The organism is Paenibacillus sp. KS1 (assembly GCF_001680695.1).
In the GTDB taxonomy this organism is placed as follows: domain Bacteria; phylum Bacillota; class Bacilli; order Paenibacillales; family Paenibacillaceae; genus Paenibacillus_B; species Paenibacillus_B suaedae.
This window is the reverse complement of sequence record NZ_MAIS01000048.1, coordinates 1-45,699: the sequence shown is the minus strand read 5'-3', so window position 1 is coordinate 45,699 and position 45,699 is coordinate 1. Positions and strand designations below refer to the sequence as shown.

Sequence of the window (45,699 nt, the reverse complement as noted above, 5' to 3'; positions counted from 1 at the left end):
CTCGACATCGAATCTTGCATTCACTCTCGAAAAGCATATGCTTTCGAAGCATGTTTCCTTCGGAAACATTTCAAGTGCTCATGTAGTCTAGCTACACTGCGCGCTTCCTTACAAGCTTTGCAAAGCAAAGCTCGCTTCAGAAGTACACGCTTCGAGTTCTTGCAACCTTCTCGGTGCTAAAAAGTGATTTGTTTATCACACAACATTTTCTATTAAAGGATGGTGCTTATCTATGAGTATCGGTATTTATGATGCAAAGCAAGTATCTGTAATCATTAACGATGAACACATTACGGGATTTGGCGAGAATACATTCGTTACCTGTGAAAAGGATGAGGAGCAGACGGTGACGCATGTCGGCGCGCGCGGCGAGGTAGCGATTGCCTATAAGAACAATCCGCTCGGTACGATTAAGCTTACGGTGATGTCAACGTCCCCACAATTGCCCCTCTTATATCGACTGGGGAATGAGAAGAAATTATTCAAAATCACGGTGAAGTCCAATAACAAGCCGGGAGAAACAATTAGCGGTAATCAGGCTGTCATCAAGAAGCTGCCGGCTGCTTCGTACGGCTCAGAGCTTGAGGATCGTGAATTTGAAATCCAAGTTCTCGATTATATGCATCGAACAGAATAGTGAATATAAGAACTAACTTTCATTAATAAAGGATTCGGAAAGGGTGGCTACTTGTGAGCAAGCAAAAGACAGTAACGATTGAAACTGAGGAATATGTGCTGCAGCATCCAGGCGCACGGGCACTCATGCGATTGTATGATGCAGCATTGAAGGCAGACGGGGGATGGAAGCTTGAAGCGTCGATGGACTTTTTCCTCCAACATGTCATCGTGTCTCCGCGCCTAAGCTGGGAGGGTCTTGAAGAGAAGACCGATCTGATGACGCCGCTCTGGCTGGAGTGTGCGCGCTTCTTGGGCATGGTCGATACACCCTTGGAATCCGAATCATCCGACGTATAAGCAATCCATCTCCCGCAATCCGCTCCGGCAATTGTTCTGGCGTGTCGTCCTGAACAGCCGGGGCGGCATTACGTATGCAGAAGCGAGCGGCATGAGCATTGAGGAATTGTGCGAAGCCGCCGCCGCTGTGGAATGGATGTACGGGAAAGGAGGGGGTTAACCCAATGGATGATCGGATCTCCAAAAATATTTACCGCGAACTGCGCACCATGAACGGGAAGCTCGATGAGATGGGCGTCGTCTCCCGCATTTTGACGGACAGCATTAAGGAACAGACCGCGCAGATGAAGCGAAATGGAAGACAGAAGACACCGAAGATAGGAGGACTTACCTTTCCTTCTGCTACGTCTGATAGCATTACGTTTTCTAAATTGAACACGATGTTCGTTTCCTTACAGAGGCAGGTAGCTTCACTCGGTGTTTCACCATTGATAACGATAGCAACAAATGGAAACTCATCATCTTCAAACAGGGTTGTGATTGAGAATACGAATGAGCTTGCTTCGTCTATTGCCCAGCAGTTACCCGCTTCGCTCTCGCAGAAGCCAGCTTTTGCTCTACCTTTTATTCTGTGTAAGTGTTCAAAGGATGATGACAAGAAGGGGGATAAACCCAAATCTTGGTTTGATTATATAGGCGATGCTTACGAAGGTTTTAAGAGTTTAAATGATGAAGTCTCAAATTTTAGAGATCTTTCAGACAATATAAAGTTTGGCAAAGAAATGTATAGCAAAATTAAGAAGAAACGGGGCGGTTCCAAATCGAATGGGGAGTCTGAAAGTTCTAGCGGTGGAAAAGATGATCCACAGAAAGATCTTGGAAAAGCTGCTAACGGTACTAAAAATGAAGGGGAAGCCAAAGACAAGGGCAATCCATCCAATAAGGGCAAAGAAAAAGAGAATACAGCTGATTCTTTGAAGTCTGCGGCAAGTGGCTCGAATAAGGATAAAAATTCTCCCCCTAATAATGCCAAGCCCAATGATAGCAAGAGTCCTCCAACGAATACGGGTACGGATGCAGACCAGAAATCCTCACCGAAACCTACCTCAAATGCCCGGCGGGATTTAGCGAATGCAGCTGCCGGATCGAATGGGGAAGGTCAAGCTCCTTCGCCAAAGGATACAAAGGTTGATAATAGTAAACCAAGCCCAGCGCCAAAAAAAAGGCGCGGGGCAGGTATATTAGGGAGGGCGAAAAAACTCGGCAAATGGGGAGGTTTCTTAGCTGGGGGAGCTGGTCTTGCTATGGGTCTTTTTGGAGGCAAGAAGGATGAAGATGGAGATGGAGATGGAGAAAAGTCTGAGTCCACTGTGGATGATTCCTCGAACGTCGTTCAGGCAACAGCTGAAACGGTTCAATCTGTTCAATCAACAGTTGGGCCAATGGCGGATGCTGCTAAAGCGGCTTCGACCGCGTCAGATGTGAGTAAGGCTGCCTCTGCAACGAAGAAGGTCGGCTGGTTGGGTAAGTTGTTGAAGGGAGCTCGTACAGTCAGCAAGGCAACAAGGTTTCTGCGTTTTAATCCCGTTGGATTTCTAGGCGGATTAGCCGTAGATGCAGGCTTATGGGCAGCGGAGAAGTTCCTACTCCCGAATGACGAGGAGAACCCAGACAAGGAATCAGAAGAGGATGACAAGTCAAAATCAGCTGCAAAGATGATGGTGAGATCCTATATGGCTAAAAACCATGCGCTTGCAGCCTCGACGGGACAATCAAATATACAATCGTATTCCCCTAATGGTGAGGGCATGCAACCGATAGTTGAGGGTTCACCGACTGGAGCGATATCCTCAACTGCATCTATGCCTCAACATCAGACACCCAATATGCCTGGGCCTACTGCTAGTGGCAGCATGGAAGTCAGCGCGAATAGCAATGTCACGATGAACCTGAACGTGAACGGCTATATTGACAACCGCATGATTGAAGAGATCAAGCGGATCGCCCGCGAGCAGTACGACGCCTCATTCCGAGCATTAGAGCGGGGCATTGCGGACAAACTGCCGAAGCCTAAGCCTATCCCAAGGCCTCAGGTGGCGGAAGGAGGAATGATGTCCCATTAATACGCGAAAAAGCAAATTAGGCGGCGTGGAACTGTTCGTCATTTCAGAGGAACCTGAGTATTCAGTGCAGGTGAGCAGTCACAATGTGGAAAAAGGCGGTACCATTACGGATCACATCCGGAAGGAAACAACAAGCTTAGTTCTGCAAGGATTGCTAATAGGCCCCCAGGCCTCCAATTATAAGCAGCGTTTGGTAAAGGCAATGAACGAGGGGAAGCTGCTCCAATACACAGGGCGCAATATGATGCTGAATTGTGTCATCACTAGCTTGCGAACCGCTCATAACAACTCGATTGCTAATGGCATGACTTTCACCATGTCATTGAAGCAGGTCAACATTGTCCAGCCAGCTTACAGTAAGCTGCCGCCGAAGAAGAAGGCGGCCGTGAAGCCGAAGAGCCGTTCCGGGAAGCGGAATACTTCCTATCGTCCGGTGCCGGAGACGCATACAGCGCGCCCTGGCCAGTCGCTAATGGATATCGCTAGGTACTTCGGGATTCCTGAAAGCATGATTCGGATAGCTAATAATGTCATTGAGCGTACCGCCAAGCCATTTGTAGAGGGAGCGAAACTTCTGCTTGGCCTTTCCAAAAAGAAAAAGAAAAAAACCATGCCCTCAGGTGGGGGCGGGGGCGGAAAACAATACATGCAGGATCGGTAAGGCTAGGAAGCTTCAGAAAGGAGGAGAAGGATGGCGATCATCGGGATCGACAAAGATCTTGTTCCTTACTCATTTGATATGGATTTGGGCGATCGAACCTATACGTTCGAAGTACGCTACAACTTTACCCATGATTATTTTACCGTGGATTTATCGGAAGGGGATACTCCATTGGCGCTAGGCGTAAAGCTGGTATGGGGAATGCCGCTGTTCGTCAGCATGGAGACGCGGGAGTTCCCGCTTGAGCTCATCGTCCCGTATGGGGATAATCCGGAAGAACAGATTACGTGGGATACACTTGGGCAGTCTGTTCACCTGCATTTGGGGGATGACGATGGAATACTTATTTAATCGCGGGTGCGAGATTTTGATTGGTGGCTATCGATTCAACTACGGTGATCTGACAATGAATGTTCACGTAGATTTTGATGATAACAATGAACCGAATGAATCCACCGTAGAGCTGTACAATTTGTCCAAGCATACGCTGGCGAACATTCGCACGGGGATGCGAGTCATTGTCAATGCGGGTTACGGCAAGGATCTCGGCACTGTGCTTCAGGGCAACATTGTAGAGGTGCGAACGAAGCGGGAGCAGATGGATCGGGTGACGACGATTCAAGTGAAGGATGATTTGACAGTGTCCTTATATGAAATGGCACATACGTATCGGCCGGGCACGAAGGCTAGCGAGATTATTCATGATCTGTTAAGTCGGGCGCAAATTCCGCATGGAGCCGTGCAGCTCGGTTCTAATCATGCTTATATGAAGGGATTCGTTGCGAAAGGCGATCCAGTTGCGTCGATACGCCGGGCAGCTCGTGACTGCAATACGGAAGTATTTACTCGGCAAGGCAAGCTATATTTCAAGCCTCTTGCTGGAGCCGGATTAGAGGTGACAGGCATCGTTCGCTTATCCGCTGACAGCGGGTTAATTGACAGCCCTCAATCGTATGAGGAGGACAAGGTTAAGGGTGTGCGCGTGACGTCCCTCTTGAATTATCGGCTGCATGCAGATGCACAGCTTCGATTGGTCAGTGAGGATTTTGACGGTGTGTATCGGGTGAAGCGGGGCAAGCATACCATTTCGATGGATCAATTTGTGACGGAAGTGGATTTGGTTAGGATTTAACCTTTCATTGCATTTGCAAAAGGAGTAACGGCGATAAGCGTGAGTGTGCCCAGAAATGCAATGCAATGATAATGCGATTAAGCGACAAGGAGGTGACGCTATGGGCGCAAATCGAGCAGTCAGTGCGCTGGAAGCCTGGATGGATCATCGAATCTCGGGAACAGCAGGAGCGCAACTGGGTACGATTGTGAGCATGGGAGTGGGCACGGCTGATGTGGAGCTGGAAGGCGAAGCTGGACTTATTCGATATCAGCTGCCGATTCTAGAGCAGGCACAAGACATCGTGATCGACAGCGGGAGCCGTGTACTGGTTGTATTTACAGAGGCCAGCAAAGGCGGCGGCGTCATTGTCGGAAAGGTGGCTGGAGGATGAGGACGTGGGCGCTTCAAGATGGAGATCTTCAATTATCAGATGGACAAATTGCTTGGATCGATGGGCGTGAGGAATTGACGCAAGCGGTTCGCATTCGGTTGGGTACTCGCTTGGGCGAGTATTTTTTTGCGCCGGATATGGGGCTGGATCATGAACGAATGGTTGGCAAACAGGTAGATGAGGATACCATTCGCGAGGCAGTTATGCGCTGCCTCATGGACGAACCGCGTATTCAATCAGTCGAGGATGTAGAAGTGACAAGGGACAAACACACGCGTACAGCGCAAGTACGACTAGTCATGACAAGCTCTGAAGGAGAGGAGGTTGAGCTTATCTATGCTGACGGCAGCGGGATTGAAGCGTAAAACCTATCACGAAATTTATGAAGAAATGGTTGAGGATTTAGGCAAGCAGCTCGGACAGGACATCAATACCTCGGAGACATCGCCGCTTGGCATGATGATGCAGCTCTTTGCATGGCATTTATCTGTGCTGTGGGAGGATGTCGAGCAGGTATACCACGAGTCGTATATTCAATATGCAACCGGAGTGCAGCTTGATGCATTGGCCGTATTTTATGGGCTGCGCCGCAAGCTGGAGCAGGCGGCTTATGGGAATATCAAGCTGACAGGCGTTCCGAAGTTTATCGTTCCAGCAGGACTACAAGTTGGTACTAAATCAGGTGTGTGGTTCATGACGGTGGATGATTGCGTATTGGATGATTTGGGCAAGGGAGAAGTTGCTGTGGTAGCAACTGTACCAGGCATTATCGGCAACGTGCCTGCTGATTCCATTACAGAAATGCTTACCTCTGTAAAGGAGATTACGAGCATTACGAACCCGGCTAGTATAGCAGAGGGGCGTGAGCGGGAAAATGACGTCGAGTTCCGCGACCGTTTGCGTGCCGCACGAGATGGCAGTCATGCCGCAACCGTCGATGCAATTGTATCTGCCCTGCTGCAAATTCCAGATGTAAAATCAGCGGCTGTACGTGTGAACGATACGATGCAGACGAACGAAGAAGGCATTCCAGCGAAGTCGATTCGTACGTATGTGTATGGTGGTCAGGATGAGCGTATCGCGCAGACGATTTTTGAGAAAAAGGCAGCGGGTATAGGCACAGACGGAACGAAAACCGTAAAGGTGCGCGATGTCAGCGGCGGTGAGCATGATGTGCGTTTTAGCCGCATGAAGCTGCTTGATGCTCATATTGAGGCAGAAGTAAAGGCAACTTCGTCATTTTCTTCTCGTGGGAAGGAGGACATCGTCACGGCGATTGCACAGTATATCGGCGGTGTCGGTGCGGATCAGCAAGACTACACAGGACTTCCGCAGGGATCACGTATCGTGTACAGTCGTTTGCTGGCGTCCATTCAGAATGTGGCTGGCGTCGAAGAAGTGCTCGAGTTGAAGGTGAAGCTTGGTGATGGCGAATTCGTCAGCGGCAACGTGAGCATTCCGCTCTATGAAGTGGCTCGTGTGGCACCTGAACGGATAAAGGTGGCGGTGACCTATGTTTAAGCTGCCAGAGGTAATGGAGCTGTTGCCGGATGTTATTACGAAGGAAGGCAGCAGCCGTTTCGCTAAGCTCGTAAATGTATGGTTGAAGCAGATGAATGAGCTAAGCAGCACAATTCAGCGAATATCCGAATGGAAAAGCATTGAAAAGGCAGAAGGAGCCGCACTGGATGAAATCGGTGGCAACTTGGGACAAGCACGTGGTCAAGCAACCGATGAGGTGTATCGACTGCTTCTACGCTCCAAACTGGCCCGCATGAATTCAAGCGGCAGCCTGGATTCTGTCATCGAGGTGCTCGCTCTAGCTCTTCGAGCAGCACCAGACGAGTTCCGCATTGCGGAACAGTACGATGACCCGATTCAGCCCGAACCAGCGGCGATTCAGGTTACTGAAGTGCCATACGAGAAGCTGAATGGCGTTGGGCTAAGCCCTTCGCAATTCGTTTCCCTTGTCGAGAGCCTTGTCGCGGCTGGCGTCCGCGTAACGCAGGTCGGCTTAACGGGTTCGTTCGAGCTGGCATCTGCCTACGATGCGCTTGAACAATCCGAGCACGGTCTCGCTGACGAAGCCATGACTGTAGGCGGCACGTTGGGCGATTTTTATGTCCCGGGCAATGATTATGTGCTGCCTGTGTAGAGAAATAGTTCGATAAAGTAGAAGGATTACGAATGATAAATGAGGTGACGATACATGGCATTCGAAAAAGATCTTCCACAATGGAAGGAAAAAGGGGTAAAACCCCCGCAAAGCAAACTCGACGAAGGCTGGAAAGTCCAAGATAAGCCTCCCGCTGCTTGGTTGAACTGGCAAATGAATAAGACGTACGAAGCCTTGAAGGAAGTGCAGGAAAAGGCAGCGGAGAAGACCGAGGTAGCTTCGGCAATTGAGAATTCGAAGAAATATACAGATCAAAAAGTATCAGGAATTGATCTAACAAAAATCACTCCAGATTCGATAGGGGCAGTGAAAAAAACAGAATTTGATAACTTGAAAAGGGAATCTATTTCAAGAAAATCCGACACTTATAATGACTTTAACCAATACACAGAGCCGGGGATATATAACATTCACCAAATTGGAAACATTGCGAATAAACCAAATACATTTAGAGGTACACAATTGGATTGGGGGGTGCTTACTGTAGAAAGCACGCCACAGGGCTATATTATTCAGACCTATACAGCCGTTATATTAAACGTAACGGTCAGACGCACCAGAACCGAATCCAAATGGTCAGATTGGAGGACTTTATTAACTGAGTACACTTTTCAAGACCCGGTATATGTAGCACCGAACTCGGATCTAAATTCGATAACTATTCCTGGTGATTACATGAATCCAGCTAATGCGGAAGTAGCAACTATGTCAAATACACCAACGCCAGAAGCGTTCAGTTTATCAGTGTATCAACATGCGGGGATTCATCAGGTATTCCGAGTTTTTAGCCCCCACTCCAATAAAGTGTGGAAGAGGAATTACTATTACGGTGTTGGTTGGTCGCAGTGGCTGAGAGTTCTCGATGAGAATGATTATAGCGAACTAAAGCAATCTGGCGTTGACGCGAAAAATCGCATAGCGGGTGCCCTCAACGCCAAGGGAGTGCCGGCATCCGCAAATGATGATTTTGCAACGCTTGCAGCTAAAATTTCTCAGATAAAGACTGAGCTCTCTCTGGTAGATTCAAAGATATCTTGGAGTAATACGCACTCACCTAGTATGTACGGGGATGACAAAAAGGTTGTGTACGATTACGTAGTGGCAACGATGCCGAACATGAAAAATGCATTTGTTTTTGATGGTAGCATATGGTTTGATAATGGAAAAACTAACAGCGATGTTTCTGGTGGGAATGCTAGAGCTTATTTGGAAGATTGGAATGGGAAGACTTGTGAAATTAACGGTATTGGACATTCAACTACATGGGGTTATAACTATGCCACTAATATATTTATACTAAATGGTCGTAAAGGATATAAGACTGTAACATCATTATGGGACGGCGACAAGGAAGCGAAACATACATCAACTTCTATTCAAATTCCAGATGGTTTTGATGTATCAAGACCTTGTTTATTAAAAGTAAAATGGGAATTTTACCCGATTTCAGGGCGGTTCTATCAAGTAAGCATTAAGTGTGATGTTAATGGAACAATCACAACTTGTTAGTTTTGAATTGTATAAATTCACTAAAAGCTCTCATGATTTAATGAGAGCTTTTTTTAATAAGGGGGATATTGGATGGAACGAATCGATTGGCTCTTGAAACTTGGGGTGGGCGCGACAGGTGGAACCGTAGCACTGCTTTTCGGCGGCTGGCCGATGCTGCTTCAAGTGCTGCTTATTATGACCATAGCGGATTATGTCACAGGCATTATGGCAGCAGGCTCTGAAGGCAAGCTGCGCAGTAGCGTTGGGCTCATTGGCATTGCGCGCAAGGTATTTATTTTCGTAATTGTGTCGATCGCGCATCAGGTGGATGTGGTGCTTGGAGGGCAGCATCTACTCAGAGATGCGACGGTCTTTTTTTATATGGCGAACGAATTGTTGTCGATTATTGAAAATGGCGGACGTCTAGGTGTGCCGCTGCCGCCGGTTATTAAGCAAGCGGTAGAAGTGTTGAAGGGAAAAGGGGGAATTCATGATGAGCATCGACATTAAGCAGCGCCTGATTCCAGACGGAAGGGCGAATAAACCGAACCTTGCCATGAAGCCAATGTATCTTACTGTGCACAACACGGACAATACAGATGCGGGGGCGACAGCAGAAGCGCATTCGAGGTATTTGTTGAACGGCAGTGGCGGGGCGAAGAAGAGCTGGCATTACACGGTTGACGATAAGAGTGTGTATCAGCATTTGCGAGATACTGAGCAGGGGTGGCATGCTGGGGATGGAGCAGGCCCTGGCAACGCGTTGTCCATTGGCGTTGAAGTATGTATGTACGCAGGGATAGACGAGCAGGCCGCATGGCGCAATGCTGCTGAACTGCTCGCCATCTTGTCGTGCAAGCATGGCATTGCACTGGAACGCATCATGCCGCACAAACATTGGAGCGGGAAGGCTTGTCCGTCTCGACTGCTGCCGCATTGGCAGCAATTTATGGACATGGTGGTGCAGGCTAAGGAAGCGATGTCAGGCGACACTAGTGGTACGAAGCCGCCATCGCCCAATCCGACTACCGAACAGCAGCTGCGTGCCGAGCGAGTGAAGGTCATCTGGGAAGGTGCACCCAAAGAAAGTTCGCAAGGTTACTTAATTGACAACAAAGTCTATATCCCGGTACGCGATGTTGCGGAACGAAGCGGAATGAGCGTGCAATGGGAAGCGGTGAAGAGGCAAGTTGTCGTTCGCGAAAATAGCAAGTGAAGTAGGAGATAATGGCCGTATAACCGATTCGTGGCCAAGCTTGATTCAATTTTCAGAATGGGGATGTGAAACTTGTTGTGTTTGTGTAGCATACAGACACCGCACCCCTCAAAACTTTATCCCCTGTTCATGCTCTTCTCACAAGCAAGAATATTTCCCCCCCTGACTACACAATCTAACATAATGTGACATTGTTGCCGCCGAACAACTTTCCTTAGTGGACTCAACTTTCCTTACCGGTTCCAACAGGTTGTTGCCGGTTCAATTGTTGTAAGAAGGGGCAACACTGTTTCTGTAGACCCACACGGGATCGGTGAGGTAAGATAGGATTCCGGGTTGGAACGGCATATTCCATAATATGCCTGGTAATAAGGAGTCAGGGAGGGGTCAGCGTGAGCGCGGACATATATGCAGATATGAAACAAGGGGAAAAAGGAGCATGGATCAGCATTGCTGCCTATATCGCCCTATCCGCATTCAAGCTAGCTATTGGCTTATTCTACCAATCGAAGGCACTGCAAGCAGATGGATGGAATAACTTGACCGATATCGTCGCATCGCTTGCTGTACTTATCGGACTGCGAATTTCGCAGAAGCCGCCGGATCATGACCATCCTTACGGTCATTTGCGGGCGGAGACAATCGCTGCTCTAATTGCTTCCTTTATTATGGCGACAGTCGGGATTCAAGTGATCATATCCACGGTACAAGCATTGTTCCATGGCGAGTCGACAACCCCGAACCCGCTTACGGGTTGGGTAGCGCTTGGCTGTGCGATCGTGATGTACGCGGTGTACTCATATAATAAGCGGCTGGCAGAGCGCATCCGCAATCAGGCGCTTATGGCGGCAGCACAAGATAACCGGTCAGATGCATTTGTAAGTATTGGCGCAGCAGTGGGGATATTTGGCGCTCAGCTTGGCATTAGCTGGCTCGATCCGCTTGCCGCCTTAACGGTAGGCTTCATTATATGCAAGACAGCATGGGATATTTTCCGAGAAGCAACTCATACATTGACGGACGGATTCGATGAAGCGCAGCTGGATCGCCTGCGCAAGACGGTAGAGAGTACAGAAGGCGTGCGCAAGATTAAGGAAGTGAAGGCGCGCCTGCATGGAAGTCTGGTTCTCGTTGATGTAGTTGTACAGGTTGATCCGAAGCTAAGCCTTATTGAAGGACATCATATTTGTGACGATATTGAGCAGCGTATGAAGCGCAAGCATAATATTACTCATGTACATGTGCATGTGGAGCCAATGGATACAGATACAAGCAAAACAATTCAACAGCAATTGGTGTAATGTATGATCATAGAACGCGACCAGCGTGCCCGCGAGTGACGGTATCATCCGTCCTCAGGGCACGTTTTTTTGTGTCTCTAGTAAAACGGACAGACGGAGCAAATCACATAAATAAGCTTCGAAAGAGTAGTAATGGAGACGAAAAAAACTGCTTGAATATGGTATATAGCCCATTAATCTACCAATTATTAGGCACAAAGGCCTATAGAAAAAGTTACAATTTTGTCTTTTTTAAGAGGATAGGCCGATAGAAACCGATGAAGAAGACTCTATATAATTAGGCGTAGGGGAAATGGGATGTCATTACATAAATAGAATAACAACTTAATTATAGAAACAATTGACATCTTGTTCATATGAACATCAACTCACATTCGGTTCACGATTACAGTAATGTAACAACAACTTAGAGGAGGATTTCTATGAAGAAGAAATTACTGTTAGGCATAATGATGTTCACAATGGCAGGGCAGATGATATTGCCGTCATTGCATGCGGCACCTGCAGCAACTAGCAATGTACAAGCTGCATCTGTAACGAGCTCCAACCAGAATCGCGGAGAGATTGTTCAGTCCGTCAATTTGAGAACGAAGCCGAGTACTTCATCCTCAATCATTCGATTGGTGAAGACAGGCGAATCCGTTACAATTTTGGACAAGCCCAACAGCAGTTGGTACAAAGTGAAGGATACCAAAGGCAACACGGGCTATGTAAGCTCACAGAGTAAATACATACGAATAGGGAATGCATCTGGATCTAACTCTTCAGGAAGTTCAAATAATAAACCTACGACTTCTGCTCCATCAAGTAAGGCTGCGAAGATGGACAAAGTGGAGAAAGTAGCGAAGAAATACATGGGCACGCCTTATGAATTTGGATCGGATCGGAATACAACTAAAACATTCGATTGCTCCGACTTTGTACGCCAAGTCTATAAGGAAGCATTAGGCATCGTACTGCCGACAGATTCCCGCAAGCAAGGCACTTATATTCAGGATAAAGGCGGCGTGAAGAAGAGTATCAGCCAACTGCAGCGTGGAGACTTGATGTTCTTCATGTCCTATAAGGGATCCAGTGCATCAAGTTATAAAAATGTGAATAAATCAAAAGAACGAATTACACATGTCGGCATTTACTTGGGCAATGGCAAAATCATTCATACATATTCCAAAGCTTCAGGCGGCGTACGGATCGACACGGTGAGCAACACTAGCTGGGAACATCGTTTCCTGTATGGAGGAAGCGTAGTAAAATAGAAGCGTTCATCGAGCATACTGCATGTGCACGCATCAAAGAGGGCTATCTATTCAACAGGGAAAGCTGTTGGTAGATAGCCCTTACTTGTTCGTAGGAAGGGAAATCAAACGTGCAGATGCATGTTCCGTCCCACATCCATTAAAATGGAACACGCTCGGTTCCTAGTTATTGATATTTTGGAGGCCCTTGTTGTTCATCGATCTTCGGTCTTGTCCGATATTTCTTCGTCTTCGCCATGGCAACTGCAGCCCATGAGCTAAGCAAGCTTAATGGAAGCAGTAGAGCAGTAGTTGTGTAGCGTACAATATTATCCTGATAGAGAACATAGGCAATGACAAGCACCATGAGTGGGGCGTAATCGACATACCGCACCATCCGATGTCTGAGGCCTAAGCGGTTCTCAACGATACCGAAACAGAAGAAACCGGCAATAATGATGGCAGCGAATAGGAACGCTCCTGTAATCCAGCCGAGTGCTCTCATGAGAAGAGCAAGCGTGATAAGGGCGTATCCGACGAAGCCTACTCCAGTAAACAGCATGTTGCAATCAACTCCTTGGCTAAGATCCTAATCGTAGATGATTATTTCAGCAATTGCAACACGGTTCGGGCACAGGCCTCAGGATCCGTCATAGCAAGAGCGCCAAGCTGCCGCTTCTCGCGCAGCCGGTCATAGTGGTGCTGTAATTCGTTGAACCAACGTGCAATGGTATCCGAGGATTCAATCTTCTCACCCATACCATGCTCCATGAAATATTCACAGTTCTCTTCCTCTTGTCCAGGGATTGGATCATAGAAGAGCATAGGGATGCCCTTCATCATTCCTTCTGTACAAGTCATTCCCCCAGGCTTCGTTACCAGTAAATCGGAAGCATCCATCAGACGCGACACCTCTTGCGTGTAGCCGAATATATGTATGTTCGGATGCTGGAACAATGGATCCTGTTCCATCCGAGCGATTGCCTTCTGATTGCTGCCCATGCAGAACAGAAGCTGGACATGTTCGCGCCATGTCGTCATGTACTGGAGCAAATCCTCATTCAGCGACAATCCCCAGCCGCCGCCCATAATCATGACGGTCGGAAGCGGACGCAATCCAAGCTCCCGCTGCGCTTCCGATTGAGGACAGCGCTCCCAGAACTTCGGATGAACAGGAATGCCAGTAACAACAATGCGGCTATCATCAATCCCGCGTTCCAGGAGCTTGTTCCGTACTTCTGGCGCGGAGACGAGGTATTTTGTAACTTCTGGGTTCATCCACGTACCATGCGCATCGTAGTCCGTAATCAATGTATATAATGGAAGATGAAGACCAGAGCGCTTCAGGCGCGATACGATGATATTCGGAAATGGATGAGTGCACACAATCGCATCAGGACGCAATTGATCGAGCACATGAGAAGCTTGTGTGTAGAAAATGCGATGCAATGCGAGCTGTGTGACGCGGTTCAGCGATTTTTTATATTTTTTTCGATACAAGAGTCCAACCAGCTTCGGCTGTGAGCTTACCGTCTTCCGATAAGCAGCAAAGATTAGCGGCCCGACCGTCGGATTCAAGAACTTGCCCAGCTCGATGACGCGTGTTTGGACATCGGGCTCCAGCTGGCGCAGTCCGACTGATAGGGCATAGGCTGCTTGCGTATGGCCTGTACCGAATCCTTCAGATAGAAGGATGATTCTCTTTTTTCGCATGTTCTCACCCACATTCCATTATAACCTGAAAGTTGAAAGGAAGCATCAGCCAATTACGTCGAAACTGAGCGGTCATTTTCCTTGGTTAAGTTGAAATTCACAGGCAGGTATGATAAGGTTCAGGTAACGGCATGTGACCATAATTTCTAATTGGTCATTCAGTCAAATGTGCGCCGGGAGAAAGGAGGCGGGGGATGTGACCGTAGACCGCCGAAAACAAATCGTGGAAGCGGCAGCGCAATCCTTTGCTCTGTTCGGGTACAAAGCGACGACGATGGATCAAGTAGCGAAGATTGCCAAGGTAGGCAAAGGAACGATATATACGTTCTTTACGAACAAAGAGGAGCTGTTCGATGAGATTTTGCAGCAGCTCATCCACGAGATGAAAGAGATCGCGGATCGGGAAATCACCGAGGATAGACCGTTTATTGATAAGCTGTATCGTGTGTTGGATCGTGTACTGGAATATAGAAGCCGCCACGAGCTTGCATTGAAGCTATCCCAGGAGCTGCGCGACTTCGGGACGCCAATGGCGAAGGAAGCGCTGGCTAAGATGGAACAGGAACTGCTTGAGTACATAGAGCGCGAAGTGCGTGTGGCTATGGAGCGTGGAGAAGTGAAGCAAGGTGACCCGAAGGTCGTCAGCTTCGTCATGCTTCAATTGTACAAAGCGCTTACGACCGAATGGAACAAGCTGAATGCTCCGCTCGATAAGGAAGCGATTAAGGATTATTTTCGCCTTCATTTTATGGAAGGGTTAATGATTCGCCAGCCATAAGGAAGTCAGGACGGATGTTGATATACAAAAGAGAAGCACCCTTCAAATAGGAACGCGTGGTCGAACCTGTAGAAGGGTGCTTTTGTGTGGAGACTATAATATAGTTATTTACTTTTTAATGACGACCATCTGAGCTTTCTCTAATTTCTTAGACAAGTCAACTAGTAAATTCTTCGGATCCTTCTTGAAATGAGCAACCGTTAAGCCAAGCTTGTCTGCGTTCAGCTTCTCCCAAGCTGCATCATCGAGCAGAACAATCGTTTGGGCAAATCCGCGTGACTCCCCAATTACAATATCGCCACCGTACTGACCAGCGAGCTTCACACCTTTCAGTTCTGTCACCGTTGTATCTGTCTTCGCGAAGATCACCGCATTGTCGCCTGTTGCTTCAGGCAGCTTCGCAATCGCTTCTGTTGTGTCTTTGTCCTTCACTTGTTGAAGCAACCCATTATTGAACAAGCCTTGAGCGGTTGATTTGCTGATCGCAATGACACGGTCATCCGCTTGCTTTGCATCATATTTCAATGCGAAATCATCTGTCTTCGACACATCATTCTTCGTGATCTCCAAAGCATCTTTAATTTGAGCATCCGCTCCATACATAATCAATCCATTTGCCTTAGGGCCGAATAGGCTGCAGCCTGTCGCCATTACAAGTACAAGTACCATGGTAGCTACTATGCCAAGTTTCTTTTTCATTCGTTATCCACCTCAATTACCAGTATTGATTCTTACACCGTTAACGATACAGGAGGGATCATTTTGTTGCCATTGGTTTAGATGACAGCACTCTTTCAATCTCGTAAGAAAGTAGGACTATAGTATCAAAATAGCCGCCGCTCGCAAGAAGTTGCCTGCATAAGATAATAATTCCCCTCCTTTTTACCGTTATAGTAGATATGTACTTTTTTGTTCCATTGGAATTACTCACAGGAGCAAAACGGGAAGGGAGAAGATAAGGTGTACCCATCAAGGAAAAAATCGACATGGCTTAGCATAGCGCTCGTATGCACGTTGCTATTCGGTATGCTGCCAATCCAAGGTATCGTTCATGCAGAAGATTCGTTTACAGGTATTGCTTTTGAATCAGATGTGTCTCCAGTACACGTCACAGTTGAAGGTTCCTCTGTACAATTGAAGGTGCTTGGTACAATCAGCGGAAAGACGGATAAGAAAGATGTTACGAGCTTGGCTACGTGGACGTCCTCGAATCCGAGTGCTGTCAAAGTAGACGCTGGTTGGGTAAGCGGCGCTGGAAAAGGTACTTCGGAAATTACAGTGAAATATCAAGGATATACATTGAAGAAAACGGTTGTATCCGAATACTTGTATGACAAGATCGTTATTCGCACAGGGGATACGGATCAAGAGGTTGCCAATGAAGTGAAGGCGAATCTTGGAGACAAGCTTGCCTGGAAGGCATTCGCCTTGGACAAAGCGACAAATACGAACAATGATGTTACGGCTGAAGCCTCCTGGACTTCCTCCAATACAGATGTAGCGGATGTGAATAAAGGGGTCATTACGCTGAAGTCCAAGGGTAAAACGGACATTACCATTAAGCATAAAGGATTAAGCACGAAGATCGAGCTGAAGGTTGAACAGCCTTACGACAAATTGGAGCTGTCGCCAGAAAAGCTGGTTGAATTCGAATACGGTGCAGCTTCCAAGACCGTAACCGCCAAGGCGAAGACTGCTGACGGCAAGCTCGAAGATGTAACAGGTAAGGCAGATTGGACAACAAGCGATGCGAATATCGTCGAAGTGAAGAACGGAGAAGTCAAGCCTATCAACGTAGGTTCGGCAACGGTAACGGCGAACTACCTTGGGGCTTCGCAATCCATTACAGTGGTCGTACGTGCTTCTTACCAAGCGATGCGCATCACACCGGATCAGAAACAGCACATGATGCTGGGAGACGGGCCGCTGCAAGTGCAGACCTTCGTGCTCAATTCGGCTGATAATCAGCAGGATGTTAGTGATCTTGCAGAGTGGACATCAAGCAACCTGATGGCTGTAACGGTAGAACACGGCAAGGTCTACGCGAAGAGCGAAGGAACTGCAACGGTAACAGCTTCTTACAAAGGGCTGACGAAGTCGGTTGAGATTACGGTATACCCGACGATCGAGAAGTTGAAATGGACGGAAGAAGATAAGAATGCAAAACCTGGAGACGTTCGCAAGCAGGAGCTGATCTTGGAAGATGTGAAGCCTTTGCCTAAGATCAGTGGGGTATCCTTGAGCGGCAATACGCTTGATGTATCGGAACTGGTGCAGTGGACATCTTCTAATGAAAGTGTTGTCTCCGTTAAAGATGGCAAGATGAAGGCAGCAGCACCGGGAACGACTTTCCTGACTGCGAGCATTCGCAATCAAACGCTTCCTTTGGAAGTAAATGTTCAGCGCAAGGCACTCGTATTGCAGGCGAACAATGCGGATATCAGTATCGTAACGGGTCGTGAGCAGCCATTGCCAGAAGTAAATGTTATTTATGCTGATGGTACAGAGGAAAATGTAACGACTCAAGTGAAATGGGAATCAAGTTCTCCGAACTTGCTCGTTCGCGAGGGGAACATGAAGGGTCTCATTGCAGGTCGTGCGACGTTGACAGGTACATTTGCCAATGTGAAAGTGACTGTGAAAGCAACGATCGAAGAAGAGATTGTGAAGTATGATATCGTTCCTTCTGAAATTCGTACGAACGTGAACAAGTCCCAATCGGTTAAGGTAACAGGAACCTACAAGAACGGAAAGACGATTGCGCTTGCTTCACGTATTAAGTGGACTATGGAAAATGAAAAGGTAGCGACGGTTCGCGGAGCTACTGTTAAGGGTGTGGCTATTGGCAGCACGAAGCTGGTCGGTGAGTATCAAGGAAGAAAGCTGGAGGTTACAGTGCATGTGAAGCCTCGCTTGCTGAAGCTGGAAGCAAATCCGACAACTGTGAAGCTGGGCATCGGTCAGTCTGCATCGTGGAAGGTTCAGGCGATTTATGATACAGGTGAAGTTGTGGATGTGACGTCCTCCGTGACATTCGTTCCTTCCAATGTGAAGATTAAGGCGTCGCGTGGTTCGGTGCAAGGTGTATCCAAGGGCAGTGGGAGTTTGAAGCTGACATTGGACGGCAAGAGCACATCACTGCGCGTAACGGTGAAATAAGGATTAATCCAAAATGGGATTAGTCAGAGAACACAGAACAGGGACTGCATGTGCAGTCCCTGTTTTGATTTTACAATTATGTGCTGCAAGCAAGAGTTGATGTAAGCAGAGCTAGAGTAAACAGTCGAATTTGCTATATATATCCGTGATGGGCTATGCCCCGAGTGCCTGATCTTTCCCTTGCATGGTATCATTGAAGAGCTTCATTTTGATCGTAATTGCGGCAAACGCAAGCAAGGAAAATCCTATTCCACACCAGATAAGCTGTTGCATACCGAGGTGAGCGATGATAAATCCCGCAACAGCAGTACCCATCGTAATTCCTAAGTTGGAGAAAGAAACGAACAGACTGTTGCCGAATTCAGGCGCTTCCTTCGTTTCAGCAGTCAGCCAAGTTTGACTCACAATCAGTCCTCCTGAGTGCACAGTTCCCCAAATGAATATCATCCCAATCATGAGAGAAAGATACGACCCTGCATAATAGACAAGTACATAGATGAATGCGTAGAGAAGCGGGAAAAGCAGTATCGTTTTTGTAGTATTTTTCTGAAGCAAAGTTCCGAATAGAAAGTTGCCAGCAATCATAACAAGCCCAAATACCATGAGCATGAGACTGATGAGTGAACCATTCATTCGAGTGATTTGGCTTGTGTATTCGGCAAAGTAACCGTACACAGAGAACATCGCTGCAAAAATAAAGATGACAGCCGCTATGTTGAGCCAAAGTCCGGGCTTACGTAAAATACTCAGCTGTTTGCCGTATGACATCTTCTCCTTCACAGGCATGGAAGGCAGCCAAATAAGCAAACCTATCAAGGCGATTGCATTCACGATGGCTCCAAATAAGAAGGAGGTGGATAACGAAATACGTTCAGCAAGGTAAGACGTAATCGGGACACCAAATGCGAAGCCTACTGTAATACCTGCAAATACGCGAACGACAGCCTGACTGCTCTGCTCGGGAGGTACCAGACTGGCGGCAGCTACGAGTGCGATGGAGAAGAAAATCGGATGGAACATCGCAGGCAAGATCCGGAATATAAGCATTACCTCAAAATGTGAGGTGAACGCATAGACGAGATTGGACAGAACAAACATGGAAATGGCCGTCAATAGGACGCTTTTACGGTTAAAGCGGGATGCGATCAGGGTAAGAAACGGACCGCTAACGGCCACGATGAGTGCAAATATACCGACCAGCCAGCCTGCTTGGGAAGCTGTAATGTTGTATTTCTGCGATATTTGAGGCAGCACGCCCACAATACCCATTTCTGTCGTAATAATGCCGAATACGCCAAGGGACAGTAGAAGAAGCAGTAAGGGGTTTGTTTTTCTCATTTCAACGATAACTCCATTTCTATTCATCAGAATTTACATTTTAATGGTCATGAGTACTACGATGTACTTCATTCAAATAATTTCACTTCAATGAGCTTCACTTCAATACACTACAACCCATTTATGCCATTCCATTTGATATACATAAATACATATCTAAAAATATAGATGTATTATAACAAAAAAAGAGATATTCCTCCTCCTCTACAAGTGATGGGTGACGTAATCGGCATATTCTCGTATCGTGCGTTCATTGCGGCGATAGTACGTCCATTTGCCAATTCGTTCAGACTCTAATAGTCCAGCTTGCTGCATTGTGAGCAAGTAGCTGGAGATAACCGATTGCGCAAGCCCTGTCTTTTTCTGAATATCGCCTACGCATATGCCTGTTGCAAATGATATTCCATACTGAATGTACTTCTCTTCATTGAAATGTTCTTCAGGGTTCTTCAACCATTGAAGAATTTGGGCGCGTGTGTCATTAGACAAAGCTTTGCAAATGAGTAAAGGTTTCATACGTCTCATTATATCTATAATTATAGATTTGTAAATACAATAATTGGCTGAATGGTCTGTAGGTGCTGCGACAGCAGTGAAATTTAATATACACATCAATGAATATATATGCGGAGAAAACAATATAATTTATCCTCGTATAAGAAGATAATGGATTATATATATCGAAAAATGCAAAAAAAGAACGAGAATTTATAAACGAAAATGGTGATCTATGCATAGAGGGGGATTGATTTATTTGGCTCTATATAAAGGATTTATCAACTATTATAACTTATCAAGGACATAAAAATATTAAATTGCCATCATATTGACGTGGTGATAAAATAATTAAACAGTACAAATGAATAATTATAAATTCATAAAGAGAACGTGTTGATTGCTGTCGATCCTATGCAATGTATGTCGATCACTTTTAAATAGAAAGGTTGCTTCGTATGAAACTGAACGGATTACCTCCCAAGCAAGGCTTATATGATCCACGATTTGAAAAAGATGCATGCGGAATGGGCTTCGTCGCTCATATTAAAGGGCAGAAGTCCCATGATATCGTACGTCAAGCGCTGCAGATGCTGGTGAATATGGAGCATCGCGGCGGTCAAGGAAGCGAACCGAATACAGGCGATGGAGCAGGAATTATGCTGCAAATTCCGCATCGCTTCTTTGCTCGCGAGTTGGAGCAGCAAGGAATTACACTTCCGGAAGCGGGTCAATACGGCGTGGGTATGCTGTTCCTGACGCAGAATGAGCAAGCGAGGGAAGAGCATGAAGCGCGTCTTCGCCGGATCGTTGAGGAGGAAGAGCATCAATTAATCGGATTCCGTACTGTACCAACGAACGGGGAAGGTCTTGGCCAATCCGCACGGGCAGTTCAGCCTTATGTGTGCCAAGTGTTTATCGCACGGAATGCGGATAGTGAGAGTGAGCTGGCCTTCGAACGCAAGCTGTACATGATTCGCAAGCGGATGGAGCGGGAAATTCGCTATACCGGGGAAGAGGAGGCGAGCACGTTCTATATTTCGAGCATGTCTTGCCGGAAAATTGTATATAAAGGAATGCTGACCACCGAGCAAGTTGGGCAGTTCTATCTCGATCTGCAGCATGATTTGCTCGAATCTGCGATTGCACTTATTCATTCACGCTTCAGCACGAACACGTTCCCGAGTTGGGAGCGTGCCCATCCGTACCGATATATGATTCATAATGGTGAAATCAACACGCTTCGCGGCAATGTGAACTGGATGCATGCGCGTCAGACATTGTTCGCATGCGACGTCTTCGGCGCTGATCTGGAGAAGGTGAAGCCAGTCATTAATGACGATGGTTCAGATACGGGGATGTTCGACAATACGTTTGAATTTCTGTATTTGGCGGGACGTCCGCTATCGCATGTTGCGATGATGATGGTGCCTGAGCCGTGGAACAATCATGACAGCATGGACCCGGCGAAGAAGGCATTCTACGAGTATCACAGCTGTCTGATGGAACCTTGGGATGGACCTGCGGCAATGGCGTTTACAGACGGCGTGCAAATTGTAGCCACCTTGGATCGCAATGGATTGCGCCCATCTCGTTACTGTGTGACGAAGGACGATATGATTGTGCTTAGCTCCGAAGCGGGCGTACTGGATATTGCGCCAGAGCAGATTGCCTACAAGGATCGCCTTCGTCCTGGGCGTATGCTCGTTGTAGATACCAAGCAAGGTTGCATCATCTCAGATGAAGAAGTGAAGGCGCAGATTGCGGCGGAGAACCCATACCAAGCTTGGCTGGAGGAGCATTTGGTCGGTCTTAAGGATTTGCCGGACGCGCCGGAAGTGCCTGAGCCGAAGCATGAGAATGTGCAGCAGCGCCAACAGGCATTCGGTTACACCTATGAGGAACTGCGCAAGATTATCGAGCCGATGGCGGCTACAGGTGTGGAGCCGCTTGGATCAATGGGATATGATGCACCGCTCGCGATATTATCTGAACGTCCGCAGCGGCTGTACAATTACTTTAAGCAATTATTTGCACAGGTGACGAACCCGCCTATCGATGCCATTCGCGAGGAGATTGTCACTGCGACGGGCACGACGATCGGGCCTGAGCGGAATCTGTTGCTTCCAGAGCCGGAGAGCTGCCGCCAGATTAAGCTCGATTCTCCCGTGCTCTCCAATGAAGAATTTGCGAAGCTTCGCCATATTCGCAGACCAGGCTTCAAGTCGATCACCATTCCGATCTTATTCACAGCATCAGAAGGAGCGGCGGGGCTTGAAGCGGCTTTGAAGACGATGTGCGAGGCAGCTGATCGGGTTATCGGCAAGGGACATAATTTAATCATCCTGTCTGACCGTGGCGTGGAGGAGGATCAAGCGGCTATTCCGGCGCTTCTTGCAGTATCCAGCCTTCATCACCATCTCATTCGCCAAGGGACGCGTACGAAGGTAAGCCTATTGCTCGAATCGGGCGAGCCGCGCGAGGTACACCACTATGCACTGCTGCTTGGCTATGGCGTCAGTGTGGTGAACCCATACTTGGTGTTCGAGACGCTGGATGATATGATTCGCCAAGGCATCCTGAACGGCATTACGCACGAGAAGGCAGTTAAGAACTATATGAAGGCCGCGACGAAGGGCGTTGTGAAGATCTTGTCCAAGATGGGAATCTCGACGGTACAATCTTATCGCGGCGCACAAATTTTTGAAGCAATTGGCTTGAAGCAGGACTTTATCGATCGATACTTTACTTGGACGCCATCCCGAATCGGCGGCATTGGCTTGGAGGAGGTAGCGCAGGAGGCATTGTCTCATCACTATCGTGCTTTCGCCTCACAGCCGGGAAGAGATACGGAACTGGATTCCGGGGGCGAGTATCAGTGGCGCAAGGACGGGGAGGAGCATCTGTTCAACCCGCAAACCATTCATACCTTGCAGGAAGCTGTACGTACGAACGATTACCGTCTGTTCAAGAAGTATTCGAAGCTGGTGCAAGGAGAGTACAACAGCAGCCGAACCCTTCGTTCGTTGTTCACCTTGAAGCCAATTGGCCCAGCGATTCCATTGGATGAAGTGGAATCCGTCGAATCGATCGTGAAGCGGTTCAAGACGGGAGCAATGTCGTTCGGCTCGATCTCGAAGGAAGCGCACGAGAGCTTGGCTATCGCCATGAACCGAATCGGAGGCAAGTCGAACTCCGGTGAAGGCGGAGAGAATCCAGCCCGCTATGTGAAGGATGCGAATGGCGATTCCCGAAGAAGCGCGATCAAGCAGGTGGCATCTGGACGCTTCGGTGTGACATCTCATTATCTCGTTAACGCAGATGAGATCCAGATTAAGATGGCACAAGGAGCCAAGCCGGGAGAAGGCGGTCAGCTGCCAGGCCGCAAGGTATATCCATGGGTTGCGGAAGTGCGAGGCTCGACACCAGGAGTAGGCTTGATTTCTCCGCCGCCGCACCATGACATTTACTCGATCGAGGATTTGGCTGAGCTGATCTATGATTTGAAGAATGCCAATCCGCAGGCGCGCATCAATGTGAAGCTCGTCTCGGAAGTCGGTGTTGGAACGATTGCTGCCGGAGTAGCCAAGGGGCGTGCAGATGTAATTCTCGTCAGCGGCTATGACGGTGGCACTGGCGCTTCACCGCAGGGCTCGATCCGCCATGCAGGCTTGCCGTGGGAGCTTGGATTGGCGGAGACGCATCAGACCTTGATCCTTAACAACTTGCGCGATCGTATTGTATTGGAGACGGACGGGAAGATGATGACAGGACGCGACCTTGCTATCGCTGCCCTGCTGGGAGCTGAGGAATATGGCTTCTCCACAGCACCGCTTGTTACGGTCGGCTGTATTATGATGCGAGTATGCCAGCTGGACACATGCCCTGTTGGAGTGGCGACACAAAATCCAGAGCTGCGCAAGAACTTTACAGGCGATCCGCAGCATGTCGTGAACTTTATGCTCTTCATTGCAGAGGAGCTTCGCGAATGGATGGCTGAGCTTGGATTCCGAGCGCTGGATGAGATGATTGGGCGTACAGAATGCTTGGGCATGAAGGATGCGCTGGATCATTGGAAGGCGAAGCATCTCGACTTGTCCTCGGTGCTGTATCAGCCTGAGATGCCAGAAGGTTCCTCGCGCATTCAAGTACGCGAACAGAACCATGGCTTGGAAGAGACGCTCGATATGACAAGGCTCGTTCCCGAAGCGCAGTCTGCGCTGGAATCAGGAATGCCAGTGGAAGGGGCATTCCCGATATGCAATGTGAATCGTGCGACGGGCACAATATTGGGCAGCGAGGTAACGAGAAGATACGGCGCGGTAGGACTGCCTGAGGATACGATCCGTTACTCGTTTATCGGGTCTGCTGGACAGAGCTTCGGCGCATTTGTTCCACGCGGCATGACGTTGACGGTTGAAGGCGACAGCAACGACTATGTCGGCAAGGGGTTATCGGGCGGTAAAATTATCGTGAAGCCGTCTCCGCAGGCTACTTTTGCAGCCGAGGACAATGTCATTATCGGCAATACGGCATTCTACGGGGCTACAAGCGGTGAAGCCTACATTCGCGGAATCGCTGGCGAACGCTTCGCGGTTCGCAATTCAGGTGTACATGTGGTCGTCGAAGGCGTAGGCGATCATGGCTGTGAATATATGACTGGCGGCCGTGTCGTCGTGCTCGGCAAGACGGGGCGCAACTTCGCGGCAGGTATGTCCGGGGGTATCGCATATGTATGGGATGAGGATCGTACATTCTTGAACCGCTGCAATCTAGAAATGGTGCTGTTGGAGCCGCTTGAAGGAGCGGAAGAAGAGCAGCAGGTGCGAGGCATGATCGAGCGTCATGTGCAAGCAACGGGCAGCACCATTGGGGAACGAATCTTGCAGCAATGGGACAATGGAGCAAGCGAGCAATTCGTCCGTGTCATTCCGAAGGATTACAAGCGCATGATGGAGCAAATTGCGAAGGTAGAGGCGCAGGGGATGACCGGTGAAGCGGCGCTGCTTGCCGCATTTGAAGCGAATATGCGCGATTTATCACGTGCTAGCGGAAACTAAATTATGGTATGATAGCTATGGCCTGCAGTTCGGAACTATCCGGGCGCAGGTCATAGCTTTTTTCAACCTACTTCTACTAGAAATCGTTGGTGATACCATGAAGTTTTCGCCGATGGGGGCGTTCCGCAATTATACGCGGGAGATGAACGTATTTATCTGGGCAAGCATGATTAATTCAACAGGCGGTGCTCTCATGTGGCCGCTCACGACGTTGTTTGTTCACACGCAATTAAATCGCTCCTTGGCTGATGCCGGATTCGTCATTCTGATACAAATGCTCGGCGGCGTATTTGGACAGTTCCTTGGCGGGGGTTTGTATTATCGGGTAGGAGTGCGACGCCTGCTTGTATGGGCACTGGCGATTACCTCCGTGCTGCAATTCTCGCTCGTGTTCACGGCATATGCCAGCTGGTGGGGATATATCATTACGATGGGGGCGATTGGCCTAGCCAATTCCGTATCGATGCCGGCGATTCAATCTTTTATTGGCTTTCGCTGGTCTGACCGTCGGGACGAATTATTCAATGTGATCTATGTGGCGAACAACATCGGGGTCGCACTGGGAACAGCATTGAGCGGTGTGCTCGCAGACATTTCGTTTAATTTAACCTTCATGCTGAACGGAGTCACCTCAGCTGGGTTTGCCTTCTTCTTCTATCGCTTCCTGCAAGGCATGCAGGAAGAGGGATCCGTGCAAGAGAATAGTGAGACAAATTACGGACAAGCTCTTGAGAGTCAAGGTACTGGAGCGGCAGTAAATTCTGGTGATAGACAACAGCCTTCAGCCGGAGTGCTGCCGGAACAGACACTACGGAATAAGCTAGCCGCTTATCGCATATATTTGTTCATGTCCTTAGGGGCCATGTTCATATGGCTGGCGAATTCCTTGTGGGGAAGCGGGATTGCCCCGCATATTGCAGATCAGGGCATGGTCCTTTCAATGTACAGTCTGCTGTGGACATTGAACGGCGTACTTATCTTTGCAGCTCAGCCGATTACAACATGGATGAAGCGAACCGTAGCGAAGCGTGTAACGGATCAGCTGACATGGAGCGGCATTTTTTATGGAGCGGCATATCTCGTCATTTGGATCGTGCCGAACTATGCAGGTTTCGTGCTTGGAATGGCATTGGCAACGCTAGGAGAAATGCTTGTATCCCCGGCTGTCCCAGCATTCCTATCCGCTCGGGCTGGTCGAGAGGCTCCATTCTATATGGGGGTTGCAGGAGGAATCAGCTCTATTGGAAGGATGATAGGTCCATATTTGCTAGGTGTTACTTATGATCATAGCGGCCTTGCTGGCGTAGCAGTCATCTCAATCGCGATTGCGGTATTATCGATTATTAGTTTTATCATTCATGCATGGCTTCAACGTCAAGGCAAAGTCTCGGTTCGTCCGCGCTCTTTTCCTTCATCTTCGTAATTTTTGAAGAATACGTATAAAATTCGACAAAAGTAGAACTGAATAGGTACGCTCCTCTCCCCATGATACGACAGTGTACCTGCATCTTATGGGTTATAATAAAGATTGAAATATGGCAATTTGGAACTAAATAAAGAGCTATAGCAGTGGTCATTACAAGATAAGTGAGGTACGGGTTATGGGAGGAATAGGGGAGAATCATAATCTGAAAAGTCAAAATGAAACAAGTCTAGACAATAAACAGACTAAACTAGATATTTTTGATATTTTGACTCAATTGCAAATTGATCTTGAACGATGGCCTGATGTATACCGTCGACCGGAGGCTATACCTGCAATTGAATAGTATGTAGATGAGCATCCTCCATTTGATCAATGGAGGATGTATTGTTTTCTTATGGTTATTTCTTAATTCTGGAAGTTGGCTGCATGGAACGCTCGGCACGCACAAATGCGATGAAGCGTCGCGATTCGTCCTCAGACAGCTCACGTCCATCTACCGTAAGACGGAACCTCTTCATCAAGTCTTCGTCAGACAACTCCAAAGCGTCTGCAAACTCACGAACCTCATGTGTCAAGGTTGTTGTTGGATTGGAGATGCGTCCCACCAAATAATCTATAGATACTCCAAATAAATCCGCTAATTTGGTCAACGTTTCAAAATCAGGCTTGCGGCGATTTTTTTCATAGTGAGAAAGCGCGGCTCGGGTAATACCCAGCAGCTCAGCGAGTCCCTCTTGTGTCCATCCCTTCTGATCTCGAAGATATGATATGCGATTTCCGGTACTCATGCCAACAATTCCTCCCTTGCTAAGACGATACACCCTTTTTGAAACAATATGTCGCAAAAAAATTATAAATTATACAGAAATGAATTGACACGATACAAAATGTATCTTAATCTAAAAGTAGTTTAAGGTTACAAAATGTATCAAAACTATGACTTTAGAACCTCTTTTTCTATTATAGTGTCCCCCCCATATGATGGTCAATTGAAGATAAATCGATTACGTTTCCTCAAGTAGAGAAGCATTATAATCCATCAAAAAGGAGTGAACGACCATCGAACTTCTAACCTTGCTTGAAGTTATCAACCGTAGAAAATGGTTTCTAATCATCACTACCCTTATTGTAACATTGCTTGCGGCATTGTTCATGCAAGTAACTCAAAAACCGACCTATCGCTCTACAGTAAAGATGATTATGAGTAATAGCGGTTCAGATGCAGAAATGACGATGGAAAGAATGAATTTGAATATATCCTTGATGAACACCTTTAAGGAATTAATTAAGACACCTACTATTCTTGGGGCGGTTATACGTGATAATCCAAGCTGGGGCCTGTCAATCAGTGAACTCGCGGATCGCATATCGGTAAGCACGGTGGAGCAAACCCCAGTAATGTCTATAACCGTTCGAGACGTCTCAGAATCGAGAGTGATTGACATTATGAATGATGTAACAAGCACGCTAAAAAGACAAGTAGCATTCATCTACAAAATGGACAACATTCTCATTCTCGATGACCCGAATCACCAACAGCGCATGATTCCAGAAGTCGAATCCCATGTATTGCGCAACACAGTGATCGTTGGGGCTGCTTGCTTTATTTTACTCATGCTGTTTGTCAGCATGAAAGATATGACGGGAGATGTTGTGCGAAATGAAGCACGACTGAGGGAACTGGAACTTTCACCTCTCGTGTCCATCGAACCTTGCAAAAGAGGAGATATGTTGACGCAAAAGACAGCGAATACCAAATTGGCGGGTGATAAAAAGAATGTTCCGATATCGACGTAAAATTCAGCTATTAGTGCATATGAAGAAGACGTCTAACATTTCCCAAACGTACCGCGCATTGCGAACGAAGTTGAATTATATGCTAGCCAAGCGAAATGATCGAACGCTTTTGGTGACCTCATCCGTGCATGGGGAAGGCAAGACGACGGTAGCTAGCAATTTGGGAATTGCCTTCGCGCTGGAAGGAAAGAAAGTCGTAATCATCGATGCGAATCTGCGCCTGCCAACACTTCACCATGTATTCTCCCTCTCGAAGCGCAGCGGATTAGGCGATTATTTGGAATCTGCGCAATGGTCGGAAGAAATGATACAAGAAAGCTCCATACCTAATTTATTCATACTCCCTGGGAATCCGACGAACAGTGATCCTTCCGAGCTGTTGGGCAGCTCTCAAATGGAATACCTCTTAAGTCATCTTGCAGAACAATTCGATCTGATTCTTATCGATTCGCCCCCCATAACGAAAGTCACGGATGGACTAATATTGTCAGGTTTGTGCGATGCGGTACTGATCGTTGTCAAATCTGGAAAAGTAAAAGCTGCTACGCTCATGAAAGTGAAAGAGGCCATAGAGTGCGTGAACGGTACGATTATCGGCACTGTACTCAATCAAGTCGAACGGCGCAATTCGTTGAATTCACAGGTAATTGCGATGAAATAGCTGCTCGGGATAGAGACAACTGAACTAATGGAGTGATGGAGTTGAAATTGTGGTGGCTCAAGAAAGGGAGTTTTGCAGTTCTGGATGCAGGATGCATTGCTGTAAGTGTCGGGCTGTCCTATTTGCTTACGATCCATGCTAACGAAGGACAGATTGGAAATTCGTTCGTGCTCGGGTTCAGCGTGCTTACCATCGTCTGCTGTCTGATCGGCTTCCAGGTGTTCAATTTATATGAACAAGTATGGCGTTATGCAGATAGTAGACATGTGTTGTTAATTGCGTCTGCCGTTACGGCTGGCTGTGGTATGTCTTCGATGATATCTATTCTCCTATGGGGAAATGAGGTGCCATGGGGGTTTATGATCATGACCTATGAGACGGTTCTTCTGTCCGTCGGAGGAATCCGAATGCTGCAAAGGTACAGGCAGAGACGTACGGTGAGCCATCAGCGGGTGAAGCGTCACATTCTCATTATCGGAGCGGGTGATTGTGGGTCGCTAGTGGCCAAAAAGATATTGGACAATGAGCATTCAGACTCCCTGCCTGCAGCGTTCATCGACGATGATCCGAATAAGTGGAACAAAAAAATCGTGGGCATTCCGGTCGTTGGTGGCCGTGATTCGATTATGCAAGCTGTACAGCAATATCAGATTCAGGACATTATTATCGCCCTGCCTTCCTTGCCGCGCAAGCAAATTGCCGAATTTATCGATTGCTGCAAGACAACGGGCTGCAATATTTATACGATGCCTAGTCTGGATGACCTGATGCAGGGCAAGCTCACGGTGAACGATATTCGTCATGTAGACGTCGAGGATTTGCTTGGGAGAGAGCCTGTTCGTCTACATTTGCAAGACAACTGCAATTATATTCGGGGTAGAACGGTTCTTGTTACAGGGGCTGGGGGTTCTATTGGCTCCGAGTTATGTCGTCAGATCGCTGCCCTTAGTCCGCAATTATTGCTCCTGCTTGGTCATGGAGAGAACAGTATTTATGCCATTGAGTCGGAGCTTCGCCGGCTTCATCCTGGGCTGGAAATTATGCCAATCATTGCGGATATTCAAAATAAGCCAAGACTTGAACAACTGTTCCACGAATATGCTCCGAATGTCGTGTTTCATGCGGCTGCGCATAAGCATGTCCCGCTCATGGAGCTGAACCCTTCCGAGGCTATTCGAAATAATGTGCACGGAACGAGGAATGTAGCGGAATGTGCCCATCGATTTGGCAGTGAGCGTTTCGTCCTTATTTCTTCAGATAAGGCTGTGCATCCTTCGAGTGTCATGGGGGCAACGAAGCGAATGGCTGAGATGGTCATCCAGCATCTGAACGAGCGCAGCAGTACGAACTTTACTTCGGTTCGGTTCGGCAATGTGCTTGGCAGCCGCGGCAGCGTAATTCCGCGCTTCAAGGAGCAGATCCAGCAGGGCGGGCCCATCACGATCACACACCCGGATATGACGCGCTTTTTCATGACGATTCCAGAAGCTGTTGCCTTAGTAATTCAAGCTGGAGCCTATGCCGTTGGCGGAGAGGTATTCATCTTGGATATGGGCAAGCCTGTTAAAATTTTGGATTTAGCAACAGATTTAATCCGTTTGTCCGGCTTTGAGCCTTACAAAGATATTGAAATTGAAGTAACGGGAATACGACCTGGGGAAAAGCTGCATGAGGAATTGTCAACGGAGGAGGAGGGATTGCGGAGAACGGAACATCAGCGCATTTTTGTCGGCAATCCGCTTCTGATAGAGGAGCGCGCATTCGAGCACTGGAATAAGCAGCTCAATGAGCTTCTTCTTGATAACCCCCTACATTTGAAGCGTTTTTTAATGGAAACTATTTCGAGTTCGGATGAAGGAGTGAAGATGGCACGATGATACGATTCGGGATTGTAGGATGCGGCCATATTGCAGCAAAGCATGTGGAAGCTATTCAGAACGTACAAGGAGCAGTACTGCAAGCGTTGTGCGACTCGGACGCGGAGCGGATGAGACCGTGGGCAGAGGACGGGATTGCGGCGTATTTGCAGTATAGAGACATGCTGCAGGATCCATGTGTAGATGTGGTCATTATTTGCACGCCGAGCGGGCTGCATGCGGATATGGCCATTCAAGCGGCTCAGGCTGGCAAGCATGTTGTCGTGGAGAAGCCGCTCGCCTTGACGATTCTTGATGCAGAGCGGGTGATAGCAGCATGCAGCAAGCATAAGGTGAAGCTGGCGGTCGTACATCCGAACCGCTATCGTCCGGCAATTGTGCAATTGAAGAAAATGCTGGATGAGGGGAGATTCGGCAAGCTGAGCCATGCGAGCGTCAAGCTTCGCTGGAATCGGAACCAGGACTATTACAATCAATCTCCTTGGCGGGGAACGAAAGCAATGGATGGCGGCGTCCTGATGAATCAAGGCATCCATTCGATGGATTTGCTAGCTTGGCTGATGGGGCCAGCAGTTAAAGTGCGAGCCATGTCGGCAACGCGGCTGAGAAATATCGAAATGGAGGACGTGGCATTGGCTGTAGTGCAATTTGCCGATGGCGCACTTGGCTCGGTAGAAGTTGCTTCGACCGTCTATCCGAACAACTTAGAGGAAGAGATTGCATTGTTCGGCGAGCATGGTTCAGCGGTGATCGGCGGTCCAACCGCGCACTGGATTAAATATTGGAACTTTGCATCCCTTGATAAGCAAGAAGCGTTGGCATTTGTTGAGCATACGCATTTAAATCCTTTTGGCGAGCCCGGACATACCCACATGATTCGGGATATGGTCGAAGCGATTCGCGATGATCGTGATCCGCATGTATCAGGCGAAGATGGCAAGAGAGCGCTGCAGATGGTGTTGGAAATCTACGATGCAAGCGTGAATCAACGGAGCAGCGAAGAGCAGCTCATTTCCCTGTAATCGGAATGAATGGACTAATAGGTGAAGGTGGAGATTCGGTTGTCTAATATTCTCGTGCAAACAAAACGCAGCATCCCTCTTATTGATTTGCAAGCTTCCTATGCGTCGATTTCAGAAGAGCTGCTGAGGGCTGCAGAAGAAGTGCTGTCTAGCGGCCATTATATTAACGGCCCGCAAGTTCAAGCGTTCGAAGAAGAGTTGGCGCAATATTTGAATGTTCCGTATGCCGTTGGAGTAGCGAATGGAACAGATGCGCTCATGCTGACCTTAGATGCGCTCGGCGTCGGTCCTGGAGATGAGGTAATTACCTCTCCCTTTACCTTCTTTGCCAGTGCGGAAGTGATCTCGCGCGTTGGGGCAACTCCTGTGTTTGTCGATGTGAGCCCCAATACGTATTTGATTGATACGGAATGTATCGAAAAAGCGATAACGCCACGCACGAAAGCAATTATTCCGGTACATATTTTTGGACAGATGGCAGACATGGATGCCGTGAATGACATTGCCATGAGGCATGGACTTCATGTTGTGGAAGATGCTTGTCAGGCGCTGGGCGCCGATTATAACGGGAAGCAGGCGGGAAGTCTTGGCACTGCGGGATGCTTTTCGTTCTTCCCTACCAAAAATTTAGGGGGATTCGGAGATGGCGGCATCGTCGTGACGCACGACGCTGAACTTGCCCGTACCATACGCATGCTGCGTGTTCATGGATCGAATCCGAAATATTATCATGCGAGAGTAGGCTATAACAGCCGGCTGGATGAGCTTCAGGCGAGCTTGCTTCGTGTCAAACTGCGCAGATTGAATGAATGGACAGACGTGCGCCGGCAGAAGGTGAAGCAGTACGAAGAAGGGCTGTCACAATTGCCTATTATACTTCCAACAGAGCTGGATTATGGAAAGCATGCTTATCATTTGTACATTATTGAGACGGATCAGCGTGAACAGTTAATGGCGCACCTCAAGGAGCAGGGAATTGATTCCGGTGTTTATTATCCGGTTCCGCTGCATCTTCAAGAGGTATATCGCCCGCTTGAGTATAGCGAAGGCGACCTGCCGCATGCAGAACAGGCCTCCGTTCGCTGTATGGCGTTGCCGTTGTTCCCAGAACTGACTCAGCAGGATCAGCAATACATTATAGATATCGTGACACAGTTTTTTAAAGGACGTGATAAATAAATGAGTGTAGTTGCCAGCTCTTTAACGATCAGTGCGGCCGATGTGCTAATGGAAAAGCTGCTTGATAAGTCAGCAGTGATCGGCGTAGTAGGCTTGGGATACGTGGGCCTGCCGTTGGCGGTGGAGAAGGCCAAATCCGGCTTCCAAGTCATAGGGTTCGACGTACAGGACACGAAGGTGAGCCTGATTAATCAAGGGATTAACTATATCGGCGATGTCGTCGACGAAGAATTGAGCATGATGGTGCAGACGAATAAATTAGTGGCAACTACAGATTTTGCGTTCATGAATGAAGTGGATGTCGTAACGATCTGCGTGCCGACTCCGTTAGACAGCTATCATCAACCGGATACGAGCTATGTCAAGCAATCCACAGAAGAAATTGCCAAGCATTTGCGTCCCGGAATGCTAGTGATCTTGGAAAGTACGACGTATCCCGGGACGACGGATGAGTTGGTGAAGCCCATTCTAGAATCTTCAGGCCTTACCTGTGGCGTTGACTTTTTCCTGGCGTATTCTCCGGAGCGGGTAGATCCAGGCAACAAAAGCTATAACACAAAAAACACACCAAAAGTAGTTGGCGGTATATCAGCGTCATGCACCCGAGTGGCTGCTCAGCTCTATCGGTCTGTTTTGGAAGGGGATGTGGTTGAAGTAAGTTCTCCCGCAGTTGCGGAGATGGAGAAGGTGTTCGAGAACACGTTCCGCAACATCAATATCGCCCTTGTAAATGAGCTGACCCTTCTGTGCAATCGAATGGGGATTAACATTTGGGAAGTCATTGATGCCGCGAAGACGAAGCCATATGGGTTTATGGCGTTCTATCCGGGACCTGGCCTCGGCGGGCACTGCATTCCGATCGATCCGTTCTATTTAAGCTGGAAAGCTCGTGAATACAATTGCCATATGCGGCTCATTGAAACGGCTGGTGAAATCAACCGTACGATGCCGGAATATGTAGTGACTCGTATTGGTTCGATCCTGAATGAAGAAGGGAAAACAATAAAAAATTCACGCATCGTCTTGCTCGGCATGGCTTACAAAAAGGATGTAGACGATTGGCGGGAATCTCCCGTGCTTACTATTATGGATGCCTTGAAGTCGAAGGGGGCAGATGTCGTATTTAGCGATCCGCATGTCGTTCACTGCATCCATCGAGGACAGTGTATGGAAGCGGCGGAATTAACGGGAGAGCTCCTGGGAGGAGCGGATATTACGGTCATTACAACCGATCATTCCGCTTTCGATTATCAGTTCATCTGTGAACAATCCCAAGTTGTATACGATACGCGCAATGCGGTTAAGGGCGAGTATGGTTCAGCCAAATATTATCGACTTTAATCACCATCGGCGTGCCAGCGCAATTCGGATTGATCACCTTCTGAAGAGTCTCCTTCACACCCTTTTTTCCTTTGAAATGTTATTTGTAATCTTTCTGTTCGCGGGTGTATTCAAATCTGATCCAAGATTCAGTTGGATACCGATGGACATCACGATGCTGACGTTGGGACTCGGCGTGCTGGTATCGATTTATGTACTGATGAAGAGGAAGTTCATCGTTCTATGGGACAGCTACATGGTGACAGCCATTTATCTTCTGCTCGCAGCCTATGCGATGCTGTCGCTAATCTGGTCCCCAAGCCAGATCTATGCCACAGATAAAGTGTCCAAGATGCTTACACTCGTGTTGTGGTCAATCATCGGCAGCTCATGGATCATTGCTTCGGAACCGAAACGGGTGCAGCGATTCATAATGGCGCTCGGCATATTCTCCTTATGGATTGCAGGGGAAGGGATTCTCACCTACGCAGCGTCCGGGGGGAAGGGATTTGTCAATGTTATGGGTGGCACGTATTTAGGAGCAGGCCAAATTTCAAGCTTAGGTGCAATTGTATTCATGTGGCAGCTTCTGTTCGGACAGAGAGAAGCCCTGTATAAATTGTTCTCATTGTTCTCATTCGGTATTTGTATGTTTCACTTATTTGTTGGCGGGGGTAGAGGTCCTCTGCTAGCAACATTTCTGTCCTTGCTCTTGCCGATGCTGTATTCGATTCGATTGGAGCACAATCGGATGTACGTAAGGCGTTACAGCTTATTGTTGCTTGCCATGATAGCGGGGGCGATCTCTACAGCGGTAATATGGTCTGCATCCCCGAATCCACCACAGACATTGCTTCGGCTATCTCTGCTGATGCCGGGAAGTGATGGAATTGGGGGGTCGGCCTCCGCAAGGGTGTCGTATGCAGGCGAAGCGGGGGATTACTGGCTGAGATCCCCATTGCGGGGCAATGGGATTGGATCATGGCCTGTGCTGTCTCAGATGGACGATTTCCGCGATTATCCGCATAATCTGTTCATCGAAGTGATGGTAGAACTCGGAGGTATTGGCTTGCTGCTCTTAGCTTTACTGATTGGCATTACGATTCGATATGCGATATTGATCTTGAAATCTGCTCAATCCGAGCGCTGGATCGTGCTGGTCATGATATTTATAGCCATGCTGTTCAATGTAACGGTCAGTGGCGATATTCCCGACAATCGAGCGTTCTTTGCCGTAATCGGCTTGCTTCCAGTCATTACTAAAGCAGGATTATTAGCAGCGCGAGAGGAGGAGCATTCTATTGCACACCGTTAAATATGGCAGCAGCGGATTGGTGGTGGATCATCATGAGCGTAATCATTTGTTCACGGTATGCATGCTTAGTACGGCCCACGATGCCAACGATTCCCGCATAACGTACAAAGAAGCCGTCTCACTGGCCAAGGCGGGATATAACACACTGTTCATTGTACCGCACCATGGAGAGGAAGTTATTGAAGGGGTGCGCATTGTCCCTCTGCCGATTCCACGCTCTCGGTCTGAGAGAATGTGGACGACAACATGGCGACTCTATCAGGCGGCGAGGCAAATAGATGCAGACATATACCATTTTCATGATCCAGAATTGATTCCAATAGGGATATGGCTGAAGAAAAAGGGATACAGAGTCATATACGATGTGCATGAAGATGTCCCGCGCCAGATTTTGAGCAAAGGGTGGATTCCGAAGTGGCTAAGAGGCGGCGTATCTCGATTGGTGGAGCGGATAGAGCTCTGGGCTAGTCTTCGCTTCGATGCGATTGTAACGGCAACGACTCATATTGAGGAACGGTTCGCTAGACATCCGAAGTGTTACACCGAGACGGTGTGCAATTATCCAATTCTGGACGAATTCGTACAAACTGCCGAGTCACCACAATCCGGGGAATTCGTTGGCATTTCCCAACATGCAGGTAAGGAGGACGCCGTCTGTTATGTCGGCTCCATCGGGAATATTCGTGGACTTCAGCAGATAGTTGGCGCCATGGAGTTCGGAATACCGGATAAAAAGCTTTTGCTGGCGGGTTCCTTCGCTTCTGCCGAGGAGAAGCATGTTGCTATGGGACGTTCCGGCTGGGCCAAAGTTGATTACCTCGGGCAGTTGAACCGCAAGCAGGTATATGAAACGATGGCTCGTTCGAGAGCAGGGCTCGTTATTTTGCACCCGACGATCAATTACATAGACGCGCTCCCGATCAAGCTGTTCGAATATATGGCGGCGGGCATTCCCGTCATCGCCTCTGACTTCCCGAAGTGGAGGCAGATTATTGAGCAAGCAGGCTGCGGATTTTGCGTCGACCCCTTCGATCTTGAAGGCATATCGAAACGAATCGATTGGCTCATTACGCATCATGAAGAAGCGGAAGAAATGGGGCGCCGCGGGCAAGAAGCAGTTCAGTCTCTCTATCATTGGAATGTAGAAAAAGAAAAGCTGCTGCATGTTTATGCCGACGTCACGGGCCGCATCAGGAAGGAAGAAGTACAGCAAACTGCCTTTGGCACGATGAATAGGGAACGTGAAAGGAAGGTTGTAAAGTAGCATGGTACTACCAACACAAGTTAGCGCTCGTAACATTTTGGTGCTGGCTCCTCATACGGATGATGCGGAACTTGGCTGCGGCGCGTTTATTGCGAAGCAGATCGAGTCAGGAGCTAATGTGGTTGTCGCGGCGTTTTCGGTAGCTGAGCAATCACTGCCGGGCGATTTCGCCAAAGACACGCTGGCGCATGAATTTCATGCATCCATGGACGTATTGGAAATTCCACATGACAATCGCATCATCTATCGATTCCCTGTCCGCCAATTTCCCACCCATCGCCAAGAATTGCTGGAAGTTCTCGTTGGAATGAAGCGAGACATGAAACCGGATTTGGTCCTAGTGCCATCCTCGTCCGATATACACCAAGATCATCAAGTCATCTGTAGTGAGAGCCAGCGTGCATTCAAGGAACAATCCCTTTACGGTTACGAGCTCCCTTGGAATCAACTGAGCACCAATTCACGAATATTTGCCCCGCTTGACCGGAAATATATGGAGCGGAAATGGGAGGCTTTGCAGCAATATCGTTCTCAGCTGCATCTGAACCGGAGTTATTTTACGAGAGAGATGGTATTTGGATTGGCCAAAATTCGAGGCGTTCAAATCGGTGAAGAATATGCCGAAGCCTTTGAACCCCTCAGGGTGAGAATATGATTGTCAGCATTCATCAGCCGAATGTCCTGCCGTGGCTTGGTTTTTTTCATAAGATGGCCTGCTCGGATTTGTTCATCTTGCTCGATACCGTTCAATTCACGAAAAATGGCTATCAAAATCGTACAATGATCGACACGCAAGGTGGGCCGAAATGGCTGACTATTCCCGTAGCGAAGGAAGGCTTGTTCGGAACGAGGACGATCGATGTGCGAATTGCGAACAACCGCGACTGGCAGGCGGATCATTTGCGCCAGCTCGAAGCCAGCTATGGCAAATGCCCTGGGTATCTTCAGCGGAAAAATGAACTACACGATCTCTACGGTGCGAAATATGAGCGTCTTGTCGATTTTGCTATCCCGAGCATCGAGCTGCTCATGAACTGGCTGGACATTCGCACTCCGCTCATCCGTTCCAGTTCCATGTTGGCAGATGGGAGTAAATCGGAGCTGCTTGCTCAGCTCGTGCATGAGGCAGGCGGCGATGTTTATTTATCAGGTCCCAGCGGCAGGGAGTATTTAGATGAATCCATATTTCACAAATATGGAATCCGGGTGGAATATCACGAATTCACACCGTTTTCTTATCCGCAAAGACATGCCAAGGAAGGGTTTACGGGCGGGTTAAGCTCGCTGGATTATGCGATGCAAGTGGAAACTTTGCATTGGAAGGAGGCGGCAGTATGAGTGTAGCTGGAATGAACATATGGATCGTGAATCATTACGGAGTCGCCCCTGGCACAGGCGGAGGGACTCGTCATTTTGATTTGGCGAAGCAGCTTGTGAGGCAAGGAGCGAGTGTCACGATATTTGCTTCCGCCTATGGGCATCAGAATTGGATTAATCATTTGGAAGGCTCGCGCAATGCGGTTCGGGAAGTGACATATGATGGAGTGCGGTTCGTCTGGCTCCGCACAACGGCTTATAGGCGCAATGATTGGCGGCGCATTAAGAATATGCTGGATTATACATGGCGCTGTTATTGGGAGGGGCGGCGGCGCAAAGAGAGCCCAGATCTCATCATCGGATCCCTTATGCATCCTGCGGCTGCATGGATCGGTTCCCGCCTCGCTGCTCATCATAATGCGGTATTCTACTTCGAGGAACGAGACTTATGGCCGCAGACACTCATAGACTTCGGCAAGATGTCGCCGAACCATCCGATCGTCAAGGCACTCTATTGGCTGGAATCTCATCTATATCGGAAGGCGTCCCGCATCATCGTGCTGTTCGATAAAGCTGCTGATTATGTGGAGAAGCAGAGCGGGCTGGGATCGAAGGTGCTGGTTCTGCCTAATGGCGTCGATATGGAGCGCTTCGCTCTTCCGCTGGCCGAACTCCCTTCTGAGGTGGAGCGCCAATTTGAACAATGGCAAGGGAAGTTCATTGCGATTTATACCGGATCGCACGGTATTTCTGACGGCATACATCATCTTTTGGAAGCAGCAGCACTTAGTAAGGGAACCGACAGTAATATTCAATTCGTCTTTGTTGGGGACGGACCGGAGAAGGAAGCTCTAGTGAAGCAGGCGGAACAAGCGGGATTGACTAATGTAGCCTTCCTCCCACTCGTGAAGAAGGAGGCTGTGCCCACACTTTTGGCGCTGGCTCATGTAGGGTTAATTGCGCTGCGAGATGCTTCTGTATACAAATGGGGCATGAGCTTCAACAAAATGTACGACTATATGGCCTCTTCATTGCCGACTCTTCTCGTTGGCAAGATTGACGATTCGGTCATTGCAAAGGAACAAATCGGTCTTGTCCTGCAAGATCCGGAGGAATTAAGCGAAGCTCTGTCCAAACTGGCGAGGCAGTTGAAGGATCGGGAGGAAATGGGCCGCAGAGCAAGAGATTATGTGGAACGAGAGCATGATTGGGAACGCATGTCCTATAAGCTTTCCGCGGCAATAGCGGAGGACGTTGGGCGTAACGAGAAGCGAGTTAGCAAGCGGAATACGGCTGCGTCCTACGATGTGTAGAAGGGATGATTCGAAGATGGGGATAAATGATGACAAGCGAGCAGCAGCAGAATTGCAAGTGTTGGGACAGGATATTCGAATGGGGGAACAGGTGAGGCTGGGATATTTCTGTGTAATTGGTGATGGAGTGCAATCGAAGATGGAGTCTGCATTGGTGATGGGAGCATCATTGGAGCAGGTGCGGTCATTGGCAAGGGAGCGGTTATCGGCCGTCATGTCATCATCGAAGAGAAGACGGTTGTGTGCGATGGGGTAACGATTATGGATCAAGCCGTCATCGGCAAGCAGCCATTTCGTGCGAAACGATCTGTGCTTCAAGATAGAGGAAGCCAGGATCCGTGCATCATCGAGGAAGGCTGCACGATTGGAACAGCTAGCATCGTATATGCGGGTGCTGTTCTGGAGCAGGATGTATTCGTCGCCGACCTAGCTACTGTGCGTGAACGTGTACGTGTAGGTGCTGGTACGATTATCGGACGCGGAGCTTCGGTAGAGAACGATTGTACGGTAGGCGCACGCTGCAAGTTGGAAACGAATTGTTACATTACGGCTTATTCCACCATTGGTGATGATGTATTTGTAGCGCCGGGTGTTATCACGAGCAATGACAATTTCATTGGCCGGACGAAGGAACGATTTAAGTGGATGAAGGGAATAACTGTGAAGAAGGGCGGACGTCTTGGGGCTGGAGTCGTAACGCTGCCGGGGGTTGTCATTGAAGAAGAAGCCGTTGTCGCGGCTGGAAGTGTTGTTACTAAAGATGTGGAAGGACAGCAATTGGTCATGGGGATTCCTGCACGTGTTCTCCGTCAAGTGGCCGAGGGACAATTGCTGCAGCATCAGTAATGAAGCGTATATTCGATATTGCAGTTTCGTCCATTTTACTGCTCGTAATCAGCCCGATTCTCCTTATTACCTATATTTGCGTTCGCGTTGCATTAGGTTCGCCAGCCATTTTCAAGCAGGAGAGGCCGGGCAAGGATAAGCGCGTATTCCAGGTTTATAAATTTCGCACGATGTCAGACGCCAGAGACAGTGCAGGGCAACTGCTTCCAGATGCCCACCGCATTACCCCTTTTGGTACGTTCCTGCGCTCAACGAGCTTGGATGGGCTGCCCCAATTGTGGAACGTGTTGCGCGGAGACATGAGTCTGGTTGGGCCACGGCCTTTGCTCGTGAAGCACTTGCCGTACTTCACGAAGCGGGAACAAAAACGATTCCATGTTCGTCCGGGCATTACTGGATTAGCCCAAGTGAAGGGAAGGAACCATCTATCCTGGAATGAACGTTTGGAGCTTGACGTCCAATATGTGGAGAACTGGTCCTTCTGGCTGGATATCAAAATTTTGTTCTTAACAATCATTACTGTGGTCAAGCGGGAGGGAGTTGCACTTCCCGGAAGTCGTGGGGCATCTGATCTCGATAAGGAACGATATCACAGCCGCGAGGGGTGACGGGGACATGTGGAAACGATTATTTCCTGACTGCTGCATCGAGTCACGAGGCGAATCTGTTCATGTCCGAACGCTGGAACCGGCACATTATGAGGAAATTTCCCGCATGAGCGAGACATGGATGCCTGCGGAACTCTATGAAGCGACGCTTTTTTCAGCTCATGGATATGCTGATTTCTTGCGTGCTTCGCTTGCTATCCCGCCATCTCGTTTCACTTCGCATTTTATAGGGATGTATAGGAATGTGGATTCTCTGATTGGCTTCGCGGAATGGAGACTGATCGATGACATCTTATTTCTGAACAATTTCTATGTATCTGCTCCGTTCAGAGGAAGGGGCATCGGTTCCCATGTGATTCGGCAGGCAAGCATTCACGCCGCGAAGGAGGGCTTCTCTTCCGTGCAGCTTGATGCATTCGACACGAACGAATCTGCCATTCGGCTATATGAGCGGAACGGATTCGTTCGCCAGCATGCTTATTATTGGTATGCAAGTGCTCCGCTGCATCAATGGAAGGACGTAGAAGCGGGAGAGACCAGCTTGAATTATATGGTTCAGGACTGGCCGCAAGCAGTAGCCAGCCTCGAAGTGTATGGCTATGGATTCTTCCGCGTGAGCTTCGATCGTCAAGAAGAACGAATTGTGCTTATGAAGGAGAACTTTTTCCGAATTCGCTTGAAGGCTGCTATGAATAAGGATGTGCTTGCTCTGCTTGCACGTCTTGCCCCGCATCGAAGGGTGCTTGTGTCAGACGGAGGGGAAGAGCCGCCTCACTCCGGCATGGAGCAGTTGGCTGTAGCGTTTCGCATGGTGAAGCCATTGTCTTGACAAGATGAGGACAGGAAAGGGTTAAGGGCCATGAATATTACAATACCTGCATTGTTCGTGCCCGAACGAACATATATCATTCAACAATTGATCGGCGATATGCTTGGATTACCGTACCAGCTCGTCGTGGACGATGATATGGATCGGTCTCCCTATATCCGGTTCGCACTGTCGAACGGGAGCAGCCTGTATATCAGAGATGCATTCTTTGCTCAATATGAGGATGGACTGTCTTACCTGTCCGCGGATACGAACCAACTACGTGTGTCCTATGCCAACTCCAGATTTGCTCCCGAAGGGGATATGCCCATATGGTTCGGGAGAGGGGAATGGCGAGTGGATGGAGGGGACTTGTATTGCGAAGCGGATCTGCTTGCTGCTTGCTTTTTTATGCTCACTCGATGGGAAGAGTGCGCGAACATAAGAGACCGTCATGAACGGTTCCCCTCATCCAGCAGTTTAGCTGTTCGAAGCCGCTTCTGGCAGCGTCCTGTTGTGAACGAGATGGCGGAGATGCTCTGGAATATGCTCATTGAAGTAGGGCTAGAGACAGAACGAACAAATCGTTCCTTTGAATTGATTGTGACGCATGATGTGGATGATCTGCGGTATTGGGATGGTACGAAGCGTCTTATTCGGAGTATGGCAAGAGGCTTGGCCAACTTCAACCCATTGGCTCCCATTAGAAGCATACAGGAATACATACAAGTAAAATCAGGTAGATGTGCCGATCCATACGATACATTCGATTGGCTGATGGATCTGTCTGAGCAGGCAGGAGTTCAATCCAGGTTCTATTTTATGGCGGGGGGCACGACCTCTTACGACAATCGATATGACGTCCGGGGAGAACTCGCTCGTTCGGTGCTCAAGCGCGTACGTGAGCGCGGTCATATCGTCGGATTCCACCCCAGCTATGATGCATACTGCAATGAAGAGTTGTTCTTGCAAGAGAAGGAGCGGATTCAAGAGGCGGCGGGATGCGTGGTGACAGAGGGAAGGCATCATTATTTGCGCTTCCGTGTTCCGGATACATGGGGCATATGGGAGCGAGCCGGGATGAAGATAGACAGTACGATTGGGTATGCCGATGAAATCGGGTTTCGCAGCGGAATCTGCCATTCATACCGTGTCTTTGATATTCATGCCAGACAGCCTTTATCTCTACTAGAGCTCCCTCTAACCGCAATGGAGGTTAGCCTTGGCGGTTATCAAGGACTTGAACCCGCTCAGATGTTTGAGCAGATGAATAACCTTCTAGGAGTCGTGCATCGATATCGCGGACAGTTCGTTTTATTGTGGCATAATTCCAATATTCGCAATTCGTTCTGGAAGCCATATGCGAATTACTATCATTCGTTCGTCATTCAAGGAGGGTGTCCAATTGGGTAATGTTCAAATACTGTCGCCTGACGAGTGGAAGCAATGGGATGAACTTGCCAAGAGTATAGTAGATCCGGACATATATTGGTTATCAGGCTATTGCTCCTTATACGAGAGCGGACAGGAAGAATCGGCACGTCTATTTATTTACAAAGAAGATACCGGAACTGTCATGTATCCATTTGTTCTCAGGCAAGTCAATACACTACCGCATATTAAGCGCTTATGGGAAGACGCTCCGGAAATGTACGACATCATTACCCCATACGGTTATGGAGGACCTATATGCACTTCTTCACATGATCAAGATCGTAATGGATTGCTTGGGCGATTTCAGCAAGCCTTCTCCAACTATTGTAAGGATCAAAAAATTATAACGGAGTTTGTCAGATTTCATCCTCTTTATCGCAATCATCAGGATTACATGGATGTGGATCCGTGCTTCGTGCGCAATACGATCAGTGTAGATTTAGAGCCGGCGGTAGACGATATTTTCGCCAAGTTCAGCTCCAAGAACCGGAATCGAATTCGTGTATCTTTGAAATCTGGACTTTTTGGACGGCAGGAAACGATGACGTTAGAACGGCTGCAATCTTTCATTGATATGTATTATCACACGATGGATCGTGTTAAGGCTCAGGCCAGCTATTACTTTACTGAACAATACTTTTATGACATGCTGGCTCGCCTATCCGATCAGCTCACCATGCTGGGAATATACGCGGAAGACGAGTTGGTTTGTGCATCGATATTTTTGCATGAAGGTGAACATGTGCACTATCATCTGCTCGCCTCCAATGAGCGATATTTTTCTTGCGCGCCCAATAACTTTTTGCTGTATTTCGCCATACAGCACTTCAAGGAACGAGGATTTAAGAAGATTCATTTAGGCGGCGGTTATACGGGCAATGATTCCTTGTATCGCTTCAAGAAGGGGTTCAATAATCATGAACCATTGGACTTCTATGTCGGAAGGAAAGTACGAGATCCCTACCTATATAAATTATTGAAAAGCAAATTTAATGGTATTTCGGAGAGCGAGTATTTCCCATTTTATCGCGACCCTTCACTTATGGCGGTTGGGATTGACTCAGCAGAGGTGACCCAGTATGTCTAAGCCTTATATATATCTGTCTCCTCCGCATATGGGAGGTGAAGAACGGATTAAAATCGATGAGGCATTTGCTAGCAATTGGCTGTCCTCTGTCGGTCCGCATATTCAGGCATTTGAAGAAGAAGTGGCCCATTATGTAGGGGCGCAAGGAGCAGTTGCGCTAAGCTCAGGGACGGCGGCCATCCATTTGGCTTTACGGCTGGCCGGGGTAGAAGCGGGCGATTATGTGCTATGTTCCACGTTTACCTTTATAGCTAGTGTGAATCCTATCCTGTACTTGAACGGGATTCCTGTATTCGTTGATTCGGAGCCGAATTCTTGGAATATGTCGCCTGAGGCGCTGGAGCGGGCATGTGAGCAGCTTGCGCAGGAGGGGAAGACGCCGAAAGCTGCTGTCATTGTTCATCTCTATGGGCAGAGCGCAGATATGGATGCAATTATGGCTATCTGCAATCGTTATGGCATTATTGTGGTGGAAGATGCAGCAGAGTCACTGGGTACGACCTATCGTGGCAGACATTGTGGGACAATCGGTCATTTCGGCATATATTCGTTCAACGGCAATAAGCTCATTACTACATCCGGAGGGGGAATGCTGGTGAGCAGCGACCCCGTGGCACTTAGAAAGGCCAGACATTGGGCGACTCAGGCTAAAGAAGATCTGCCGTACTATGAGCATTATGAGATGGGGTACAATTACCGGATGAGCAATGTACTGGCAGGAATTGGACGTGGTCAGCTCACCGTGATTGAAGGGCGAATTGCCGCAAGGAGGGCTGTATATCAGCGGTATCGGAGTGTATTGGAAGCTTATGATGGTATTCGACTGATATCAGAACCTACCTACGGAAGATCGACTTGCTGGCTTACGGTTATCTTGGTTGACTGCAAGCGTACGGGGACGTATCCGCTCTCGATCAAAACTGCTCTGCAGCAGAACGGCATCGAGTCGCGTCTCGTATGGAAGCCGATGCATCTGCAGCCGATGTTCCACTCCAGCTTATATTTCCCTCACGAGTCGCATCTTAGTGTGTCCGAGCAATTGTTTGCACAAGGGCTATGCTTGCCATCCGGCTCGAATCTGACGAGTGCCGAACAGGATCGGGTGGTCGGTGTCATTTTGGAACATTTACAGCAGAATGCGATTTATCGGCAAAGTGTGTAGAACAGGAAGAGGCTTAGAAGCCGAGTGAAGAAGGAATCACCCGGCTGCCCATTCCATTTTTTTTATAAGTGCGTGTTCAAAAAGGCCGGTTTTCAGC

44 protein-coding genes are annotated in these 45,699 nt (G+C 48.3%); 38 read left to right on the top strand and 6 right to left on the bottom strand.

The features are described 5' to 3' along the window. The first annotated feature begins 232 nt into the window (after positions 1-232). The 16 genes from BBG47_RS16765 (at position 233) to BBG47_RS16695 (ending at position 12,644) form a co-directional block, all read left to right on the top strand. Positions 233-637, top strand: coding sequence for a phage structural protein (locus BBG47_RS16765; RefSeq protein ID WP_065292632.1), 405 nt, complete (start codon positions 233-235; stop codon positions 635-637). A gap of 53 nt (positions 638-690) precedes the next feature. After that, entirely contained in the window at positions 691-975 is a 285-nt protein-coding gene (locus tag BBG47_RS16760) for a hypothetical protein (protein WP_005542653.1), read from the top strand. Then, a complete protein-coding gene (locus BBG47_RS29490) occupies positions 917-1,135 on the top strand; it encodes a hypothetical protein (RefSeq protein ID WP_139070713.1) in 219 nt (72 codons plus the stop codon). The genes BBG47_RS16760 and BBG47_RS29490 overlap by 59 nt, the downstream gene beginning before the upstream one ends. A gap of 4 nt (positions 1,136-1,139) precedes the next feature. After that, positions 1,140-3,038, top strand: a complete 1,899-nt coding sequence (locus BBG47_RS16755) for a hypothetical protein (RefSeq protein WP_065292631.1) — start codon at positions 1,140-1,142, stop codon at positions 3,036-3,038. 25 nt (positions 3,039-3,063) lie between these two features. Then, a complete protein-coding gene (locus tag BBG47_RS16750) occupies positions 3,064-3,699 on the top strand; it encodes a LysM peptidoglycan-binding domain-containing protein (protein WP_021254391.1) in 636 nt (211 codons plus the stop codon). A gap of 30 nt (positions 3,700-3,729) precedes the next feature. Continuing rightward, positions 3,730-4,050 (top strand): phage baseplate plug family protein, encoded by a 321-nt coding sequence (locus tag BBG47_RS16745; RefSeq protein ID WP_021259504.1) that lies wholly within the window; start codon positions 3,730-3,732, stop codon positions 4,048-4,050. Beyond that, positions 4,034-4,831, top strand: a complete 798-nt coding sequence (locus BBG47_RS16740; RefSeq protein ID WP_065292630.1) for a phage protein — start codon at positions 4,034-4,036, stop codon at positions 4,829-4,831. The genes BBG47_RS16745 and BBG47_RS16740 overlap by 17 nt, the downstream gene beginning before the upstream one ends. Positions 4,832-4,931: 100 nt before the next feature. Continuing rightward, positions 4,932-5,204, top strand: a complete 273-nt coding sequence (locus BBG47_RS16735) for a hypothetical protein (protein WP_065292629.1) — start codon at positions 4,932-4,934, stop codon at positions 5,202-5,204. Beyond that, the gene (locus BBG47_RS16730; protein ID WP_065292628.1) at positions 5,201-5,569 is read left to right on the top strand and encodes a DUF2634 domain-containing protein; all 369 of its coding nucleotides are present in this window, start codon (positions 5,201-5,203) and stop codon (positions 5,567-5,569) included. Before BBG47_RS16735 ends, BBG47_RS16730 begins: the two co-directional genes overlap by 4 nt. After that, positions 5,541-6,725, top strand: coding sequence for a baseplate J/gp47 family protein (locus BBG47_RS16725; RefSeq protein WP_065292627.1), 1,185 nt, complete (start codon positions 5,541-5,543; stop codon positions 6,723-6,725). Before BBG47_RS16730 ends, BBG47_RS16725 begins: the two co-directional genes overlap by 29 nt. Then, complete coding sequence (locus tag BBG47_RS16720) at positions 6,718-7,359, top strand: hypothetical protein (protein ID WP_065292626.1); 642 nt, start codon at positions 6,718-6,720, stop codon at positions 7,357-7,359. Before BBG47_RS16725 ends, BBG47_RS16720 begins: the two co-directional genes overlap by 8 nt. 54 nt (positions 7,360-7,413) lie before the next feature. Further along, complete coding sequence (locus BBG47_RS16715; protein ID WP_065292625.1) at positions 7,414-8,889, top strand: pyocin knob domain-containing protein; 1,476 nt, start codon at positions 7,414-7,416, stop codon at positions 8,887-8,889. A gap of 72 nt (positions 8,890-8,961) precedes the next feature. After that, positions 8,962-9,381, top strand: a complete 420-nt coding sequence (locus BBG47_RS16710) for a phage holin family protein (RefSeq protein ID WP_065292624.1) — start codon at positions 8,962-8,964, stop codon at positions 9,379-9,381. Continuing rightward, positions 9,365-10,087 carry an N-acetylmuramoyl-L-alanine amidase gene (locus BBG47_RS16705; protein ID WP_065292623.1) on the top strand — a complete coding sequence of 241 codons (723 nt, stop codon included), beginning with the start codon at positions 9,365-9,367 and terminating at the stop codon, positions 10,085-10,087. Before BBG47_RS16710 ends, BBG47_RS16705 begins: the two co-directional genes overlap by 17 nt. A 392-nt stretch (positions 10,088-10,479) precedes the next feature. Beyond that, a complete protein-coding gene (locus tag BBG47_RS16700; RefSeq protein ID WP_083189373.1) occupies positions 10,480-11,388 on the top strand; it encodes a cation diffusion facilitator family transporter in 909 nt (302 codons plus the stop codon). 422 nt (positions 11,389-11,810) lie between these two features. Then, entirely contained in the window at positions 11,811-12,644 is an 834-nt protein-coding gene (locus tag BBG47_RS16695) for a C40 family peptidase (RefSeq protein ID WP_065292622.1), read from the top strand. Positions 12,645-12,810: 166 nt separating this feature from the next. Here the strand turns inward: BBG47_RS16695 and BBG47_RS16690 are convergent, their stop codons facing one another. Continuing rightward, a complete protein-coding gene (locus BBG47_RS16690; protein ID WP_065292621.1) occupies positions 12,811-13,185 on the bottom strand; it encodes a permease in 375 nt (124 codons plus the stop codon). A gap of 41 nt (positions 13,186-13,226) precedes the next feature. Next, positions 13,227-14,336, bottom strand: a complete 1,110-nt coding sequence (locus BBG47_RS16685) for an MGDG synthase family glycosyltransferase (RefSeq protein ID WP_065292620.1) — start codon at positions 14,334-14,336, stop codon at positions 13,227-13,229. 196 nt (positions 14,337-14,532) lie between these two features. Between BBG47_RS16685 and BBG47_RS16680 the strand changes: the two genes are divergently transcribed. After that, complete coding sequence (locus BBG47_RS16680) at positions 14,533-15,114, top strand: TetR/AcrR family transcriptional regulator (RefSeq protein ID WP_028531634.1); 582 nt, start codon at positions 14,533-14,535, stop codon at positions 15,112-15,114. Positions 15,115-15,222: 108 nt separating this feature from the next. Here BBG47_RS16680 and BBG47_RS16675 read toward each other — a convergent pair whose 3' ends face one another. Next, positions 15,223-15,813 (bottom strand): lipoprotein BA_5634 family protein, encoded by a 591-nt coding sequence (locus tag BBG47_RS16675; protein WP_065292619.1) that lies wholly within the window; start codon positions 15,811-15,813, stop codon positions 15,223-15,225. 261 nt (positions 15,814-16,074) lie between these two features. Here BBG47_RS16675 and BBG47_RS16670 point away from each other — a divergent pair, with 261 nt between their 5' ends. Then, on the top strand, positions 16,075-18,273 hold the full coding sequence (locus BBG47_RS16670; protein ID WP_065292618.1) for an Ig-like domain-containing protein: 2,199 nt from the start codon (positions 16,075-16,077) through the stop codon (positions 18,271-18,273). A 153-nt stretch (positions 18,274-18,426) separates the two neighbouring features. On the opposite strand, the gene BBG47_RS16665 is transcribed toward BBG47_RS16670, so the two are convergent. Both BBG47_RS16665 and BBG47_RS16660 read right to left on the bottom strand, forming a co-directional pair. Next, positions 18,427-19,611: an MFS transporter gene (locus BBG47_RS16665; protein WP_065292617.1), complete on the bottom strand. Its 1,185-nt coding sequence runs from the start codon at positions 19,609-19,611 to the stop codon at positions 18,427-18,429. A 204-nt stretch (positions 19,612-19,815) separates the two neighbouring features. Next, positions 19,816-20,127: an ArsR/SmtB family transcription factor gene (locus tag BBG47_RS16660; protein ID WP_065292616.1), complete on the bottom strand. Its 312-nt coding sequence runs from the start codon at positions 20,125-20,127 to the stop codon at positions 19,816-19,818. A gap of 437 nt (positions 20,128-20,564) precedes the next feature. Between BBG47_RS16660 and gltB the strand changes: the two genes are divergently transcribed. Continuing rightward, a complete protein-coding gene (gene gltB, locus BBG47_RS16655; protein WP_065292615.1) occupies positions 20,565-25,166 on the top strand; it encodes a glutamate synthase large subunit in 4,602 nt (1,533 codons plus the stop codon). Positions 25,167-25,278: 112 nt separating this feature from the next. Continuing rightward, positions 25,279-26,589, top strand: coding sequence for an MFS transporter (locus BBG47_RS16650; RefSeq protein ID WP_065292614.1), 1,311 nt, complete (start codon positions 25,279-25,281; stop codon positions 26,587-26,589). Between the two features lie 401 nt (positions 26,590-26,990). Here BBG47_RS16650 and BBG47_RS16645 read toward each other — a convergent pair whose 3' ends face one another. Then, a complete protein-coding gene (locus BBG47_RS16645) occupies positions 26,991-27,380 on the bottom strand; it encodes a helix-turn-helix domain-containing protein (protein ID WP_021254370.1) in 390 nt (129 codons plus the stop codon). Between the two features lie 271 nt (positions 27,381-27,651). Between BBG47_RS16645 and BBG47_RS16640 the strand changes: the two genes are divergently transcribed. The 18 genes from BBG47_RS16640 (at position 27,652) to BBG47_RS16560 (ending at position 45,602) form a co-directional block, all read left to right on the top strand. Continuing rightward, positions 27,652-28,389, top strand: a complete 738-nt coding sequence (locus tag BBG47_RS16640) for a YveK family protein (protein WP_081676260.1) — start codon at positions 27,652-27,654, stop codon at positions 28,387-28,389. Then, entirely contained in the window at positions 28,370-29,050 is a 681-nt protein-coding gene (locus tag BBG47_RS16635) for a CpsD/CapB family tyrosine-protein kinase (protein ID WP_065292613.1), read from the top strand. The genes BBG47_RS16640 and BBG47_RS16635 overlap by 20 nt, the downstream gene beginning before the upstream one ends. A 41-nt stretch (positions 29,051-29,091) precedes the next feature. Further along, a complete protein-coding gene (locus BBG47_RS16630) occupies positions 29,092-30,927 on the top strand; it encodes a polysaccharide biosynthesis protein (protein WP_251488615.1) in 1,836 nt (611 codons plus the stop codon). Then, the gene (locus tag BBG47_RS16625) at positions 30,924-31,949 is read left to right on the top strand and encodes a Gfo/Idh/MocA family protein (RefSeq protein ID WP_065292611.1); all 1,026 of its coding nucleotides are present in this window, start codon (positions 30,924-30,926) and stop codon (positions 31,947-31,949) included. The genes BBG47_RS16630 and BBG47_RS16625 overlap by 4 nt, the downstream gene beginning before the upstream one ends. A gap of 39 nt (positions 31,950-31,988) precedes the next feature. Beyond that, complete coding sequence (locus BBG47_RS16620; protein ID WP_251488619.1) at positions 31,989-33,128, top strand: DegT/DnrJ/EryC1/StrS family aminotransferase; 1,140 nt, start codon at positions 31,989-31,991, stop codon at positions 33,126-33,128. A 27-nt stretch (positions 33,129-33,155) separates the two neighbouring features. Then, the gene (locus tag BBG47_RS16615) at positions 33,156-34,469 is read left to right on the top strand and encodes a nucleotide sugar dehydrogenase (RefSeq protein WP_065292634.1); all 1,314 of its coding nucleotides are present in this window, start codon (positions 33,156-33,158) and stop codon (positions 34,467-34,469) included. 142 nt (positions 34,470-34,611) lie between these two features. Then, on the top strand, positions 34,612-35,763 hold the full coding sequence (locus BBG47_RS16610; protein WP_175400554.1) for an O-antigen ligase family protein: 1,152 nt from the start codon (positions 34,612-34,614) through the stop codon (positions 35,761-35,763). Next, entirely contained in the window at positions 35,750-37,027 is a 1,278-nt protein-coding gene (locus BBG47_RS16605) for a glycosyltransferase family 4 protein (protein ID WP_065292609.1), read from the top strand. Before BBG47_RS16610 ends, BBG47_RS16605 begins: the two co-directional genes overlap by 14 nt. A gap of 1 nt (position 37,028) precedes the next feature. Continuing rightward, the gene (locus BBG47_RS16600) at positions 37,029-37,682 is read left to right on the top strand and encodes a PIG-L deacetylase family protein (protein WP_065292608.1); all 654 of its coding nucleotides are present in this window, start codon (positions 37,029-37,031) and stop codon (positions 37,680-37,682) included. Continuing rightward, complete coding sequence (locus BBG47_RS16595; protein WP_065292607.1) at positions 37,679-38,365, top strand: WbqC family protein; 687 nt, start codon at positions 37,679-37,681, stop codon at positions 38,363-38,365. The genes BBG47_RS16600 and BBG47_RS16595 overlap by 4 nt, the downstream gene beginning before the upstream one ends. After that, positions 38,362-39,657, top strand: a complete 1,296-nt coding sequence (locus BBG47_RS16590) for a glycosyltransferase family 4 protein (RefSeq protein WP_083189371.1) — start codon at positions 38,362-38,364, stop codon at positions 39,655-39,657. The genes BBG47_RS16595 and BBG47_RS16590 overlap by 4 nt, the downstream gene beginning before the upstream one ends. Before the next feature lie 16 nt (positions 39,658-39,673). Beyond that, positions 39,674-39,913 (top strand): hypothetical protein, encoded by a 240-nt coding sequence (locus BBG47_RS30745; RefSeq protein WP_254659841.1) that lies wholly within the window; start codon positions 39,674-39,676, stop codon positions 39,911-39,913. Between the two features lie 5 nt (positions 39,914-39,918). Then, positions 39,919-40,503: an acyltransferase gene (locus BBG47_RS16585; RefSeq protein WP_254659840.1), complete on the top strand. Its 585-nt coding sequence runs from the start codon at positions 39,919-39,921 to the stop codon at positions 40,501-40,503. Next, a complete protein-coding gene (locus tag BBG47_RS16580; protein WP_065292605.1) occupies positions 40,503-41,111 on the top strand; it encodes a sugar transferase in 609 nt (202 codons plus the stop codon). Before BBG47_RS16585 ends, BBG47_RS16580 begins: the two co-directional genes overlap by 1 nt. Positions 41,112-41,118: 7 nt before the next feature. Further along, positions 41,119-41,940: a GNAT family N-acetyltransferase gene (locus BBG47_RS16575; protein ID WP_065292604.1), complete on the top strand. Its 822-nt coding sequence runs from the start codon at positions 41,119-41,121 to the stop codon at positions 41,938-41,940. 30 nt (positions 41,941-41,970) lie between these two features. Continuing rightward, positions 41,971-43,332 carry a polysaccharide deacetylase family protein gene (locus BBG47_RS16570; RefSeq protein WP_065292603.1) on the top strand — a complete coding sequence of 454 codons (1,362 nt, stop codon included), beginning with the start codon at positions 41,971-41,973 and terminating at the stop codon, positions 43,330-43,332. Continuing rightward, entirely contained in the window at positions 43,325-44,440 is a 1,116-nt protein-coding gene (locus tag BBG47_RS16565; protein WP_065292602.1) for a lipid II:glycine glycyltransferase FemX, read from the top strand. Before BBG47_RS16570 ends, BBG47_RS16565 begins: the two co-directional genes overlap by 8 nt. Further along, positions 44,433-45,602, top strand: a complete 1,170-nt coding sequence (locus BBG47_RS16560) for a DegT/DnrJ/EryC1/StrS family aminotransferase (protein ID WP_065292601.1) — start codon at positions 44,433-44,435, stop codon at positions 45,600-45,602. The genes BBG47_RS16565 and BBG47_RS16560 overlap by 8 nt, the downstream gene beginning before the upstream one ends. Positions 45,603-45,699: the final 97 nt, after the last annotated feature.

Coding starts and splice junctions, on each gene's coding strand:
- BBG47_RS16675 (WP_065292619.1), bottom strand. CDS start 15,813: ATGAAAAAGAAACTTGGCATAGTAGCTACCATGGTACTTGTACTTGTA.
- BBG47_RS16650 (WP_065292614.1), top strand. CDS start 25,279: ATGGGGGCGTTCCGCAATTATACGCGGGAGATGAACGTATTTATCTGG.
- BBG47_RS16560 (WP_065292601.1), top strand. CDS start 44,433: ATGTCTAAGCCTTATATATATCTGTCTCCTCCGCATATGGGAGGTGAA.
- BBG47_RS16710 (WP_065292624.1), top strand. CDS start 8,962: ATGGAACGAATCGATTGGCTCTTGAAACTTGGGGTGGGCGCGACAGGT.
- BBG47_RS16705 (WP_065292623.1), top strand. CDS start 9,365: ATGAGCATCGACATTAAGCAGCGCCTGATTCCAGACGGAAGGGCGAAT.
- BBG47_RS16590 (WP_083189371.1), top strand. CDS start 38,362: ATGAGTGTAGCTGGAATGAACATATGGATCGTGAATCATTACGGAGTC.
- BBG47_RS16660 (WP_065292616.1), bottom strand. CDS start 20,127: ATGAAACCTTTACTCATTTGCAAAGCTTTGTCTAATGACACACGCGCC.
- gltB (WP_065292615.1), top strand. CDS start 20,565: ATGAAACTGAACGGATTACCTCCCAAGCAAGGCTTATATGATCCACGA.
- BBG47_RS16720 (WP_065292626.1), top strand. CDS start 6,718: ATGTTTAAGCTGCCAGAGGTAATGGAGCTGTTGCCGGATGTTATTACG.
- BBG47_RS16745 (WP_021259504.1), top strand. CDS start 3,730: ATGGCGATCATCGGGATCGACAAAGATCTTGTTCCTTACTCATTTGAT.
- BBG47_RS30745 (WP_254659841.1), top strand. CDS start 39,674: ATGGGGATAAATGATGACAAGCGAGCAGCAGCAGAATTGCAAGTGTTG.
- BBG47_RS16635 (WP_065292613.1), top strand. CDS start 28,370: ATGTTCCGATATCGACGTAAAATTCAGCTATTAGTGCATATGAAGAAG.
- BBG47_RS16730 (WP_065292628.1), top strand. CDS start 5,201: ATGAGGACGTGGGCGCTTCAAGATGGAGATCTTCAATTATCAGATGGA.
- BBG47_RS16610 (WP_175400554.1), top strand. CDS start 34,612: ATGGACATCACGATGCTGACGTTGGGACTCGGCGTGCTGGTATCGATT.
- BBG47_RS16695 (WP_065292622.1), top strand. CDS start 11,811: ATGAAGAAGAAATTACTGTTAGGCATAATGATGTTCACAATGGCAGGG.
- BBG47_RS16755 (WP_065292631.1), top strand. CDS start 1,140: ATGGATGATCGGATCTCCAAAAATATTTACCGCGAACTGCGCACCATG.
- BBG47_RS16765 (WP_065292632.1), top strand. CDS start 233: ATGAGTATCGGTATTTATGATGCAAAGCAAGTATCTGTAATCATTAAC.
- BBG47_RS16740 (WP_065292630.1), top strand. CDS start 4,034: ATGGAATACTTATTTAATCGCGGGTGCGAGATTTTGATTGGTGGCTAT.
- BBG47_RS16575 (WP_065292604.1), top strand. CDS start 41,119: ATGTGGAAACGATTATTTCCTGACTGCTGCATCGAGTCACGAGGCGAA.
- BBG47_RS16725 (WP_065292627.1), top strand. CDS start 5,541: ATGCTGACGGCAGCGGGATTGAAGCGTAAAACCTATCACGAAATTTAT.
- BBG47_RS16600 (WP_065292608.1), top strand. CDS start 37,029: ATGGTACTACCAACACAAGTTAGCGCTCGTAACATTTTGGTGCTGGCT.
- BBG47_RS16690 (WP_065292621.1), bottom strand. CDS start 13,185: ATGCTGTTTACTGGAGTAGGCTTCGTCGGATACGCCCTTATCACGCTT.
- BBG47_RS16580 (WP_065292605.1), top strand. CDS start 40,503: ATGAAGCGTATATTCGATATTGCAGTTTCGTCCATTTTACTGCTCGTA.
- BBG47_RS16625 (WP_065292611.1), top strand. CDS start 30,924: ATGATACGATTCGGGATTGTAGGATGCGGCCATATTGCAGCAAAGCAT.
- BBG47_RS16735 (WP_065292629.1), top strand. CDS start 4,932: ATGGGCGCAAATCGAGCAGTCAGTGCGCTGGAAGCCTGGATGGATCAT.
- BBG47_RS16570 (WP_065292603.1), top strand. CDS start 41,971: ATGAATATTACAATACCTGCATTGTTCGTGCCCGAACGAACATATATC.
- BBG47_RS16595 (WP_065292607.1), top strand. CDS start 37,679: ATGATTGTCAGCATTCATCAGCCGAATGTCCTGCCGTGGCTTGGTTTT.
- BBG47_RS16585 (WP_254659840.1), top strand. CDS start 39,919: ATGGATCAAGCCGTCATCGGCAAGCAGCCATTTCGTGCGAAACGATCT.
- BBG47_RS16665 (WP_065292617.1), bottom strand. CDS start 19,611: ATGAGAAAAACAAACCCCTTACTGCTTCTTCTACTGTCCCTTGGCGTA.
- BBG47_RS16645 (WP_021254370.1), bottom strand. CDS start 27,380: ATGAGTACCGGAAATCGCATATCATATCTTCGAGATCAGAAGGGATGG.
- BBG47_RS16715 (WP_065292625.1), top strand. CDS start 7,414: ATGGCATTCGAAAAAGATCTTCCACAATGGAAGGAAAAAGGGGTAAAA.
- BBG47_RS16685 (WP_065292620.1), bottom strand. CDS start 14,336: ATGCGAAAAAAGAGAATCATCCTTCTATCTGAAGGATTCGGTACAGGC.